Origin of the sequence: Glutamicibacter protophormiae (assembly GCF_014647495.1) — a bacterium.
In the GTDB taxonomy this organism is placed as follows: Bacteria; Actinomycetota; Actinomycetes; order Actinomycetales; family Micrococcaceae; genus Glutamicibacter; species Glutamicibacter protophormiae.
Map to the genome: position 1 here is coordinate 111,002 of NZ_BMPH01000001.1, position 57,671 is coordinate 168,672.

A 57,671-nucleotide genomic window follows, 5' to 3' on the forward strand; every position below is an offset into this window, starting at 1 on the left:
GCGCACGGCATGATCAGGGTTTCTGATCCTAACTAGCGATCGCCGTAGCCCCGGGTCCTTCCATGCCGCCCGGGTCCGGAGCGTCAGCGGCAGCGCCGGCAAGGAACCTGCCGAGCTGCGCCAGCACGATGCGGTGGCCGGAACGGCTGCCCTCGATCATCGCCGCTCCGATGAAAGAGGTCACCTGGCTGGTGACAGCCACCTGCGTCGCGCCGCCCAACGGCTCCAAGGTCCAGGAGACCAGTGCGGAGGACAGCGGTGTCTCGTTGGTCCACACGGTTTCCGCATAGACGATCACCCGCTGCTCGACCACGCGGAGGTACTGCGCCTCGACGAGGAAATCCAGGGAACCCAGCGGGCCGCAGCGGTAGCTCTCGCGTCCGCCTTCGCGGAAGTCCTCGGCGGCGTACTCGATGCCTTCCCCGGCAGGTACGCCCCACACGCAGCGGCGCGCGGGGTCGGCATACGCATTCCAGACCTCGACGCAGGGAAAGGGGATGCGCCTGCTCAGCGTGATGGTCTCATGGACAAGTGCATTCATTGCGCCGCTTTTCCTCGGTTCGGCTAGTTGCTCGCAATTATTGGCACTGCGACGGGCGAATTCAAGGGCCTCTCAGGGGGATCGACCTGCGGACAGGGGCATGTTGTGAGTGTACTCATAACAGGAATATTGACGCGTCAATTACTATTGTGGCTGGTAGGTGAAAAGACCACCGACTTTGTTCAAACGGAGATGACATGCCAAAGAAAATTGGTTTCCTGACCTTCGGCCACTGGTCGGGCACTGCAAACTCCGCGGTTCCCACGGGTGCCGCCGCGGTGCGGCAGATGGTGGATCTGGCGCAGGCCGCTGAGCGCAGCGGCTTCGACGGAGCCTGGCTGCGCGTGCACCACTTCGACCGTTCGCTGTCCGCCCCGTTTCCGCTACTGGCGGCCATGGCCGCCTCGACGACCACACTTGAGGTTGGCACCGGAGTGATCGACATGCGTTAGCGCATATCGTGGTTACAACACTCGTCCACGTAAGCTTGGTTGCATGGTCGAACTGGTAGCGCTGAGGAAGACGAACGAGGTGGCGGCCTACGTCCGCGCCTCCATGGACCGCAAGGGCGACCGCTGGACGGTCGATACGCAACTGAGGAAGATCAGGGCACTGGCCGAGGCCAAGGACTGGACCGTGGTCGAGGTCTACGAGGACAACGCGGTGTCGGCGACGAAGAAGCGTCGAGCTGGTACCCGCTGGGCCGAGATGCTGGACGACGCCCGAGCAGGTCGGTTCTCGATGGTCGTCGCCGTGGACATGGACCGACTGCTGCGGAGCACGAAGGACCTCAACACGCTGATCGACCTCGGCCTGCGCGTCGTCACAGTGGACGGCGAGATCGATCTCTCGACAGCAGATGGAGAGTTTCGGGCGACGATGCTCGCAGCACTCGCCCGGTTCGAGGCACGGCGGAAGGCGGAGCGGCAGATCAGGTCGAACGAGCGCCGACGTGCCGAGGGCATCCCCGCGTCCACATGGAAGGCGTTCGGCTGGACGAGGGAGGGCGAAGTGATCGAGGAGGAGGCCGCCGCCGTCCGGCGGGCCTTCGACGCGTTCCTCGGCGAGCCATCGCTGTCGATCCGGCGCATCCGAGAGGACCTGAACAACGCCGGTCATCTCACCGCGCGCGGGTCCGAGTTCTCCGTCGATGCCGTGCGGTACCTGCTGGCGAACTCGCTCTACGCTGGCTTCATCCGCCACTACAAGACCGGCGAGCTGTACCCGGTGCAGGGCGAGGCGTTCCCGCCCATCGTCGGCGAGCAGACGTGGCGGGCCGCGGTGGCGAAGCTGGAGGACAACGTGCGGAGGTCGGCGAGGCAGGGCAATCAGCCGAAGTACCTCCTGTCCACGATCGGCCTCTGTGGGAAGTGCGGCGCGACGCTCGTCTCGGGGACAAATAGCCGCAAGCAGCCGACGTACCGCTGTGGCGAGCAGTTCCACCTCACCCGCCAGCGCGAGCCCGTCGATGCGATGGTCACCGAGGCGGTGCTCACGCGCCTGTCGTCCGTGGACGTGCACGACCTCGTGATGCCGCAGGAGGACGACGGGCCGGATCGCGAGGAACTGCTGACCGAGCGGAACGCCCTGGTCGAGCGTGTGAAAGAGCTGAGCCCGCTGCTGCGCGACATCCATCAGCCGGTCCTGGAGATCACCGCGGCGATCAACGAGGTGAAGGCCCGCATCGATGAGATCGACACGGAGCTGCTGGACCGCTCGGTGTCGGTGGCGGCGAAGCTGCTGGCGGGCGGGGAGGAGGCGGTCGGCACCGCGGAGCGTCGTGAGGTCGTCGAGTCGAAGTGGAAGGCGTTGGACATGGACCGTCGCCGGATGCTCGTGGACGAGCTGGTGACGGTGACCATCGAGCCCATAATGCCGGGTCACGTGAAGTTCGACCCCGATCTCGTGCGGATCGAGCCGAGAAGCGACTGACTCATGACTCGACTCGTCATTGCACTGGTGAGTCGAGTCATGGGAGAATGGTTGCAGACAAGAAGATCCCACCGGGGCCGCGACTTAGAAGCGCGGGGTTCTGCTCCCGGATGAGTAGCCGGTCAAACAGCCCAATTACCGTGGCGGGGAACCGGAAGATACTCATGTCTGAGGACTTCCGATGTCTGTCGTTATCGACGTCCCCCGCGCATCCGCGCTCGACCACCCTCGCCTCGATCAGGGCTCCACTCCTTCGCCGCAGGCAGACGGCCACGATCCCGTCATCGCCGCCGCCCGTGCCGCTGGCCGCCGAGCCGGTGAGCGCCTGGCACTCACTCCGCTGACCCCGCGCCAGCGCGCCGCCGTTGCCTCTGTGATGGGTGGTGGTCGCTGATGAGCGCGAACTCCGCCGCCTTCGATCACCTGACCGGCTTCCGCTGGCGTCAGGGCGACCCGTCCCTCGCCGACGCCGAGGCCCAGCTCTACGACCTCGGCGTGCTCCGCTCCGTACTGGAGGAGGCGGTCGAGATCGCCGTCGCCGACGCCCGCGCCGACGGGGTGACCTGGGCCAGGATCGGCGACGCGCTCGGCGTCACGCATCAGGCTGTCATCAAGCGCTACGGCCGGGGCGGTGGTCGCTGATGTACGCCGACGCACGCAACCTCAGCACCGCTCCCACCGACCTGACCCCGCCCGGAGGGCCTGGCCTGGCACCCGCCGAAGGCGGGCTGCCCGTCGTCGTGATGACTGCCCGTAGCCGTGCTTCGCACTCCAAGAGTTACGAGACCCTCATTCGTTCCTACGGGCGCGGCAAGGGCTTGTCGATTGCCGCGCCATGCAACAACGTGCCTGGTCAGCAGCCGGTTCCGCCCTCGCTCCGTCGCGTGGCCTCGTGGGATCATTTTGGGTCTCATTTGGGGGTCAATAGGGGGTCATTTAGGCGCCGCACTCCCTCTGAGACCCTCCGCGCCGCCCGCGGCGGGGGTGGTCGCCGTGGCTAAGCAGGAGAACAACCCGACGAGCATCGGGCTCACGCAATACCTCGATCCGTCGTACTGGGCCTGGGCTGCCGAGGACCCGAACGGGGCCGCGCTGCTCCAGCAGGGTGCCGAGGCGATCCTCGCCTACGTGGTGCAGCGGCTCGAGGCCACCGGCTGCGAGGTCGTCGAGGCCTACGGCATCGTGCACGACAAGGACGAGCGCGAGGTCTGGAGCGACACGGAGAAGGCCCTGGTGGTCGAATTGAAGCCCGAGCACCTGCACGCCGTGATCAAGTTCGCCAGCCGTGCGAAGAGTGCGCCGCTGGATCGGCTCGCGTTCGGCATCGGTGTCGAGCCTCAGTACGTCGAGAAGCCTGGCCGCGGGCGGTACGCCTTCGACAACATGCTGTCGTATCTGACGCACGTGAAGTACGCGGACAAGCACCAGTACGCGCCTTCGGAGGTTGCCACGGTGCGCGGGCCTGAGTATCTCGGGATCGACGCCCAGCGCCGGGAGACGTGGCTGAAGGGCCGCGCCCACGTGAAGAAGAAGGTCGTCGCCGAGAACTTCGAGGACATGCGGGAGCGCGTGCTCCAGGATGAGATCACGCGGGATCAGATCATGCTCACGGACGAGCTGTTCGACATCTACTCGCGGCATCAGCGGGAGATCGACGACGCGCTGTCGGCCTACGGCCAGCGTCGCGCATACCGGGCAGCGGCGAAGCTCCGCGCCGGTGAGTTCTCGACGCACGTGGTGTTCGTCCATGGGGATGCCGGGATCGGTAAGACCCGGTTCGCCACGGACTTCATCACCGAGGCGATCAACGCGGCGAACGCGCACGGCGAACGGTGGCAGGTCTACCGGGCTGCGACGGGGAACCCGCTTGATGACTGGCGAGGCGAGGAGGTGCTGCTGCTGGACGATCTGCGGGCCTCGGCGATGGATGCGAACGACTGGCTGCTGCTGCTTGATCCGTACAACGCCTCGCCTGCGAAGGCTCGGTACAAGAACAAGGGCGAGGTGGCCCCGCGGCTCATCGTCATCACGGCGACGATCGAGCCTGTCGAGTTCTTCTACTACGCCCGCCAGAAGGGCAACGTGGACGAGGCGCTGGACCAGTTCATCCGCCGCTTGGCCTCGGTCGTGAAGGTCTATCGTGCCGACGACATCAATCGTTACCTCGTGCAGCACATCGGGAAGATCGAGCCCTACGAGTGGCACCAGTGCAGCATCCCGACCGCCGCACACACGCCCGGCATGTACGGCAACGCGTATCACCAGAACGTCGGGTCGCGGGAACTGACCTACGGTCCGGAGACCTCGGCGGAACATGACGCGGAGGGCGCGGTTGCTGAGCTGCTGGGCGGGCTCGCGGTGCGGAGCCCTGACGTGCCGCTGGCGCTGATCGGAGGTGCCGCATGAGCACCGAACGCGATGCGCTCTTCCAGGGGGTCGAGGGGGCCGGAGGCCCCTCGCAAGCAGCCGGGGAGGACATGAGCGCCAGCGAAATGTCCGACACGGCTACTGCTTGCCACTCTGGCGTACAGGTGGAGCAGCAGACCGACTCCCAGGTGAACACCGGTCGGACTGATGCGGAGGCTGTGCGGCAGAGTCACGGCGGCGCGAAGCGTCGTGGGGGCCGCGCGAAGCTCGATACCGACTTCGGAGAGGAGACGCTCATGGCGCTTCGCACTCGTGCGAAGCGGCTCGGGCTGGCTCCGAGCACGTGGGTGCGGACCGTCGTGCGCGATGCGCTCCATGCCTCTCGGAGCGAGGAGCTGGACGCCGCCGTGGCCGCGCACCTGCTCGGGGTCGAGGAGCGCGTGCAGGCGTCTGCTGATGCTCGGGAGCTGGCCGCCCAGGTGCGCCCGCTCGCGATCAACGTCAACGACCTGGACCGCCGTGCTCGCGCGGGTGAGCCGGTGGCGCTGTCGGCGGAGGTGCCCGAGCTGATCGAGCTGCTGCGCGAGGTCCGCGCGCTGCTCGGGGATCGGGCGGCCTCATGAGCACGACGCATTACAGTCCGAGCGCCAGCGCCGCCGACACCGAGCGCTACATCCGTGGCAAGGAGGACGAGCGGGGCGTCGCGATCACGTGCGACGTGCCGGGAGGCCCCGGCGCGTTCTCGGCGCGCGCTCGGGCGCTCACGCAGAACACGACGCGCGAGGTCGAGGCGCTGCACTACCGCCAGTCGTTCAGCGACGAGGAGTTCGACCCGAAGAACCCCGAACACGTGCAGCGGGTGAACGATCTGGGCTACCAGCTCGCGAAGAAGATGCACCCGGATTCCGACTGCCTCATCGTCAGTCATGTGGATGGGCGGGGAAAGAAGCCGCACAACCATATTTTGGTCCTCAATCACAACAACCGCACGGGAAAGGCGCTCTCGGACTACCGCACGTTCCACGACCGCAAGGCCGGGAATCAGAAAGGCGTGCAGTCGGCGAACGACGAGCTGATGCGCGATCACGGCCTCTCGGTCGTGAAGCGTCTGGAGCACGCGCCGAAGGACTGGGAGCTGCGCCGCGAGGACTTCGCCGAGGGATCGCTCGACCGCGAGATGGGCGACCGGATGAGCGCTGCCCTGACCGATCCCCGCGCGGTGGACAAGGCCGGTCTCGAAGCGGTGATCGACGAGCAGAACCAGCAGCTCGGCGATGACGGGGAGAGGGTGCCGCGGATGCGGCTGCACAGCCCCGTCAGCAAGAAGGGCAAGCGCGCCGGGCAGGAGACCTGGACGCTCTACATCGAGGACCGCCGCGGCGAGTCCGGGCGCGCCGAGCGCCGCAAGCGCGCGAGCGCACTCTCGGCGGACTTCACCCCGGAGGGCGCGCAGGCGTTCTTCGACTACCACCAGCAGCAGAAGGAGCAGGAACATGAGCGCAGCACTCGACAGGCTGAAGCAGCAGAACGGGCCCGTGCAGTCGCCGCCGCCGCTCGGCAGTCCGGAGACGATGGAGCTGTTGACCTCGATCCTCGCCGCCGTCGAGGCGCAGAATACGAGGATCGCCACGCTGGCCGAGCAGCAGAAGAAGCTCGCGGGGTTCGTGAAGGTCATGGACGAGGAGACGACGAGGCGGCTGGAGCGGATCACGGCCCCGGCGTCGACCTCCTCGCCCTCCAGCGACGTGTCCGCGAGGATCGCGAGTATCGAGAGCAGGCAGAACGAGATCGCGAGCACGCTCGGCGAGTTCGCGCAGAGTCTCAACGGCGAGAGCTTGAACGCCGCGTCGCGGAGCTTGGTCGCGGAGGCGCAGAAGAATCGCGCGGCTACGGCCTCGGCGATTGAGGGGCTCAAGGCGCAGGCCGCGGCGAACCAGAAGCTCTTGAGCCAGGTCGGCGGCGCGGTGCAGCGGATCGAGAAGCGCACCGAGGAACGGGTCGAGAAGGCCGTCGAGCAGGTCGCCGGGGAGGCTTCGACCACGATGACCGCGAACCTCGATGCGTCGAACGAACGGGCCGAGCGGATCATCGCGGCGACGGCGAAGCTGGAAGCGCGTCAGCTCTGGTCGGCGGCCGCGGCGATGTGCCTCGCCCTCCTGCCGGTGGTCGTGGTCGTCGCCGGGCTTTGGATGGGTATCGCCGGGCTCATCACCGGCGCTCAGTGGGCGCTGGACGTGGACGGGAGCGTGTGGCTCGGCATCGGGCGGTGGCTCGCGGTCGGCGCTGGCCTTGCCGGGTCCGGCTACGGGCTCTTCGCGTCCGTCCGGTGGGCCGCCGGTCTCGTGGAGACGTGGAAGGGTCGCGGGATGCCGACGTGGCCGAGCTGGCGCAAGAGGTGACCGTGATTCCCGAGGGCAAGCGCGCGGAGCGCGTGCGGCAGCCCTGCAACTGGACGATAGGTCAGCACACACTGTATAGTTCAGTGCATGCTGACTATTGCTTCGCGCCTCGACGTCATGAACCGGCTGGGCCGGGCCATGGCGGACCCGACGCGCTCCAAGATACTGATGTCCCTGCTCGACGGCCCGAGCCACCCCGCCGTGCTCTCGCGCGAGTTGGGGCTGACGCGGTCGAACGTGTCGAACCACCTAACCTGCCTGCGCGACTGCGGGATCGTGGTCGCCGAGCCCGAGGGCCGCCAGACCCGCTACGAGATCGCCGACCCACACCTGGCCGCGGCGCTGACGGCGCTGGTGGACGTGACGCTGGCGGTGGACGAGAGCGCGCCGTGCATCGACCCGCACTGCTCGGTGCCCGGTTGCTGCGCCGCGACAGGCTCGGAGGACGCTTCGTGAGCGCGGCCTGCGGCTGCGACGAGCCGGCCGCCAGCGCCGCCGAGGAGGTGGAGGAGGAGGCCGAGCGCCCGTGGTGGCGCGACCCGGGCCTGGTGGTGCCGATCCTCTCCGGCGTCGCGTTCGGCATCGGCCTGTTGCTGGAGTGGTTGGGGCTGCACGTCGCGGCGCTGGTCGCGTTCTGGGCGGGCCTGCTGCTGGGCGCGTACACGTTCGCGCCCGGCGCGCTGCGGAACCTGTTCGTCAAGCGGAAGCTGGGGATCGCGCTGCTGATGACGATCAGCGCCGTCGGCGCGGTCATCCTCGGCTACGTCGAAGAGGCCGCCGCGCTGGCGTTCCTGTACTCGATCGCCGAGGCCCTGGAAGACAAGGCGATGGACCGCGCCCGCGGCGGCCTGCGCGCGCTACTCAAGCTCGTGCCGGAGACCGCCACCGTGCTGCGCGACGGTGCCTCGGTCGAGATCCCGGCGAAGGAGATCGCCGTCGGCGACGTGCTGCTGGTCCGCCCGGGCGAGCGGGTCGCGACCGACGGCCTGGTCCGCGTTGGCCGCTCCAGTCTGGACACGTCGGCGATCACCGGCGAGTCGATCCCGGTCGAGGTCGCGCCCGATGATGCAGTGTCGGCGGGCGCGATCAACACCGCCGGAGTCCTGGAGGTCGAGGCGACCGCGGCGGGCACCGACAACTCGCTGACCACCATTGTGGAGCTGGTCGAGCAAGCCCAGGCCGAGAAGGGCGACCGGGCCCGCATCGCCGACCGGATCGCCCGCCCGCTGGTGCCCGGCGTGATGGTCCTCGCCGTCCTTATCGGCGTGCTCGGCTCGCTGCTCGGCGACCCCGAGACCTGGATCACCCGCGCCCTGGTCGTCCTCGTCGCCGCCAGCCCGTGCGCGCTGGCGATCGCGGTGCCCGTCACCGTGGTCTCCGCGATCGGCGCGGCGACGAAGTTCGGCGTCGTCATCAAGAGCGGTGCCGCCTTCGAGCGCCTCGGCGGCATCCGCCACCTCGCCGTCGACAAGACCGGCACCCTGACCCGCAACCGGCCCGAGGTCACCGCCGTCGTCGCCGCCGACGGGTTCGACGACGCCCAGGTGCTCGCCTGGGCAGCGGCCGTGGAGCAGCACTCGACGCACCCGCTCGCCGCCGCCATCGCCGCCGCGGGCCAAGGAGCGCCCGCCGCCCAGGACGTGACGGAGGAGGCCGGGCGCGGCATTGGCGGCATGGTGGACGGCCGCCGGGTGACGGTGGGCAGCCCCCGCTGGATCGACGCGGGGCCGCTCAAGGCCCGGGTCGAGGACCTGGAGGCCGAGGGCCAGACTTGCGTGCTCGTGGCCGTCGACGGCGAACTGGCCGGGGCGATCGGCGTCCGCGACGAGCTGCGCCCCGAGGTCCCCGAGGTCGTGCGCACGCTGCGGGCCCAGGGCGTCGAGGTGAGCATGCTCACCGGCGACAACGCCCGCACCGCGCACGCGCTCGCGCAGCTCGCTGGGATCGGCGACGTGCACGCCGAGCTGCGGCCCGAGGACAAGGCCCGCATCGTCGCCCAGCTCTCTAAGGCCTCGCCGACGGCGATGATCGGCGACGGCATCAACGACGCCCCCGCCCTGGCCGGTGCGACCGTGGGCATCGCGATGGGCGCGACCGGATCCGACGCCGCGATCGAGTCCGCCGACGTCGCCTTCACCGGTCACGACCTCGGCCTGATCCCGCAGGCTCTGCGGCACGCCCGCCGAGGCCGGGCGATCATGAACCAGAACATCGTGCTGTCCCTGGCGATCATCACCGTGCTGCTGCCGCTGGCCATCACCGGCGTGCTCGGCCTGGCCGCAGTCGTCCTCGTCCACGAAGTCGCCGAGGTCGTCGTCATCGCCAACGGGCTGCGCGCCGCGCGTGCCCGCAAGAGCCAAGCGGCGGCTGCGTCGCCTGAGACGGCGTCACCGGCCGCGGTCCGCGCGGACAGAGCCTGAGAGGAGTGGATCGTGGAGATCACGTTGCAGTACTTCGACGGGTGCCCGAACTGGGAGGTGCTCGACCGGCGGCTCACCGAGGCCCTCGACGGCCGATCGGACGTCCGCGTCGTGCATCAGCGAGTCGAGACTGCCGAGGACGCCGCCCGCCTCGGGTTCCACGGGTCCCCGACCGTCCTCATTGACGGCTCCGACCCCTTCGCCGACGAGCACACGCCGGTGGGGCTCGCCTGTCGAGTGTTCCGCACTCCTGCCGGGCTGGCTGGTTCGCCCACCGTCGATCAGCTGCGCGAAGTACTCGATGCGCCTCTATGAGGGTGGAGCACCGCCGGGTTGCGCGATCATCGCACCGACGCTCAGCGCAGGAAGAGCCGCCTTCATCGAAAACCAGCCAGGATTGCCGTCAACGTTGTGCTGTAGAGCGCGCCGACGCTGACAACAAGTGCTACAACCCAGGCATGCGCTACGAGAACCCGCTGTACATGGCGGAGGAAGCCGCGGTGACCGACGCCATCGCCCGCGGCCGCATGCAGCTTGGCATCAGCCGTGGTTCACCCGAGCCCGCAGCCAACGGTCAGGAGCTGTTCGGCTACACGCTGGGCGAGGGCGAGAGCTGGTCCAGCGTGACCCGCGAACGCGCAGCCACCTTCCGCGAAGCCATTGCCGGCACGCCGATTGCCCGCCCGGTGCATCCCGAGCAGCACGGCGGCCAGCTGCTGCCGATCACCCCGGTTTCCCCGGGGTTGGAAAACCGCATCTGGTGGGGCGCGGCGGGATTCGAGACCGCTGAGTGGGCCGGTCGAGAAGGCATGAACCTGCTGTCCTCGACCCTGCTGCTGGAGGACGACGGGCGTCCCTTCCACATCGCCCAGCGCGAGCAGATCCGCCGCTATCTGGATTCCTACAACGCCAGCGGGCACACCACCGGAGGGCAGACCGCGGTAACGCGCAGCGCCTTCCCGGTGATCACCGATACCGACGACTTGTACTTCGGACGCCGCGAGCGCGGAGACTCCGTCGGGCAGATCGAAGGCATGCGGGCACGCTCGGGTCCGACCTATGCGGGATCCCTGGACGAGCTGGCCGAGCTGTTCACCCGCGACGCGGCGATGTCCGAAGCCGACTACCTGCTTTTCGCCCTGCCGAACCAGCTGGGCGTTGAATACAACGAGCATGTGATGGCCAACATTACGAAGGTCGTCAAGGACATCGGCTGGAAGTAGCCGCCGTTCCGGGCCCCGGAGCACTTGGGCCCCTGGGCCTTCCGCGGATGATCCGGAAGGCCGAGGGGCCCGTTGCACATTTCGGGCGGCGATTCTCCGGAGCCACCGCGGGCGGCGGGGAAAAATGAAATGTTATGCCCCGTGGAGGAAATCTTCCGCACATACTCGCAGCGTCAAACGCTTGATGATAGCTTGTTGCCCGTATCGCCTCAGGTGAGTGCCTGATCTCCCAGGCGATGCAGGCAGATGCCACATGATGCACCGACTATCTATTGGAAGGTTTTATGCGCGCACGAAAATTGCTGTCCGTCTGGGCCGCCCTGCTGCTGGGGGTATCCCTGAGCGCTTGCAGCAACGCCGATCCGGCGCCACCGCCGGCCGAAGCAGCGGCTGGTACCGAAACGACACCTTCGGCAGGTCCTCCCGCAGACGCCGCCGGCGGCGACGTGTCGTTTCCCAGTTGTGCAGAAGTTGCAGAACTCAGCGGCGACTTGTTTAAGGGCTTGGTGTTTGCCGACGAAGCGATGACAACTGATATGGGATCCCTCGGGGAAGCGGACGTGAGCTGCATATGGGTCACGGAAGCTGCCGCGAAGCAGTCGCCAGATCTGACGAAGCATGCGACCGTGGGGCTGACATTCCAGTGGGAAGAGGAAGCACTCGAATATGAGTCCTTCGCCTCGATGGGGATGGCGTTCAGCACCCCTCAGACCGAGGAGGTCGGGGCTTTCCTGCTCAACAAGAAGGAATCCCTGGACCTTGGCGGCCCGCCAAGCCTGAGCGGCCCGCTGCTGGTCAAGGGGAAGCTGAGCATCGGAGCCTCCGGCATGGGGGCCATGGCCGGAGACGCCGTGGTTCTGGACTTCACGAACCAGGACCTGCTGGACGTCCAGGTGGAAATCCTCAAGTACATGGAAAGCCGTCAGGCCTGATCGCACGCGCTGACCGGATGGAGCCAGGAGAGAAGCGAAAAGAACCCTGCGGTGCCTGCCGTCCCTCGGGACGGCAGGCACCGCAGGGTTTTCTCGACGTTGGATTAGCAGCCAAGGGTCACGGGCCCTGCAGGCGGTGGCTAGTCCTCGTCGACGATGCCGTACATGCGCGCGGAGATATCCGGGTACTCGACCCGTGTCCGGCCGGCTTCCAATTTCGGCAGCTGGGCGGGGGAGTGATGAGAGCAGTGCACGAAGTCAAAGGTCGGCCACCATTTCTTTGGTCGTTCGTAGTCCTCGGTGCCGCATACTTCGCAGACCAGATGCACCCAGACCGGGCGCTTGCCGGTCCGGTTGGCGCGGGACTGGGCCAGCCATGCCGGCGGATTTGAATTCAGCTCGCGGAACTCGGCTTCGCTCATCTTCGAAGGGATGCCGTGCTTCTTGGCCATTTCTAGGGGGATATCCAACGCAATGGCGGCGTCTCTACGTGTCATCATCGCCTACCAGCCTAATCTACCGGTGCGCCCGCGCATCCAAGCCGGGTGGGAAACTGGACGTCAGGCACGGAAGCTGTGAGCCAAAGCATCGAAATCAGGCCCGGAAGTGAAATTTTTGCGACTTGACCCAGTGTGCTATTGGTCATAGGTGGGCTGTATCACTTAGTCTATGTGAAGCATGTGTTTTCAATCACCGCAAGCATGCTCACAGATTAAGGATCACTTCATGACTCGCAAGAAGAACGGGCTGCGACTCGCCGCGGCCGCTTTGGGAATTTCCGCCCTCGCACTGACCGGCTGCACCTCTTCCGCCTCCAATGACGGCGACGCATCGGGTGCGCCAAGCGGCGACGCATCAGGCGCGCCGATCACCTTGGGAACCACGGACAAGGTCACCTCGCTCGACCCGGCCGGCTCCTATGACAATGGTTCATTCATGGTCATGAACCAGATCTTCCCGTTCCTGCTGAACTCCGAGCCGGGCAGCCCTGAACCCTCGAACGACCTGGCCGAGTCCGCCGAGTTCACCTCGGACAAGGAATTCACCGTGAAGCTGAAGCCGGGGTTGAAGTGGGCCAACGGCAACGATCTTGACTCCAAGGACGTGAAGTTCACCTTCGACCGCCAGCTGAAGATCGCGGACCCCAACGGCCCGTCCTCGCTGCTGGGCAACGTCGAGTCCATCACCGCACCGGATGCCACTACCGTGGTCTTCAAGCTCAAGGTCGCCAACGACCAGACCTTCCCGCAGGTGCTCACCTCGCCGGTCGGCCCGATCGTGGATGACGAGGTCTTCCCGGCCGACAAGGTGATGGCCGATGAGGAAATCGTCGCAGGCAAGGCCTTCGGCGGCCAGTACGTGATCGACTCGTACAACAAGAACAGCCTGATCTCGATGTCGGCCAACGACGCCTACGCCGGCGTGCTCGGCGCACCGGCCAACAAGTCGGCCGCCATCAAGTACTACGCGGATTCGAACAACCTGAAGCTGGACGTCCAGCAGGGCAACATCGATGTCGCGTATCGTTCGCTGACCCCGACCGACGTGGAGGACTTGGGCAAGGACAGCAACCTCGTGGTCCACAAGGGCCCGGGCGGCGAGCTGCGCTACATCGTGTTCAACTTCGACACCATGCCGTACGGCGCCAAGACCGCGGACGCTGATGCCGCGAAGTCGCTGGCCGTGCGCCAGGCCGCCGCGAACCTGATCGACCGCGAGGCCATCGCCAGCGAGGTCTACAAGGGCACCTACACCCCGGCCTACTCCTACGTGCCGCAGGGCTTCACCGGCGCCATCGAGCCGTTGAAGGAGCTGTACGGCACCGACGGCAAGCCGGATGCCGCCAAGGCGAAGAAGGTCTTGGAGGATGCCGGCGTCGACATCCCGGTCAGCCTTCCGCTGCAGTACAACCCGGACCACTATGGCCCGAGCTCGGGCGACGAGTACGCCCTGGTGAAGAAGCAGCTGGAGGCCGACGGCCTGTTCAAGGTCGACCTGAAGTCCACCGAATGGGTCACCTACCAGAAGCAGCGCGTCACCGACTACCCGGCCTACCAGCTGGGCTGGTTCCCTGACTACTCGGACGCCGACAACTACCTGTCGCCGTTCTTCGCCAAGGACAACTTCCTGTCGAACAACTACGACAACCCGGCGGTCGACAAGCTGATCTCGGAGCAGCGCGGCATGGCCGACGCGGCCGAGCGCACCAAGGCCATCGAGGACCTGCAGACCATGGTCGCCAAGGACCTCTCCACCCTGCCGCTGCTGCAGGGCGCGCAGGTCGCCGTGGCGGGCAAGGACGTGCAGGGAGTCGAGAAGACCCTGGACCCGTCGTTCAAGTTCCGCTTGGGCGTTCTGAGCAAGTAAGCATCAGCGCACTGGCTTGACCTGAACCCCAGGGGGTTCGCCGCGCGGAATCCACCGGATCCCGCGCGGCGGATCCCCTAAATCTGTGCCCGGGGATCTCCCGGCGCAACGCACGTATTTTGCGATTTCCAAAGGATTGACGATGACCATCACGTCTCCACCGGGACAAGTTCCCAGCCCGCTGGCGGCACCCAAGCCAGCCAAGCAGAAGGGCGGGGGGTTCCTCCGCTACGTGATCACGCGCTTCCTGCTGATCATCCCCACCGTCTTCATCCTCATTACGGTGGTCTTCTTCCTGATGCGCGTGACCGGCGACCCGATCACCGCCGCGCTGGGCGGGCGCCTGACCCCGGACCAGCTTGCCGAACGCATCCATGAGGCCGGATACGACCGGCCGCTGTTCATCCAGTACTTCGAGTACCTGGGGCAGATCTTCACCGGCAACCTGGGCCGCACCCTGACCGACAATACCGCGGTCACCGACATCCTCACCACCTATGGCGCCGCCACTCTGGAACTGGCCATCAACGCCGTGCTCGTGGCGCTGATCGTGGGCATCCCGCTGGGCCTGGTCGCTGCCAAGTTCCGCGACCGCTACCCGGACGCCATCCTGCGCGTGCTGGCCATTCTGGCCTACGCCACCCCGGTCTTCTTCGCCGGTCTGCTGCTCAAGCTGATCTTCGGCGTCTGGCTGCACTGGCTGCCGATCGCCGGGCGCGCCGACTGGCAGACCGAACTGCAGCTGACCACGCTCCAGGCGCCGACCGGCATCTACTGGCTCGACGCACTGCGCAGCGGCAACATGGAAGCGTTCGTGAACGTCACCCAGCACGCCATCCTGCCGGCCATCGCCCTGGGCCTGCTCACCGGCGGCGTGTTCCTGCGCCTGGTGCGCACCAACGCCATCGGCACCCTGGGCCGCGAATACGTGGAGGCCGGGCGTTCGCGCGGCGTCAGCGAATTCCGGCTGACCACCAAGCACGCCTACCGTCCGGCGCTGATCCCGATCATCACCGTGATGGGCATGCAGATTGCGCTGCTGCTCGGCGGCGCGGTGCTGACCGAGACCACCTTCGAATGGAAGGGCCTGGGCTTCAAGCTGGCCGAGTACCTCACCGCCCGCGACTTCGTCGCCGTCCAGGGCATCGTGGTGCTGCTGGCGATCATCGTCGCCTTCACCAACTTCATCGTGGACATCTTGGCCGCACTGATCGACCCGAGAGTCAGGTACTAACCATGGGCACCGCTACTCTTCCCGCATCCAACAAGTCCTGGGTGGACAAGCTCCCGATCATCTCCCACCTGAAGATGTCCTCCGGGCTCCAGCGCGGCATGCTGATCAGCGGGCTGGCCCTCACCGGCCTGTTCCTCATCGCCGCGATCTTCGCGCCGCTGATCGCCCCGTTCGACTTCGCCCAGTCCGGCAACGCCAACGGCGACTTCCCGCGCCAGGCCGCCCCGGGCGGGGACTTCATCTGGGGCACCACCTCCGGCGGCTACGACGTGTTCTCCCGCACCATCTTCGGCGCGCAGACCGCGATCTTCGTGATCATCGCCGCCGTGGTGATGTCGTTGTTCCTCGGCGTGCTGCTGGGCCTGGTCTCCGGCTACCTCGGCGGCTGGTTCGACCGCATCGCGGTGATGCTCTCCGACGCCATCTATGCCTTCCCGTCGCTGCTGCTGGCCATCGTGATGTCCATCGTGATCTCGCAGGGTCAGTCAAAGGTGTTCGGCGGCGTCATGGCCGCGGCCATCTCCATCACCGTGGTGTTCATCCCGCAGTACTTCCGCGTGGTGCGCGCCGAGGTGATGCGCCTGAAGGCCGAGCCGTTCGTGGAATCCGCGCAGGTCATCGGCGCCAGCCCGTGGCGGGTCATGTTCACCCACCTGCTGCGCAACGCCACCCGCACGCTGCCGCTGATCTTCACGCTGAACGCCACCGAGGCGCTGCTGACGCTGGCGGGCCTGGGCTTCCTGGGCTTCGGCATCGAACCGACCAGCGCGTCGGAATGGGGTTACGACCTGAACCGCGCGATGTCGGACGCCACCAGCGGCATCTGGTGGACCGGCCTGTTCCCGGGCCTGGCCATCGTGGTCACCGTGCTGGGCATGACCCTGGTCGGCGAATCCATGAATGATTTGAACGACCCGCGCCTGCGCCGCTTCAGCCGCAAGAAGGCCAAGCGCATCACCGAGGCAGGAGTCGGAGCATGAGCCACGCAGCGCCAACCATCACCGAAGACCGCGACGCAGTACTGCGCGTCGAGGGCTTGAACATTGACTTCGTCACCGACGCAGGTGCGGTTCCCGCCGTGCGCGGCGTGGACTTCACGGTCAAGGCCGGGGAAATCCTTGCCATCGTCGGCGAATCCGGATCCGGCAAGTCCGTGACAGCGCGCACCGCGCTGGGCATCATGGCGGAGAACGGAGCCGCCAGCGGAGCCGTGTACCTCAACGGCAAGGACATGCTGACCCTGCACGGGGCGGACCTGCGCGCCGCCCGCGGCCGGGACGTCGCCATGGTCTTCCAGGAACCCTCCACCGCGTTGAACCCGGTCTACACCGTGGGCTGGCAGATCATGGAGGGCATCCGCGCCCACAACAAGATCTCCAAGAAGGAAGCCAAGGCGCGCGCCATCGAGGCCATGCGCCAAGTCGGCATCCCGGACCCCGAGCAGCGGGTGGACTACTACCCGCACCAGTTCTCCGGCGGCCAGAAGCAGCGTGTGGTGATCGCCGCCGCGCTGGCGCTGAAGCCCGGGCTGATCGTGGCCGACGAGCCGACCACTGCGCTGGACGTCACCGTGCAGGCGGAAATCCTGGCCCTGCTGCGCGAGCTGCGCAACGAGCTGGGCACCGCGATCGTGATCATCACCCACAACATGGGGGTGGTCGCCGACATCGCGGACCGGGTGATCGTGATGAACCAGGGAAAGATCGTGGAGGAGGCTCCGGCGCTGACCCTCTTCGAGACCCCGCAGGAGGACTACACCCGAGCGCTGCTGGCCGCCGTTCCGCACCTGGGCCGCGAAAGCGCTTCCGAGGGCATGACCGAACGCCCGGTCGCCGGCGCCGAGGTGCTGGTCGAGGCCAAGGACCTGGTGGTCCACTTCCCGGGACGCTTCGGCGCCCCCGGCTTCACCGCCGTGGACAAAGTCGATCTGAAGATCCACGCCGGGGAAGTCTACGGCCTGGTCGGCGAATCCGGCTCCGGCAAGACCACCATCGGGCGCACCATCGCCGGCCTGAACCGGATGACCTCCGGATCGCTGAAGGTGCTGGGCTACGAAATGGCGGACTTCAAGGAACGCAGCTTCAAGCCGCTGCGCGAGCAGATCGGCTTCGTGTTCCAGGACCCGGCCGCCAGCTTCAACCCGCACCTGACCATCGGCGAATGCGTCGCCGAACCGCTGACGGTGCACCGCGAACTGGGCGCCTCCGCCACCCGCGCCAAGGTCGCCCAGCTGCTGGAAGCGGTGCAGCTGCCCTCGGGCTTCGCCAACCGCTACCCGCATGAGCTCTCCGGCGGCCAGCGCCAGCGCGCCTCGCTGGCCCGCGCCCTGGCGCTGGAGCCCAAGCTGCTGATCGCCGACGAGCCGACCAGCGCGCTGGACGTGTCGGTGCAGGCCAAGGTGCTGGAGCTGTTCCGCGAGCTGCAGACCGAGCTGGGCTTCGCAGCCCTGTTCGTCTCCCACGACCTGGCGGTCGTGGACCAGCTGGCCACCTGGGTCGGCGTGCTGTTCCGCGGGACGCTGCTGGAGGAGGGGCTGGGCTCGCAGGTACTGGCCAACCCGCGCAACGACTACACCCAGCGGCTGATTGCCTCGCTGCCGGTTCCCGACCCGCGCGAGCAGGCCCAGCGCCGCGCCCGCATCGAGGAGCTGAACGCCAGGGGCTGAGCCCTGCCCCGCCCCGCCGCATCCGTCCGCGCAGCGCACTTCCCCGCCGGGGAGCGTGCCCTGCGCGGACGTTTCGCGTTCCACGGTGTCCGGCGTCACCTTCTGGGTGAAGCGTCCGGTGACCACGTAAACTACAAACCATGAGCGAGCCGAACCTGACCGAAGAGAAGAACGCCTTCGACCCGCACGCGAGTTCCCTGCAGGGCGAAGTCCAGCAGGAGGTGCTCGATGAGCTGTATGCGATCCGCGGGAGCATCGACAACTTCGACGCCCAGCTGGTCTACCTGCTGGCCGAACGCTTCAAGGCAACCCAGCGCGTGGGACACCTGAAGGCCACGCACCAGCTGCCCGCCAGCGACCCCAATCGGGAGAAGGCCCAGATCGAACGCCTGCGCCGGCTGGCCCACGAGGCCCACCTGGATCCGGAATTCGCCGAGAAGTTCATGAATTTCATCATTTCCGAGGTCATCCGCCACCACCAGCACATTTCGAACAACCATCGGGGACCCGGCATCGATGCCTGAAGCGCAGGACCTTTCGGGCGTCCCGGCACGCCGGGAGGATGTGCACGTCACCTCCTTCTGCCAGTTTCCGGGCGCCGATCCGCTGGAAATCCACCGCGTCATCCGCGGGGAGCTGGGCGAGCCGAACCTCGCCGTGCTGCCGCAGCTGCCGGACCGCGGGGTCGGGGCCGACGCCCTGGGCCGCAGCGCCACCATGGTCGCGGACCTCGGCTTCGACCTCCAGCCACACGGCTGGCGCATCGGGGTGCCCGACGGGCTGGACGCCCGGCGGGCCCGCAGCCTGCTGCGCAGCGACGAAAACCTGCTGGCTGACGTGGCCGGGGCCGAAAAGAAACGGCCTTCCAGGCTGCTGCTGGGGGTGCTTGGCCCTTGGAGCCTGGCCGCCAGCCTGCACCTGACGGGTGGAGAAAAGGTGCTCTCCGACCACGGGGCCCGGCGCGACGTCATCGAAGCCTACGCGCACGGGGTGCGCGAGCACCTGGCGCGGATTACCCGCGCCACCGGCATCACCGGGTTCACCCTGCAGCTCGACGAGCCGCAGCTTCCCGCCGCGCTGGACGGCGCCCTGCCCACCGCCAGCGGCTACCGCACCCTGCGCTCCATTCCGCGCAGCGAGGTGCGCACCAGCTACGCCGACTTCCTGTCGGTGCTGTCCGATGGGAAGGAGCCGTCGGCACTGCGCGTGGCGGTCAACCTGCCCGCGGCGGACGCCTCGTGGATCGAAAGGGTCGACCTGCTGCACCAGGCGGGCATCGATGGATGGCTGCTGGATCCGGCGGCGATGGGCCCCCGGCAGTGGGAACGCGCCGCGGGCCTGGTCGAGTCGGAAGCGCAGCTGTTCCTGCAGCTGCTGCAACCAGCAGGCCGTGCCCCGGGCATCGTGCAGGGTGTGAAAACCATCCTGAGACCCTGGCGGCAGCTGGGCCTGCCGCTGTCGCGCCTTTCGGCGCTGACGCTCATGCCCGCCGGATCCTTCGCCTCCAGCAGCGCCGCCGAGGTCGTGGAGTGCCTGGGGCGCCTGACCGGCTACGCCCAGGCCCTGGAACAGACCCGGGTGGACGCCTAGCCGGTGATCTGCCCCAAAGGCAGGGCTTTGCGCCAGTCAACGGGCTAAATCAGGGGCTGGTCATGTATCTTAGAAACAATGGCGGTAGCTTAGTTACCCACAGGCGACCAGCCGATTGAGCAGGCCCTGCGGGCCTGCCTCTGCCGGCGGGCCGCCTGCGGCTGTCCTAGCATTTCAGGGGGAAATTGGATGAAGGCTCGAATTCTTGTCGTCGACGATGACGAGGCGCTGTCGGAAATGATCGGCATCGTCCTGCAGAACGACGGCTTCGAGGCCTCTTTCTGCTATGACGGCTCCGGGGCGCTGGAAGCTTTCCGCGAGTCCAATCCCGACCTGGTGCTGCTCGACCTGATGCTCCCGGGCATCGACGGGATCGAGGTCTGCAAGCAGATCCGCGCCGAATCCGATGTCCCGGTGGTCATGCTCACAGCCAAGTCGGACACCGCCGACGTGGTCCGAGGCCTGGAATCCGGCGCCGACGACTACGTCCCGAAGCCCTTCAAGCCGGCCGAGCTGGTGGCCCGCGTGCGCGCCCGGCTGCGCCCGAACGAAACCCACGCGGCCGAGACCCTGCAGGTCGGCGAGGTCACCATCGACGTGGCCGGCCACCGGGTGACCCGCAGCGGCACCGTGGTGTCGCTGACCCCGCTGGAATTCGACCTGCTGGTCACCATGGCGCGCAAACCATGGCAGGTCTTCAGCCGCGAGCAGCTGCTCGAAGCGGTCTGGGGCTACCGGCACGCGGCCGACACCCGGCTGGTGAACGTGCACGTGCAGCGGCTGCGCTCGAAGATCGAGGTCGACCCGGAGAAACCGCAGATCATCCAGACCGTGCGCGGTGTCGGATACAAGGCTGGATCGGAAAGTTGAACACGCACGCGCCGACCGGAAAAGAACTTGTCCCGGTCGATGTGCGTGTCCATGAGATACCCCAGGCCCCGCGTTTCTACCGGCTGAAGCACTGGATCCGCCGCCCGGTCGAGGCGGTGCGCAACCGTTGGCAGCGCCACCTGCTGTACCGCACGGTGATCTCCACGCTGCTGTTCACCTCGCTGGCGCTGCTGGCGGCCGGGGCGTTCCTCTCCAACCAGATCGCCTCCACGCTGTTCCAGGAACGCTTCAACCAGATCGAGAAGGAATCCGAGCGCGGTCTCACGCAGGCGCGCTCGATCCTCGAATCCGCCGCGACCACCGACCGCGCCTCCACCCAGGCCCTGGTGAACTCCACCCTGGCCACCTTGGAAGGCGACGGCGCCACCGTCATCCGCGACTTCGTGCTGATGCCCATCGCCGGGGACGAGAACCTCTACGTCGGCCCCATGGCTTCCGGCTCGCTGACCACCCGGGTGGTGCCCGCGGACCTGGCCGAAAGCGTGGCGGGGGAGCAGGGCATTTTCTGGCGTTCCATCGAGCTGGGCGTCGAGGGAGAGCAGTACCCCGGGCTAATCATCGGCACCAAGGTGCTGATCCCGCCGGGCCGCGAATACGGCCTCTATTTGGTCTACGACCTGTCCAGCGTGCAGGACACCCTGGCGTTCATCAACCGCGCCATGACTTTCACCGGCCTCGTGCTGCTGGCCGTGGTCGGCTTCGTCGCCTGGTCCGTGGCCCGCACCGTGGTGCGCCCCGTTGCCGATGCCGCCTATGTTTCCGAACGCATCGCCGCCGGCGACCTGGACCGCCGCATGAAGGTTTCCGGCCGCGACGAAGTCGCCCGGCTGGGCACCGCCTTCAACCACATGGCCGCCTCGCTGCAGGAGCAGATCACCGCCCTGAACAACCTTTCGGCCATGCAGCAGCGCTTCGTCTCCGACGTGTCGCATGAACTGCGCACCCCTCTGACCACGGTGCGCATGGCCGCGGAGCTGATCCACGACGCCCGCGAGAACTTCGACCCGCTGACCGCGCGCTCCGCCGAGCTGATGTACAACCAGATCGAACGCTTCCAAATCCTGCTCAACGATCTGCTGGAAGTCTCCCGATTCGACGCCGGCGTGGCAGTGCTGGACCGCGAATCCACGGACCTCAACGTGATCGTGGGCAAGGTCATCGTCACCGCCACCCCGGTGGCCGACGAGTACGGTTCCATCATCCGGCTGAATTCCCCGTCCGAAGGCTGCGTGGCGGAAGTCGACCCGCGCCGCCTGGAGCGCGTGATGCGCAACCTGGTGCTCAACGCCGTGGAGCACGGCGAGGCGCAGCCTATCGACGTGACCATCGGCGCCAACGACTCCGCCGTGGCCGTCACCGTGCGCGATTACGGCATCGGGATGTCCGAGGAATCCTGCAAGCACGTCTTCGACCGATTCTGGCGTGCCGACCCGGCCCGCGCCCGCACCACCGGCGGCTCCGGGTTGGGCCTGTCCATCGCCATGGAGGACATCAGGCTGCACGACGGCCGGCTGGAGGCCTGGGGCGAACCGGGGGTAGGATCGGTCTTCCGCATCACCCTGCCACGCACCGCCAGCGACACCATCGACTCCTCGCCGCTGCCGCTGGAACCGGCCGCCGCGCAGACCCTGGACGAGCCGCAGGGGGACAGCTTCCCGCTGACCGGCGAAGTGCCCAAGATCGGATTCACCCCGCTGGTGCTGCCCGAGGACGACGAGCCGGGCGATGACGATGTCGTCGATCCCAGCGCGCCGATTCCGCCCGCCTCGTCGGAGGAGAAGTAATGCGACGCACGTTGATTCCGCTGCTGGCCATGCTGCTGGGACTGGTGCTTGCCGCCACCGGCTGCGCCTCCATTCCGCGCTCCTCCCCGGTCAATCAGATCGAGGTGGACGCCGTGGACGCCGGCGCCGAGCCCTACAGCTACGCCGCGGATGGGCCCGTCGACGGCGCGGACGCCAGGTCGATCGTGGACGGCTTCGTGGCCGCTGGCCGTTCGATGGCCGAGGACTACGCGGTGGCCCGCGAATTCCTCACTCCGGAGCTGAGCCAGCAGTGGCGCGGCGACACCAGCACGCTGATCTACGAAGCAGTCAACGTGGTCAATGGCGCCGACACCAACCAGTACACGATCCAGCTGGAGATCATCGGCGCGGTGGATGCCCAGGGTGTGCGGACCGTCTACCCGGACCACTCGACCCGCGCGGTGGACGTGGTGGTCTCCAAGATCGAGGACCAGTGGAGGATCTCCGATGCGCCCAACGGGGTGATGCTCGAAGCCTCCACCTTCAACAAGATCTTCTCCGCGCAGACGCTGTACTTCTACAACGCCACCTTCCGCTATCTCGTGCCCGATGTCCGTTGGTTCCCCACGGGCAGCGGCACTGCCACCTCCATGGTCCAAGCGTTGCTGGCCGGACCCGCGCCGTATCTGGAAAACGCGGTGGTCTCCGCCTTCAGCTCCGCCGGATCCCTGGTGCGCTCCGCGGTGCCGGTGCGCGACGGCACCGCGACCATCGACCTGAGCAGGGCGACCTTCCAGGACGCCACCGACCAGATGCTGCTGCTCATGGACCAGCAGCTGGAGGCCACGTTGATCCCGCTGAACAACGTGACCAACGTGAAGATGCTTCAGAATGAAAACGACATCACCCTGGCGGACCAGAGCACCACCATCGAGCCGGCGCTGGTGAACCCCAGCACCCCGGACACGCTGATCGGTATTGCCGACAAGTCGCTGGTGTACGTCAAGGGCCGCTCGATCATCCCGGTGGGAGGGCTGCCGGAGATCTCCCGCTACAACCCGCGCGAACCGGCCATGTCGCCCATCGGCAACCGCTACGCCTTCCTGAACGGTTCGCGCAAGCAGCTGTGGACCATCGGCGAGGACGGGGCGCTGGATCTCGGCTTGGAAGGCGAGTCCCTGATCCAGCCGTCTATGGACCTTGCCGGCTGGACCTGGACCGCTGACAACCATGACGAGAACCCGCTGCGCGCGGTGCCGGACGATATTGCCGGCAAGGGGGAAGCCCGCACCATCAGCGTGCCCTGGCTGGAAGGTTCCACGGTCAGCTCGCTGCGCATTTCCCGTGACGGGGCCCGTGCGCTGATCGTGGCCACGAAGGACTCCACCACGACCGTGTACGTCTCCGGAGTGATCCGCGATTCCGACGGTGTACCGCGCGGGCTGAACAAGACGCCGATGAAGATCTACCCAGCTGTTCCGGTCGACACCGCGGTCTGGGAGTCGGACCGCTCGATCATCGTCGCCGACCTGAGCCTCACCGAACCGGTGCTGGCAGAGCAGATCACCTTCCAAGGCGGAAACAGGCACCTGCAGGTCCTGCTGGGCATGGTGGGAATCGCCGCCGGCACGGGAGACCAGCGGGAAGTCTACGCAGAATCCCAGGACCAGTTGTTCACCCTGGTGGGCAACTCCTGGCATGTGCTGGACGACTTTGCCAAGGACATCTCCTACCCGGGGTAGCGGTATCCACACCCGGCGCCCCGCTGCGACCGCCGGGCCCTTCGGCCGGCCACCATGGAGCATGGGCTCCAACGACCGGGAATTCCTGCGGGATCTGGACCAGCTGTACGGACAGAAGACCCCGCAATGGCTTCGCTTTGCGCTGCGCGAGACCGTGAACTTCTTGCTGCCGGCCAGTTGCGCCGTTTGCGGCCGGGCTGATGACCGGCTGTGCACGGAATGTCGCAGTGCGGTGCGCCACCAGCTCGGCCTGCCTCCGTTGCCCGCAAGACTAAGCCGCTACCTGGAACTGCCGGCGCTGGCCGGGCAGATCCCCGTGGCCGCCTGCGGGATCTACGGCAATGAGCTGGCCCGGGCCATCCTCGCCTACAAGGACCACCAGCGGTACTTCCTGAAGAACCTGTTCGCCCCCTATCTTGCGGCCGCGCTGAACGCCGCGCTGGTCCCGCAGACCAGCGTCCGGCGCACGCTGATCGTGCCCATGCCCACCTCGCTGAAGGCGGTGGCGCGCAGGGGCTACCGGCCGGTGGAATCCATGCTCCAGTCGGCCGAGCGCCTCGGACTGCTCGACGCCGGGCTGGAGCTTTCCCCGGTGCTGCACTACCGGCTCGGCCAGGTGTTCAGCGGCGCCCAGAAGAGCAAGTCAGGGGCCGACCGGCGCGGGCGGCGCGTGCAGTTGATTGCCGAGATCCCGCGTGTTCGCCAACAGCCGATCCTGCTTGTCGATGACGTGATGACCACCGGCGCGACCCTGCAAAATGCCGCAGTTACCTGTAATAACGCGGGATTTGAGGTGCTCGGGGCGGTGGTCCTTGCGCTGACCAGGCCGCCGGGCGAGGAAGAGCCGGGGCAATTACGCTGACCGCGATAGGAAATGTGCGCGTTCTGTACTTGAATCTGGGGCGTGGTGGCCTAAGGTGAAGTATGGGTTGCATCACATGGATGCAGCGAAGCCCATCTTCAGTTCGAAGCGACGAAACTTTCGAACTGTTGTGTCACCCGACTCTATTTTGGAGGACACCATGGAGCTGAACTACAGCGGACGCAACATCACCATCTCGGATCGCTTCCGGGAGTACGTTGACGAGAAAATCACCAAGGTCGACCAGCTGGCAACCAAAGTCCAGCGCATTGACGTCAAGGTCGTCAAGGAAACTCACGCCCGCAACCAGAGCACTGCACTCTCCGTGGAACTGACGGTTGTCGGTCGAGGACCGGCCATCCGTGCAGAAGCCCGTGGCGCCGACAAGTTCGCAGCCTTCGATGTCGCCTTCGCCAAACTGCTTGAGCGTCTGCGCAAGGCCCGCGACAAGCGCAAGGTGCATCGCGGAAACCATGCCCCGGTGGCAGTCCACGAGGCCACAAGCGCGCTGCCAGTGGTACCTACCGACAAGTCTCTGGTCGAGGAAACCCTTGCAGCCCAAGCCGCCGCCGAGGCGGCCGAGGCCGAAGAGAACGCCGAATACTCGCCGGTCGTGATCCGTCGCAAGTCCTTCCCGGCCGAAGTCATGAGCGTCGATGACGCCGTTGACCGTATGGAGCTGGTGGGGCACCCGTTCTACCTGTTCATTGATGAAGCTACCGGAGAGCACGCCGTGGTCTACGGACGCACCCAGTACCAGTACGGAGTCATCACCCTGGATGCTTCGCTCAGCGCCGAGTCCGAGTCGACCGTCGAGACCCGCGGGTACCGCGACAAGGCAATGGCAACCGAGGGTTAGTCATTAGCGATCCAGCAAGCAAGGGCGGTCAGCGCACCCTGAGCCTGTCACAGGCTCGACGGGTTGCGCTGGCCGCCCAAGGCTTATCCCGGGCCCGCCCGGACAAGCCGGTGACCCTGCGGCGGATGAACTCGACGCTGGAAGCCATTGCGCAGCTGCAGATCGATTCGATCAACGTGGTACGGCGCGCCCACTACATGCCGCTCTTCGCGCGGCTTGGCGCCTATGACACCGGGGCCCTGGATGCGCTGGTGGCCCGCCGGCGCGGGCCCATGACCGAATACTGGGCGCACGAAGCCAGCTACGTCCGCAGCGAGCTCGTCGCGGACCTGATCACCTGGCAGCGGCGCGGTTGGGTCGACCGTTCTGATCTGTTCACCGGAAAACACCATGAGCTGACCGAGAGTGTATTGTCATATCTCGCCGCGCATCCGGGGACTACCGCCCGTGAACTCAGCACGGCCTTGGACGTGCAGCCGGTCGGGGAGAAGCAGCACTGGGGCTGGAACTGGAACGACACGAAGTTCGTCACCGAGGCGCTATTCGCCCAGGGCAGGATCCTTGCGCTGGGTCGCAGCAGCCAGTTCGAACGCCGCTTCGCACTGGCCGAGGACGTGATCGACATGCCGCCGAGGCAAGACGCGCAGGACAGGGAACCCGCACTGCGCCGGCTGGTGCTGCGGGCGCTGCGCGCACTGGGCGTGGGTACCTCCCACTGCATTGCCGAGTATTTTCGACTGCCCTCGACCCAGGTTGCCGCCTTGCTGCGCGTACTCGTCGATGAGCGATTGGTGGAGCAGGTGGAGGTCGCCGGCCTTGCAGGGAGTTGCTACCGGCTTCCCGGCGCAGTGATCCCGCGCAGCATCGAGCCTGATCTTCGACTGCTTTCGCCCTTCGACTCCATGGTTTTCAACCGGCGCAGGCTGGAACGGTTCTTCGGGTTCGAGTACCGGGTGGAAATCTACGTCCCGCAGGCCAAGCGGCGCTACGGGTACTACGTGTTCCCGATGCTGCACGGCGAGGAATTCGTAGGTCGGGTGGACCTGAAAGCCGACCGGCGCAACGGGGTGCTGCAGGCCAAGGCGGTGCATTTCGAGCCCGGTGTTTCCCCGGAAGTTTCCGGCGCGCTGGACCGCGAGCTGGGGCGGATGGCGCAGTGGCTCGGGCTGGGCAGGGTTGAACGTTGACTGTGAACTGCCTGTTCGGTCCATTGCCGTTCACCACAAGAACACCGCAGAGACCGTTGAAATAGCGTTTGACGACGTTTTCCTCACGTAGACTGATTACGCCAGATTTACTGTGCTTGAGATATTGGGAGCTACCACGTGGCATCATTGCTAGAACGTATTTTGCGTACCGGCGACAAGAAGACCCTGAAGGTTCTTCGTAAGTACGCCGACACGATTAATACGTTGGAAGACGAGATTCGTGAACTTTCGGATGAAGAACTCCGGGGGGAGACCGAAAAGTTCCGGGCTCGCCTGGCCGATGGTGAATCGCTCGATGCCCTGCTTCCCGAGGCGTTCGCCGTAGTGCGCGAAGCCGCGGACCGCGTGCTGGGCATGCGTCACTTCGACGTCCAGCTGATGGGCGGCGCGGCGCTGCACATGGGCAATATTGCCGAAATGCGCACCGGTGAAGGCAAGACCCTGGTCGCGACCGCGCCTGCCTACCTGAATGCCCTGAGCGGCAAGGGAGTGCACGTGGTGACCACCAACGACTTCCTTGCGCAGTACCAGTCCGACCTGATGGGCCGCGTCTTCCGCTTCCTCGGCCTGAGTTGCGGCTGTATCCTGGCCAACATGGATCCCGCCGCGCGCCGCAAGCAGTACGCTGCCGATATCACCTACGGAACGAACAACGAATTCGGTTTCGACTACCTTCGCGACAACATGGCCTGGAGCAAGGACGAGCTCGTCCAGCGCGGCCACCACTTCGTCATCGTCGATGAGGTCGACTCGATCCTCATTGACGAGGCTCGTACCCCGCTGATCATCTCCGGCCAGGCCTCGGGCGACGTGAACCGCTGGTATGTCGAGTTTTCCAAGATTGTCTCACGCCTGACCCGTGAAGACGATTACGAGGTCGACGAGAAGAAGCGCACCATCGGCGTGCTCGAGAGCGGCATCGAGAAGGTCGAAGACTATTTGGGCATCGACAATCTCTACGAGGCGAACAACACCCCGCTGATCGGCTTCCTGAACAATGCCATCAAGGCCAAGGAGCTGTTCAAGAAGGACAAGGACTACGTCGTGGTCAACGGCGAAGTCATGATCGTCGACGAGCACACCGGTCGTGCGCTGCAGGGCCGACGCTACTCCGAGGGCATGCACCAGGCGATCGAGGCCAAGGAAAACGTGGAGATCAAGGCCGAGAACCAGACCTTGGCCACGGTGACGTTGCAGAACTACTTCCGTATGTACGAGAAGATCTCGGGCATGACCGGCACCGCGCAGACCGAGGCCGCCGAGTTCTACGGCACCTACAAGCTCGGTGTCGTGGAGATCCCGACCAACAAGCCAGCAATCCGCCAGGACCAACCGGATCTCATCTACAAGAACGAGATCTCCAAATTCAATGCGGTCGTCGAGGACATCGAAGAACGCCACAAGACCGGCCAGCCGATCCTGGTGGGCACCACCAGCGTGGAGAAGAGTGAATACCTGTCCCGGCTCCTGGCCAAGAAGGGAATTCGCCACGAAGTCCTGAACGCCAAGCAGCATGCACGCGAAGCCGCCGTGGTCGCGATGGCCGGCCGCAAGAACGGCGTGACCGTGTCGACCAACATGGCCGGCCGCGGTACCGACATCATGCTAGGCGGCAACGCCGAATTCCTCGCGGTGGCGGAAATGGAACGCCGTGGCCTGGACCCGGAAAACCACGCCGACGAATACAACAAGCAGTGGGATGACGTCTTCGAGGCGGCCAAGAAAACCGTGGCCGCTGAAGCCGAGGAAGTCACCAAGCTCGGCGGGTTGTACGTGCTGGGCACCGAGCGCCACGAATCGCGCCGCATCGACAACCAGCTGCGCGGTCGCGCCGGACGCCAGGGCGATCCGGGCGAATCCCGTTTCTACCTGTCGATGACCGATGACCTGATGCGCCGCTTCAACTCCGGCATGGCCGAGCGCATCATGAACAATCCCTCGATGCCCGACGACGTGGCCCTGGAATCCAAGATCGTTTCCCGAGCCATCGAATCCGCGCAGGCCCAGGTTGAAGGCGTCAACGCCGAACAGCGCAAGAACGTGCTGAAGTACGACGACGTCATGAACCGCCAGCGTGAAGCGATCTACACCGACCGCCGTGCCATCCTGGAAGGCGACGACCTCGAAGAGAAGGTCGGCCACTTCCTGGAAGACGTCGTCAAGGCCATGGTCACCGAAACCACCCAGGTGGGCAACCCGGATGACTGGGATCTGAAGCAACTGTGGACCAACCTCAAGCAGCTGTATCCGATCGGCATCTCCATGACCGAGGTCATCGACGAAGCCGGCGGACTCGGCCACCTTTCGGCGCAGTTCCTGGAACGCGAGATCCTCTCCGATGCGCAGTACCAGTACGAGCTGCGCGAGAACCGCGTGGGCTCCGGCGTCATGCGCGACCTCGAACGTCGCGTGGTCCTGTCGACGATCGGCCGCAAGTGGCAGGAACACCTCTACGAGATGGACTACCTCAAGGAAGGCATCGGCCTGCGGGCCATGGCGCAGCGAGATCCGCTGGTTGAGTACCAGCGCGAGGGCTACACCATGTTCCTGACGATGATGGAAGCCATTCGCGAGGAAAGCATCGGCACCTTGTTCAACCTGGAAATCCCGAGCGGTTCCGAGGAATCGGGCGAGCCCCAGGCCGCTGCTGCGAGCCAGCCGACGAACCTGCAGTTCACCGGGCCGGATGAGGAAGGCCACGCGAGCACCTCCCGCGCCCAGGCCGCCAAGTCGGAAGGCAAGTCCGAGAGGAAGGCCAACAAGAAGAAGGCCAAGAACAAGCGCTAAAGCATTTCAACGCTTGTCACCTGCCACCGTCCGTGCCATGGCTCTACCCGCAGAGCCACGGCGCGGACGCGGTATTTAAAGCCAAGGATCACCGTGCACTCCCATCCGCCACCCAGGGTACTGCGCAGCCGCATGGACTGCACCTGCCCGTGGCTTGTGCCTGGCTCCGGGGCGGTCTTGTATCCGTCGGTCTCGATGAGCGCCTGATCCCGGAGCTTGCGGATGCAGTCCGGGTTCATGACGAAGTTCAGCTGTGCGACGGTTCGGTAGCCCGCGATGATCTCGAAGACCGCGCGGGACACCGCATGCGACAGCCTGACCACGTTGATCCGTTCGGAACGACAGCCTGGGCCGCGATGGAAGATGTGGTCCATCGGCACGGCGATAGCGGCAGGAGTCCGGTTCTCGGCGGCCGTCACAGGCTGTTGGCAACGACTACGGGAGCTCTTGCGCTGGTTCAGGACTTCTCTGCGGGCTTCGATTTCCCTGACCGTATAGGCCAAGTCCTGGAAGCCGGTGTCGGTGCTCATGGGGACTCCTCAAAGGTTGTTCACTGGTATGCGGCGGCGCTGCCCGGATCACTTCAGGGGCGGAAGCGAAAGAACGGTGCCGATTTTAAGAAGGTCCGGATCGGCTCCGATGGCTGCGCGGTTCAGCTCGTAGATGCGGGGCCACAGGGCGGAGATTTCCGCGATGGTCGCCTGCCTGCCGAGCATCTGCGAGGCAATGCTCCACAGTGTCTGTCCCTTTGCGACCACCACCTCCTGCCGTACGCCCTGCGCGCGTCCCGACGGCTGCTTCTGCCCGCCGACGATCCGGGCCAAAGGCACGTTGATCGCCTCGGCCGACCATCGCGGCGAGGGAAGCTGCTCGCTGGCGGCAACCGGCTCGGGTTCTGAAGCGGTCGTATCCGTCGTTGCGGGAAGCGAAGCGGCGATGCTCTGCTGGGCAGCGCTCGGCCCGGCCCAAGCAGAGGCAACCGTCGCGGAGGATAAAGTCAGCGATGCCCCCAGCGCGGTCCCCAGAACGCCGCGTGCCACGTGCGGGGCCACTGCCTGCAACAGCCGCAGGGTGCGCTGATGCCGCCGGGCGGCGGCCCAGCGGATGGCGTGCGCCGTGGCGGTGCGCAGGATGTAGAACGCCGCGAATAGCGCTGCGGCATAGAGTGCAGGGACGATTATCGTGCCAGATCCAGGGTTCGCGTAATCGAAGACCGGGCGTTCTCGCCAAAGCCAGAACCCAACTCCGGCCAGGATAATGCCGGTTCCCAGCGCCAGTAGGAGGGGCAGAAGCGTTCGTCGTAATCCATCCATCACCAAAACTCTTTTCGTATCGTTTGATGCGATTTGATGAAGTTTGATTCACATGATGACACCTTGATGTGATTTTGTGAAGAGGGTTTCGTCAGCGAGTTTTCCCTCGTACAGTTGGCGCATGCGTTGGGATTCACTTTTCGAGGACCTCGAATCACAGCTTCAGGCGCAGCTGGAGGCGCAATTCCGCGACGAGGTCGCGGAAAACATTCGCATCGAACGCGCTACGGAAAAGCTGGCGGGAAAACTCGCGTCGCTCGCGGGGTGCACCGTGCACCTGCATCTGGCGGGCTCCGTGGAAGCCGTGGGGACGGTGGGGCCGATGGGGGAGGACTACGTGTGCCTGGATGCCGAGGCCTCCAGCCTGCTGGTCACCGTGAAGGCCATCCAGCGGATCACCATGGCCTCGCCCTCTCGGTCTGCGGCGCTGCCGGGGCCCGAACCGTCGCCGGTCAAGCTTCCGGCACTGCTGCGCGGGTTGTTGCGCGACCGGAGCCGGATGCGGATCCACGACGGGTGGGGCAAACTGTTGGCCGAGGGCACCCCGACCCAGATCGGCCATGATTTCTTGATGATCGCCGCCCATCCGCGGGACGAATTCCCCCGCGAATCCAGCATTACCGAACACTCCATCGTGCCGCTGGCCGCGATCGGGTGGATCTCCATACCTAGGGGATACTAATCCACAGTTTTCAACTACAGCCTTTCGCGCACCGCCAACTTGTCGTAGGCTCGGCTCACATATATCCATGTGTTGGAGGTGCGTGCCGTGCCAGCAGAACGACGTGTGAACGAGTCCCGACCCGCCGCCGCAGCGCGGGTCAAGCGGCCCAGTTGGAAAGATCCTCGGCTGGCGCTCGGAGCGGTGCTGGTTACCGCGTCGGTCATCGGCACGGTGTATCTGGTGCGCGGCATGAACGAAACGACGACCGTCTACGTGGCCGGAGCAAACATCACCCTGGGGGAGCAGCTCACCAGCCGCAATCTCAAGCTGCAAGAGGTCCAGCTTGGCGATGCGCTGGGCAAGTACCTGGAAGAAGACGTCGTGGATCTGGGCAAGGCTCGGGCGAACACCTTCATCGGTGCCGGGGAGCTCATCCCGCTCTCCTCGATCACCAGCAGCGAGCTCGGCTCGCGCCGGCCGGTGAACCTTGAACTGCCCGCAGACCTGAGCGAGGCAATTACCCCGGGCAGTTTCGTGGATGTCTGGGTCGCCCAGCGCGCAGCCGGCGGCGCCAGCTACGGCGTGCCGGAGCAGCTGGCCTCCATGGTCGAAGTCTCCGCGCGCGTCGCCCAAGCCGGAGGGCTGGTGGGGAACAACGGAACCAACCTGGAGCTGCTGGTTGAAGCGGACAAGCTTGAGGCCTTCCTGCAGGCGCTGGCCAACGACGCGCGCATCACCGTGATCTACAACCCGGCGGGTGGGCAGCAATGAGCGTCTCGGTGGTGGTCCTTGGCCGCGATGAACACCTGGTGCGCCAGATCGAAGGGTACCGCGGAGAGCTGATCGTGGTGAGGGTCTGCGACGACGCGGCGGAGGCCATTGCGGCCTGCGCCGCCAGCGCGGCCGACGTCCTGCTGGTTTCCGAGCGGGGCCTCATGCCGCCCATGGAACAGGTCGACCAGCTGACCGGGCAGCGCACCGTGGTCGCCCTGCTGGATCCGAAGCCCGGGCGCACCACCATCGTCCCGGGCCTGGTTGAAATCCAGGACACCGTCGGCATGGTCGAACTGGAAGCGCTCATCACCCGGGCCCTGGGCAGCCTGGGCGGCGCTGCCGAGGGACGGGGAGCCGGTTCCTCGGCGGCACCCGAGGCAGGTGCCGGGCGCGAAGGGAGGATCGTCTGCTTCTGGGGTGCTCCGGGATCTCCGGGACGCAGCACCGTGGCGCTGAACTATGCGGTGGAGGCGGCCGTGGCCGGGCTCTCGGTAGTACTCGTTGATGCCGACACCTATGCGGCGGCTCTCGCGATCCAGCTCGGCCTGATGGATGAATCGGCCTCGATCGCGCAGATGTGCCGCGTTGTCGACTCCGGTTCCCGCGACCCGGCCCGGCTCCGCGCGACCTGCCTGGCCGTCGAGGTCGCGGATTCCACGCTCATGGTAGCCACCGGCATCCCCAGGGCCAGCCGTTGGCCCGAAGTCCGTGCGGCGGCCCTGCGCCGGGCCGCGCTGACCCTGCGCTCCCACCACGATCTGGTGGTGCTCGATGTGGCTCCCTACATCGAGCTGGACGAGCAGCTCAGCTTCGACACCCAGGCCCCGCAGCGCAACGCGGTCACAGTGGAAATGCTGCAGTGCGCCGATGACGTTTTCATGGTGGTCGCCGCCGACAGCCTGGGTATTCCCCGGGCGCTTCGTGCCATCGATGAACTGGAGGATAAAGTCCCGGGAATCGAACCGCAGATCATCTTCAACAAGGTGTCTTCGGGCAATTCCGGGCACAGCCCCAAACGCCGGGTTCTCGAGGCCTGGCAGCGTTTTGGACCAACGCACCCCGTCGTTGGCTTTTTGCCCAATGACAACCCGATTTGCCATGCTGCAATCTTGGCTGGAAGCCCATTAGTGGAAATAGCTCCCAAAAGCTCATTACGTTCAGAAATACGGTCATTGGCCGGCATTAAATCTTCGGATTCCCCGGCAAAGGGAAAGACTCGTCGATTGGCAAAGAACCTGTGAGCCCGAAGCGCTGGAAACATGTAATGTGGGTAAAACTATGGGTCCGCAACGGCGCGGACCAATCGAATCGTTCTTGGAGGCGTTCACTTGAACTCGTCGAATTCCAGCATGACTGAATCATTCATGGCGGAGACTCTCACCCCAACCTTGGTGAGCGAGTACTACGGCCAGATCGCAAAGGAGGATGTTGCGGCCTACAGGCCGAACGAACTCGAATCGCGTGTCGCCGCCCATCTGGAAATCGGCTTTGAGCGCGAAGCTGATCACGCCAACGTCGCCATCACCCGCAATGCGGGCATTTCCGTGGTCAACATCGTCACCGACGACATGCCGTTCCTGGTGGACTCGGTCACCACGGCGCTGGTCAAGCGCGAAGCCCCCATCCAACTGGTGGTCCACCCGACTTTCGTGGTTTCCCGCGATCGCACCAGCGGCCAGATCCAGAACCTGAGCCTCACCGGCACCCAGCACATGGCCAGCGGCGATACCGCCGCCCTGTCGGATCTGAGCACCTTGGTCTCCTCCGAATCGCTGACCAAGATCGAATCGTGGATCTCTGTTGAGCTCGCCCGTGAACTGAGCGACGAACAGGCCGAGGACATCATCACGGGCCTGTACCAGGTCCTGGGCGACGTGCGCGTCGCAGTGAAGGACTGGCCGGCCATGCTGGACCAGGCGAAGGCCATTGCAGAAAGCCTCCCGCAGACCACCAACGCCGGCCAGATCGCCGAGCTGGAGCAGGCCGTTGAGCTGCTGAACTGGATGGCCGACGACAAGTTCACCTTTCTGGGCTATCGCGAGTACGACCTGGACACCGTGAACGGCGAGGACGTCCTGGTGGCCCGCCCGGGAACCGGCCTGGGCCTGATGAGCGAGCTGGAAAACCAGGGTCCGCAGCATCTGACCAAGCGCGGCCGCATTACCGCGCGCGACAAGCGTGCGCTGATCGTCACCAAGGCCAACGCCCGCTCGACCGTGCACCGCGGCGTCTACCTGGATTACGTGGGTGTCAAGAGCTTCGACGCCAACGGTGAGGTCAACGGCGAACGCCGCTTCATCGGCCTGTTCTCCTCGAGCATGTACACCTCCAGCGTGAAGTCCGTTCCGGTCGTGCGCGAAAAGGTCAAGGCGGTGTTGAAGAACACCGGCTTCGCCCGCAACTCGCACTCCGGCAAGGACATCACCACCATCCTTGAGACCTACCCGCGCGACGAGATGTTCCAGATTTCCGTCGAGGACCTGACCTCCACCGCCCTGGGCATCCTGCGCCTGCAGGAGCGCCGCCGCACCTCGGTGTTCATCCGCACCGACGACTACGGCCGCTTCGTCACCGCCATGGTCTACATCCCGCGTGACCGCTTCTCCACCATGGTCCGCCACCGCGTGGAGCAGGAGCTGCAGACCTCCTTCAACGCGGACTCGGTGGAGTACGAGGCCCAGCTGGGTTCCGGCGCACTGGTGCGCCTGTTCTACCGCCTGCGCCTGCAGCGCCACGGCTTGGCCCCGGTCGTGGACCGCAAGGCCCTGGAAAACCGTATCGCCATGGCCGTGCGTTCCTGGTCCGACGCCATCGTCGACGCGGCCCGCGACAGCCTGGAGGCCGGCGTGGCCAATCAGCTGTCCAATACCTGGGCCGAGGCGTTCCCCGCCTCCTACAAGGTCCAGTTCGAGATCGACGACGCGCTGAACGACATCGAGCTGCTCGCCGAACTGCAGGAGCCTGCGGCCTCCGCAGGCCCGGTCGTCTCCTTCTACGATCCGAAAACCGATGACGAGGATGCGCTGGTGACCAAGCGCATGAAGATCTACGTCGATCGCCCGCTGCTGCTCTCGCGCATCCTTCCGGTGCTGCAGGACCTGGGCCTGGACGTCGTGGACGAGCGCCCGTACGAGTTGAACCCGGAGGGCATCGGCCAGCGCTTCATCTACGACATGGGCCTTAAGGTCGACGACTCCATCGACTTCGCCGCCGTCCAGGACAAGCTGGCGGCCGCCTATGCCGCAGTGGTCCGCAACGAGGCCGAGTCTGACAGCCTCAACGCACTGGTACTGCGAGAAGGCCTGGACTGGCAGGAAGTCGCCATGCTGCGCGGCTATGCGCACTACCTGCTGCAGCTGGGTGTGCCGAATTCGACCGGCTTCATCGCCGGCGCGCTGGTGAGCAATGCCGCGGTCACCCACGGCATCGTCGAGCTGTTCCACGCCACCTTCAACCCGAAGCTGAGCGCAGAGCAGTCGCAGGCGCTGCGCGCCGCCGCCCACGAGAAGATCACCGACGCGCTGGAGGCCGTGCCGACGCTGGACGCCGACACCCTGCTGCGCCGCTTCGTGAAGGTCATCGAGGCCACCAAGCGGACCAATTACTATGCCGAGAACCAGCAGGCGCTGGCCTTCAAACTGGCTCCGGGGGAAATCGACTTCGCGCCGTTCCCGCGCCCGAAGCACGAGCTGTGGGTCTACTCGCCGCGCGTGGAAGGCACCCACTTCCGCTTCGGCGCCGTCGCCCGCGGCGGCCTGCGCTGGTCGGACCGGCGAGAGGACTTCCGCACCGAAGTCCTGGGCCTGGTCAAGGCCCAGATGGTGAAGAACTCCGTAATCGTGCCAACCGGTGCGAAGGGCGGTTTCTACGCCAAGCAGCTGCCTAACCCGGCCGTGGATCGCGGGGCCTGGATGGAGGAAGGCAAGGGCGCCTACCGCGTCTTCATCCGCACCCTGCTGGAGCTGACCGACAACCTGGTCGCCGACGAGAACGGCGAGCACGTCGTGGCTCCGGACAACGTGGTCCGCCGTGACGGCGATGACACCTATCTGGTGGTCGCCGCAGACAAGGGCACCGCGAGCTTCTCCGACACCGCGAACGAGATCTCCGAGGACAAGGGCCACTGGCTTGGCGATGCCTTCGCCTCGGGCGGTTCGGTGGGCTACGACCACAAGGGCATGGGCATCACCGCACGCGGCGCCTGGGAATCGGTCAAGCGCCACTTCTTCGAGCTGGGCATCGACACCCAGACCCAGGAGTTCACCGCGGTGGGTGTGGGCGACATGTCCGGCGACGTCTTCGGCAACGGCCTGCGCCGTACCAAGACGATCAAGCTGGTCGCTGCATTCGACCACCGCGACATCTTCCTTGACCCGAATCCGGATCCGGAAGCGGCCTTCGAGGAGCGCGAGCGCCTTTACCACCTGCCGCGTTCCAGCTGGGCCGACTACAACCGCGAGCTGATCTCTGCCGGCGGTGGCGTGTACCCACGCAGCCTGAAGTCCGTTCCGGTCAGCCCGGAGGTCCGCGAGGTCCTGGGGCTTGACGCGTCGGTCACCGCCATGTCGCCGAACGAGCTGCTCAAGGCCATCCTTTCGGCCCCGGTCGACCTGCTGTACAACGGCGGGATCGGCACCTACGTGAAGTCCTCGGCCGAACGGCACGGCCAGGTGGGCGACCGCGCGAACGACTCGATCCGCGTGGACGGAGCGGACCTGCGCGTGAAGGTCGTCGGCGAAGGCGGCAACCTGGGCATGACCCAGCTGGGCCGTATCGAAGCCGCACTGAACGGGGTGATCCTGAACACCGACGCCATCGACAACTCGGCCGGCGTGGACACCTCCGACCGCGAGGTGAACATCAAGATCTTCGTTGACCGCCAAATCAAGGCCGGCAACATCGATCCTGCCGAGCGCAAGGACTTCCTGCTGTCGATGACCGACAACGTGGGTGACCTGGTGCTGCAGACCAACTTCAACCAGAACGTGCTGCTGCTGAATGAGAAGCACGCCGCGCAGACCTGGGCCCCGGCCTACGAGCGCCTGATGCAGTGGCTGGAGGAGCACGCCGACCTGAACCGCGCGCTGGAATTCCTGCCGGGCTCCGAGGAGCTGGAAGAGCGCCGCGCGGCCGGCGGTGTCATGACCGCACCGGAGCTGTCGGTCCTGGCCGCCTACGCCAAGATCCAACTGGCCCATGCGCTGTCCGAATCCGATCTGGCCGAGGATCCCTACTTTGCCGAGACCATGCGCCGGTACTTCCCGGAGCGCCTGGTGGAGCGTTTCGGGGACCAGCTGCAGTCCCATCCGCTGCGCAAGGAAATCATCGCCACGGTGATCGCCAACGACATGGTGAACATCGGCGGCATCACCTACGTATTCCGCGCCATGGAGGAAACCAGCGCCAGCGAAGTGCACATCGCCAAGGTGTTCTGCGCCCTGCGCGAGGTCTACCACTTCGATGCGCAGTTCGACGCGATCAACTCCCAGCCGGCGGGCACAGACGTGGACTACTGGGGCCGCCAGCACCATGACATGCGCCGCCTGCTGGACCGCGCCACCCGCTGGTTCATCAACCGCGTCGACCAGGAACTGCTGGTCGGCCAGGCGGTGGAGCGCTACGAGTCGATCGTCACCCAGCTGCGCGAAGAGCTGCCGCAGCTGCTGCACGGCAACGACCAGGAGCGCTTCCAGCAGTGGCACGCAGACGCCTTGGCCAACGGCATTGGCGAACGCCGTGCCAGCATGTGGGCCTCGCAGTTCGAGTCCTTCGCGCTGCTGGACGTGGCCGACCTGGTGCACCGCACCCAGGAGGACGTGGAGAAGGTCTCGCAGACCTATTTCATGCTCTACGACCTGTTCAGCGTCGATACGCTGCTGAACCGCATCACCAACCTGCCGCGGTCGGACCGCTGGCAGGCGCTGGCCCGCGCGGCCATGCGCGATGACTTGTACAGCACGATCATCGACCTGACCAACGACGTGCTGGAATCCTCGGGAGAGATCACCGACGTGGCAGAGCGTGTTGCGGCGTGGGAAGTGGCGAACGCGGCTAATCTGGATCGTGCGAAGGCAATGTTCGCCGAAGTGAACAGGCTTGAACGCGATGACATGGCATCGCTCTCGGTGGCCCTTCGCCTGTTGCGTTCAATCGTCCGGAGGTAATCACCCCTAATGGCCCTCATCACCGAAGATCTACGTCACAAGGCCGACCTCGGTCCCGGTGATGAGGACTGGCTCCACCTGCTGGTGGGGGACTGGCAGCTGGTCTCGGACCTCGCGTTCGCAGACCTGGTGCTCTGGTTCCCCACCGGCGACGGATCCTATGTCGCCTTGGCTCATGTGCGCCCCTCCACCTCGCACACGACCTTCCACACCGACTTCGTCGGCGAGCGGATCCGCAAGGATCTGCGTATCATGGTGGACCGCGCCTGGGACAGCCGAACCATCCAGCGTTCGGCCGAGCATCCCGGCGCCGACCTGATTCCAGGGCTGACCACGGTGCAGGCAGTCCCTCTGGTTCGCCAGCACCGGACCGTCGCGGTGCTCACGTCGCACTTCGACCGCAGCCAGTCGCGTACCCCCTCGAATCTGGAACTCGTCTACCGGCAAAGCGCCGACGACCTGCTGGCAATGGGCACCAAGGGCCTGTGGCCGGACTTCGCCAGCCCGACCGGTTCGCGCCGCGGCGCGCCCCGCGTGGGCGACGGCTTCATCCGACTCAGTGTCGAGGGAACCGTGGAATTCGCCAGCCCCAACGCCGTCTCGGCTTTCCGCCGACTCGGCGCCGCCGACGTGCTGCAGGGCCAGCCGCTGGCCGACCTGACCATGGCGCTGGTCCGCGACCGGCGAGTGGTCGACGAAACCCTTCCGCTGGTCCTCCAGGGCAAGATGCCCTGGCGCACCGAAGTCGAGTACCGCGGAGTCACCCTCTCACTGCGCGCCATCCCGCTGCGTGACGAATCCAAGCGCTGGGGTGCATTGGTTCTGTGCCGCGACGTTTCGGAACTGCGGCGGCGTGAAAAGGAGCTGGTGACCAAGGATGCGACCATCCGCGAGATTCACCACCGTGTGAAGAACAACCTCCAGACCGTGGCCGCCCTGCTGCGCATGCAGTCGCGGCGCATGAGCTCGGATGAGGGCAAGCAGGGCCTGGAACAAGCCATGCGGCGCGTGTCCACGATTGCCTCTGTCCACGAATTCCTGTCCAAGGGGCTGAACGAAACCGTGAAGTTCGACGACTTGATGGATCGCCAGTTCCGCCTGATTGTCGAAATCGCCTCACCGGGGCAAAAGGTCTCCACCCGCCGCGAAGGGGAGTTCGGCATGCTCGATGCCGACCTGGCCACTCCGTTGTCGCTGGTGATCAACGAGTTGGTGACCAATGCCGTAGAACACGGACTGGCCAACCGCGACGGACAGGTGGCACTGATTGCCGAACGTTATCTCGGCGCCGATACCAAGGACTGGCTCAGGGTGATCATCGAGGATGACGGCCACGGGCTGCCTGAGGGGGAGCGCCGCGAAGGGCTCGGGCTGCAGATCGTACGCACTCTGGTGAACAGCGAGTTGTCAGGGGAAATCCATTGGCTGCCCGGCCACGAGGGTGGAACGCGCGTCGTCATCGAAATGCCGTTGACCCTGGATCGCCGGGCCCAGGCCTGAACGTCCGCCGGACTGGCGGCCAGCCGTTGTTCGCCGTAGGAAAAACGAAAGGCGGCCCGCAGAAGTGGAAACTTCTGCGGGCCGCCCTTCGCACAGTGCTTAGCGGTACTGCTTCATCAGCGATTTCACGCTGGCTACGTAACGCTTAGTGTCATCGTACATGCCGTACTTCCTCACGCCGCCAAGGCCCTGATAGTACGCAGCGATGGCATCATCCAGATTGCTGGTGTTGTCAAGGTTGTAGCGGATGACTGCAATGCCAGCGGTCACGTTATCCTGCGGGTCCAGCAGATTCAGCTTCTTGCCAACGCGCGAGGACATCCACTCGCCGGTGCTCGGGATGACCTGCATGGCGCCGATGGCATTCGCGGGGGAGACCGCACGCATATTGAAGCCCGACTCCTGCATCGAGTGCGCCAGCGCCAGCGCTGGGTCCACACCCATGCGGTTGGCGGTGGACACGATGATGCTCTGCATTTCGCTGCGGCTTGGCACGGAGACCGAGTCGAGGTAGTCCTTGTTCTCGTTCGCGCTGCTGACCACATGGTCGGCATAGGTGCGTCCGAGGAAGGTGTTGCCGATCTTCTTCTTGGAGCCGCCGGTCGACGTCGAGGATACCGATGATCCGCTGACCTTGACCTTGGCGCCGATCTGCAGCGGGGTCGAGGTGCTCAGCTGCGGGTTCTTGTCCAGCAGATCCGAGAGCTTCATGCCGTGCTTGGCCGCAATGCCGCCGAGTGTGTCCCCGGACTTCACCGAGTAGCTCGAAGCCTTGGAAGTGCCCGCCGACTGCTTGGGCGAGGAGGACGACGTAGAAGTCGAAGACGAAGAAGCGCTGCCCGAAACCTTGATCTTGTCGCCCGGGAAAATGGGCTTGGAAGCAGAAATCCCATTCAAGCTCAACAGGGTGCCCAGCTTCATGCCGTTCTTGGCCGCGATGCCGCTGAGGGTGTCTCCGGACGTCACGGTGTAGCTTGAGCCGCTGGAAGGCTTCGAGGACGACGAGGACTTGCCCGAGGAACTGGAGGACTTCGAGGAGCCGTTGATGGTGAGCTTGTCACCGGGGAAGATCGGCTTGCTGGCCGAGATGCCGTTCTTGCTCAAGAGCGCAGACAGGCTCATGTTGTTCTTGATGGCAATCCCGCCCAAGGTGTCTCCGGCTTGCACGGTGTAGCTGGCAGATCCGGCGCTTTTCGACGAGGACTTACCCGACGAAGAGCCCTTGCCGGAGCTGCCGGTCGATCCGCCGTTGACCTTGATCTTGTCGCCCGGGAAGATTTTGGTGCTGGACGAGATGCCGTTCTTCTTCAGCAGATCGGCCAGGCCCATCTTGTGCTTGGCCGCAATGGCACTAAGAGTATCGCCGGACTTGACGGTGTAGCTGCCGGTTGCCGAAGAACTTGAAGCCTTCGAAGACTTTGACGGCGAACCGTGGCCCGGGACCTTCAGCGTCTTGCCCGCAACGATGAAGTCGCTCTTGAGGTTGTTCAGGTCCTTCAGCTTGGCAACGGTGGTTTTGTACTCCACCGCAATGCTGGACAGGCTGGCGCCGGCCGGGATCTGGATCTCCTTGGTGCTGGCCTTGGCTGGCAAACCTAGGGAAGGAACACGGGAAGCAATCAGGTGTGCCTTGATCTGATCTTCGGCGATCTTGATGTTTTCGGGTGTTACCGACTTTGCGGCCGAGCCTGGGGTGTTTACCGATACCGCAGGCGCTGCATAAGCAGCCGGGGCCAAGGCGAGGCTGCCGATGACAGCAGCGGGGATCGCTGCACCTGCGACAACACCTAGCGCATGCGTGGAGACATGGTTCGCTTTGTGGGGCATAGAGTCATTCCTCATTTGTACGGTTGCGATAATCGCAAACAGTCACAAGGGCACCTGAACCGGCTGCTTCAGGAGTTGTTTGTGTTGCAATTGTTATCAAAGTGATACATGAAAATTTACACTACTTGTGTGACGCATGGAAACAGCTGTGACTGGTTTGAACAAAGTTTCTGCGGTGAATCGCAATTTATGGGAACCTTAAGGGGTGAATGAAATTCAAGAACTCGTTGGCCAGTGGCTGACCCTGCCCGATCTGGCTGAAGAATTAGACATTGATATTCGCCGAGTGCACCGCATGCTTGACGAGCGTGAAGTTGTGGCAATGCGCATTGGTGAGCGCAAGGTTCGTTCGGTTCCTGCAGAATTCGTTCAGGACGGTGCGGTGGTCGACAGCCTTAAGGGCACGCTGTCCGTGCTTAAGGACTCGGGCTACTCTGACGAAGAGAGCATCAAGTGGCTCTTCACCGAGGACGCATCGCTTCCGGGAACCCCAATGAACGCGCTGCGCTCGGGCCGTAAGACCGAGATTCGCCGTCGCGCGCAGTCGCTGGCCTGGTAGAGAGACACCGCTTAAGATAAACAACAGGTCTCGACGTTCCTCCATTTGGAAGGAAGGTCGAGACCTATTGTTATGTATGCGTGATGTTCTGCAAGTCTACTTGCTGCGTTTGGTCACCGCGTCGCTGAGGAATTTCATTCCGGCCAGTGCGAGGCCGTGGGCCTCGATCGCGCCCAACGCCCGTAGCGACTGCGAGGTCAACTCGCTGATGCAACGTTCGGTTTCTTGCAACGCGCCGCTGGCTTGCAGGATTTCGCTGAGCTTTTGCACTTCGGCATCCGAGAGGTCCGGAGCGCCGAGCCTGTTCTGGATGAAGTCCCGCTCTTCCGGAGAAGTCAGCAATAACGCGTGGGCGATGAGTTCGGTGCGTTTTCCTTCGCGGAGGTCGTCACCAGCAGGCTTGCCGGTGATCTCGGGATCGCCGAAAACGCCCAAGACATCGTCACGAAGCTGGAAGGCCTCGCCCAAGGGCAGGGCGAAGGCGCTGTAGCTCTCAAGCAGGCTTTCGTTCCCCCGAGCAAGCGCGCCGCCGAGAAGAACAGGGTTCTCGGTGGAATACTTCGCCGACTTGTAGCGGACGATGGTGCGCGCGCGCTTTACTGCTTCGGCCGGATCGTAGGCGGGGCCGGCGGACTCTTCGAGCACATCGAGATATTGCCCGGCCATGACCTGGGTTCGCATGCGGTTGAAGATGGTGCGTGTAGTAGCGTCGACTCCGGGAATCGATGCAAAAAGCTCTTCGCTCAAGGAGAGGCACAAATCGCCGGTCAGGATGGCGCTAGCCATTCCGTAGTTCGCCGCGCTTCCGGACAAGCCCAGCGACTGATGCTGCGCCTCGAAATGCTTGTGGACGCTCGGGCGTCCTCGACGGGTATCGGAATTGTCGATGATGTCATCATGGATCAATGCCGCTGCCTGGAAAAGCTCAAGCGCGGCGCCCAGCTGGATCACATCTGCGGAATCCTTGGGGCCGCCAGCGCCCAAAAAGCCCCAGTACGCGAACAACGGGCGAAGCCGCTTGCCGCCCTGCGTCAAGGTCCGGATCGCGTTGACGATTTCCGCCGCGCTGATGGTAATTGACGAGACTTCATCGTTCTTGGCGGAAAGGAAGTCTTCAAGCTTTGTGGCAACGGCGTCCGTAAAGCTCCGGCTCAGCTCTCGGACTTCAGCCTCAAAGGGCGAGACGGTTTCAGGCAACGACATGCAAAATCAATTCTCCGCGTGAAGGGGCAGATGGCTAGGATCAACTCTACCGGGAATCCATAGGGGATTTTTCCGGATGACTCGGCAGGTGCAGGCGGAGTGCCGTGTCGCTCGGTTGCCAGCACACTGTCGGGAGCGCGCACTAAGATAGCTGTCATGAATGACAAGGAGCATCGCGCGATCCTGCACGTGGATATGGATGCCTTTTTCGTCTCCGTGGAACTGATCGACCATCCCGAGCTCGTCGGCGAACCTGTCATTGTCGGTTTCCCCGGCCGACGCAGCGTCGTCCTCTCGGCCTCCTATGACTGCCGGGCCAGGGGAGTGCATTCGGCTATGCCGATGAGCCAGGCGATTGCCCTGATGCCCGAAGCGAACATCGTCGAGCCGGTTCACGGAAAATACAGCGCGATCTCCGAGCGGATCATGGCCTACCTCCACACGGTTACTCCGCAGGTGGAACAAGTCAGCGTCGACGAGGCTTTCCTGGATGTCACCGGGAGCATGAGAATGCTCGGAGGACCGGTCGCCATTGGCCAGAAGATCAGGGCGCACATCCAGAACGAGTTCGGGTTGCCTGCCAGTGTTGGCATCGCCCGAAACAAGTTCGTGGCGAAATTGGCCTCGACCTATGCCAAGCCGAACGGGATGACCGTGGTTGCGCCGGAGCGCACCTTGGAATTTCTGCATCAGCTGCCTGTCACCAAGATGTGGGGCGTGGGGAAACGAACTGCCGAGCAGCTTCATGCCTTGGGCATCGATACGGTGGCACAGCTCGCGGCCGAACCCGAGTCGAGGTTGGTGCAGAGATTTGGCGAGCATGGCCGCGCACTATGCCTGCTGTCCCATGGCATAGACAACCGTCCTGTGCAGCCAGTGCGTGAGGAAAAGAGCCTATCGGCTGAACATACCTTTTCTACCGATATCCGGGACAAGGACGTCCTGGAACGAGAGCTGCTGCGCCTCGGGCACCGGGTGGGTCAGCGGTTGCGAGCCCAGGAGAAGGTGGCACGCGGTGTGGGGATCAAGCTGAAGTATCAGGACTTCAGCGGGATCAACCGTTCCAAGACCCTTGCCGCCGCGACGGATTCGTCGTCGGCAATCAGCTCAGAGGCAATCAGCCTGTTTCGGAATCTGTGGCCGTTAGCCCAGCCCATCCGGCTGCTCGGAGTCAAGGCCGAACGGCTCGAAGACTCGGCGCAGGGGATCCAGCTGAGCCTGGACCCCAAGGACGAAAAAACTCGGGAAGCCGAGCGGATCGCGGATCTGATAAGCCAGAAATTCCCGAAGTCGTCGACTGGTCCTGCTCGTTTTCTGCGCCCTAAGGAGTAAAGGACGTGTTTTCCCTACCTATGCCTAAGTTAACAGTGGTGAAGATCAACTAGCAGGGTGGAGACAAAAGAGACTATCCTTGAAGTAGGTTCGAACTATGACTGGGAACTTTTTCCGGGCATGAAGCGTTGGAACCAATAGACGGTGCATGACCGTCTGAAAGTCATTGGAAGGAGAAGGCGATGCCGCTATCGGAACACGAGCAGCGTCTGTTGGAGCAGTTGGAAAAGCAGCTGCACGAAGATCGTCGCTTTGCCTCCAACATGAAAGCCCCATCAAGCACGGGGCGGCTTTCAACCCGCAACATCGCGCTGGGCATCCTCTTGGTCATTCTCGGACTGGCCGGTTTGATTTTCGGAATCTCCCAGCAGGTCATCATTGTTGGTGTTATTGGTTTCGCGGTGATGTTCGGTGGAGTCATGTTGGCGTTGAAGAAGTCGGCAGCAGGAAAAATCGGCCCGGGTGCCAAGCCCCGCGCAGGATCGAATGCGAAGAGCAATTCTCAGTTCATGAGCGGCCTTGAAGAGAAGTGGAACCAGCGTAAGCGGGACCAGTCCGACGGCTAGAGACGATCGTATACAGAGGTGTAACCCTAGGGTTGCACCTCTTTGTTTTTTTAATGCCACTTTTCAATCCCAGCCCGCGCACAGCGGGTACTTCGGTGCAGCGGGAACCAGGCACGCCGTCGAGGCAACTCGCGGCAGTGGGCTGGATCCTCGATTCCCACCAACTTCCTAGGGAACGAATTTAGGGTCTGGAACGCCGGCCCCCACTTCCCTCCCCAGCGCCCTCCACCTTCCACCACTGAGGGCCCAAATCCCGAATTCCCGGGCATTTTCGGCGCTTTGCCAGGTCTCCTTCGCCAACTCGCGTGCTACAGACCCCATGCACCTCCCCCGCGTTTTATTCTCTGAATACGCGGAAATACGCTATTTTTTATGTCTAAACCTTCGGCAAACCCTGTTTGTTGCGTTGACAGTGGAGGGTTGTGGAGTAAAGTGGAGTGCAGTAGAGGGAATCGGGGATTCTGACCACTTCGCGGAGAAAGGCGGTGTGCATGTTCCTTGGAACTTACACGCCGCGACTCGACGAAAAGGGGCGCCTGATTCTGCCTGCCAAATACCGTGACGAGTTAGCTTATGGGCTGGTCTTGACCCGGGGACAGGAACGCTGCATCTACGTCTTCAGCCAACGAGAGTTCGAGAAGCAACACGAGCAACTAGCTCAGGCTTCCCTGACGTCTCGCAAGGCCAGGGACTATGCCCGCGTGTTTCTCTCCGGTGCATCTGACGAAGTTCCCGACAAGCAGGGGCGAGTCACAATCCCGCAGGTGCTTCGCACTTATGGCGGCCTCGACCGCGAGGTAACGGTGATTGGTGCGGGTAATCGCATTGAAATCTGGGATTCCGCCGCATGGCAGCAGTACCTGCAGGAACAGGAAGAAGTATTTTCCGAGACCGATGAGGACTAGCCCTCCTTTTGGAGGACGGCCCATCAGGTCAACCAAGCAGCTGGGATGAGATCTCCAGCCACCTTGAAGGCGAAAACTTCTGGCTTCACTTCCCCGGAGCCAGAAAGAGTCGCCGTCAACGGTTGGAGGGGGATCTGATCTCAGCACCGATTTGAACGCGAAAGGGGGCGCAGTGACGAATCAGGATTCCCAGCGACCAGCATCGGAACGACATGTTCCGGTACTTCTGGATCGTTGCGTCAATCTGCTGGCTCCGGGTATTGAACGAGCCAATGCAGAAGGGCGTCGGGCAATCGTCGTCGACTGCACCCTGGGCATGGGTGGTCATTCGGAGGCCATGCTCCAGCGGTTCGAGAATCTCCACTTGATCGGCCTGGACCGTGACGAGCAGGCGCATGAGCTGGCCGGTGCTCGCCTGCGGCCCTTCCAGGGCCGTATCGACCTGGTGCACGCGGTCTACGACGAAATCGCGGATGTCGTGTCCGATCTCGGTTTCCCGGGCGTCGACGGCGTCCTGTTCGACCTCGGCGTCTCCTCGCTCCAGCTTGATGAGCGCGAACGCGGTTTTGCCTACTCCTACGATGCTCCTCTGGACATGCGCATGGATACCTCAGTCGGGCCGACCGCCGAGGACCTGGTCAACGACCTCGAACGAAACGAACTGCTGCGCATTATCCGCCAGTGGGGCGAAGAGAAATTCGCCGGTCGCATCTCGACAGCAATTGTCGAAGCACGCGCCAAGGACCGGATCACAACCACCGCCCAGCTGGTGGAGGTGATCCGAACAGTTGTCCCCGCTGCGGCCGCCCGCAACCACGGACATCCTGCCAAACGGACCTTCCAGGCGCTGCGTATTGCGGTCAACGAGGAACTGGACGTTTTGGAGCGAGCCATACCGGCTGCCATGAGCTCCCTGAACGTCGGAGGCAGAGTGGTGGTCATGAGCTACCACTCGCTGGAAGACAAGATCACCAAACGGCACTTCGTCCAGGGATCGACTTCCTCGGCCCCTCCGGGTTTCCCGGTAGAGCTTGAGGAACACAAGCCTGAGTTCAAGGTCCTGACCAAGGGGACCGAAAAACCCAGCGAAGCGGAAATCGCCGAAAATCCACGTGCCGCCTCAGCCCGCCTGCGGGCTGTGGAACGAGTTCTCAAGAGGAGCTAGTATGAGCCAACGAGCCCAGCGCCGAGTGCAAAAGAACGTAGCCATGACTGCCCAGCCAGTCGTTGACGGCAGTACTGCCCGCGCCGTGCGCCCCGAGCCCGTTTCCGCTAGCGATCTCAAGTTCGTCGACACGCCGCAACGCGTGACTCTCTCGTTGGTTCCACGGATCAACGAGACGAACAAGCGCTCCATGGTGGTCACCTCGGTGGCCATGGTGATGCTGTTCGTCGCCGTCGTCGTGACCCTGGTCTTGATGAACACGTCCGTGGCCCAGCGTCAGTACGACATCGTCTCCCTGCGCAACCAGGAGCGTGCGCTCTCCCAGGAGAACCAGACGCTGCTCAAGGACGCCCAGTCGCTCTCTGCTCCGCAGGCACTGGCCCGGAAGGCCGCCGACCTCGGGCTCGTTGCACCGGGTGCTCCCGGACTGATCGACCTCTCTGAGGGAAAGATCACCCAGCCGGCTGAAGAAGCGGTCAAGGGCGACAAGAACCCCACGAATTACGACACCCTGCCGCTGCCCGGCGAGAGCATCAACGGCAGCAAGAAGGCCAAGGCGGCCGAGGAGAAGCCGAAGTCCACGGCGCCCGAAACCACGGTTGGCAAGCAGGCTTCCGAAAAGCCCGAGCAGGCAGCTGCTGCTGAGACCAAAACTGAAACGGTCGAGCGCAAGGTCGGGGACGACGGACGCCCGGTGTTCACCGAGGGCGAGCTCAACGGCGGCACGATTCCGGCGCCGACCATGAAATCCCCGACGGACTAAGTTTCGGTTCCTAAGCTTGAGACAGGGCGGCGTGTTGGCTGTCAAAAATCCACGATGAAGGAAAGTTGGGTTCACCGTGAGTTCGACCGTCGCTGACACCGCGAAGAAGCGCATGCGCTTCGTATTGCTGCTGTCCATTTTGCTGCTGGTGATTATTGCCGGTCGGCTCTTCTGGGTGCAGGGCATCAATCCCGCGGCCGCGGCCAAGGAAGCGGCCGACACCCGCAACCGCGAGGAGATCATCGCGCCCACCCGCGGATCCATCCTGGACAAGAACGGCAACATACTCGCCGTGTCCGTGGACCGCTACGACCTTGTTGTGGACCAGCGCGACCAGAAGGACACCATCAGGCGCAAGGTGCGGGACGGCTCCAACGCGCGCGAACGCATTTCCTGGGAACAGGCAATCAAGGAGCTCTCCGTGGTCCTAGACCAGGACGTCGACGAGCTGACCAAGGCCATCCGCCCGCAGGAGGGCGCGAAGCCCAAGGGCTACGTCATGATCGCCAAGAGCGTGACCCCCGAGGTCCGCAACGAGGTCATGGAAATCGGCATTCCGCGGTTGAACTCGGTGCTGCGCAGCGAACGCCAGTACCCGCAGGGCGTCATCGCCGGTCCGCTGCTGGGCTTCGTGCGCAACTCCGAAGACCAAAAGGGCGTTGTCGGCGCCGAGGGCCTGGAACTCAGCCAAGAAGAGCATCTCGCCGGCAGCGCCGGCAAACGCAAGTTCGAGGTCAGCGCCGACGGCGTGCGCATCCCGACCACCGAGCTGGAAGAGACTCCGGCCGTCAACGGCCAGGACGTGATGCTCAGCATCGACAACGACATCCAGTACGTCGCCCAGCGCGCGGCGGAGGCCAAGCAGAAGCAGTTCAATGCGGAGTGGGCCACCGTCATCGTGCAGGAGGTCAAGACCGGCAAGCTGCTGGCCATCGGCGACTCGGCCGAACTCGACCCGAACAACCCGGGCGCCACCGAACCGGAATTCCGCCGCTCGGTCTCCATCACCCGCGCCTTCGAGCCGGGCTCCACGGGCAAGGCGGCGATCTTCGCCGCGGCCATCGACCAGGGCAAGGTCAAGCCGCTGGACGAGTTCACGGTCCCGAACAAGAAGACGTTCACCAAGGAGACCATCAACGACTCGCTGCCCCACGCCACCTACGACATGACGGCGGCCGGCATCTTCGCCCGCTCCTACAACACCGGCACGGTGATGGTGGGCAATACCGTCAGCAAGCAGACCCGCTACGACTACATGCGCGCCTTCGGCCTGGGAACCCCCATCGACGTCGGACTGAACGGCGCCAGCGCCGGCCAGCTGGCCGCCCCGGAAACCTGGGACCGCCGCCAGCAATACACCACGATGTTCGGCCAGGGCTACTCGCAGACCGCGTTGCATACCGCGTCGATCTTCCAGACGCTGGCCAACGGCGGCGTGCGGATCCAGCCGAGCCTGATCGACGGGTACCGCAACGAGGACGGATCCATCTCCGAGCCGGCCGAGCGCAAGGAAACCCGGGTTGTGAAGGATTCAACAGCATCCGAGATGCTCAAACTCATGGAATCGGTCGTTGAGTCGGGAACCGGTACTAAAATGAAGATACCGGGCTACCGCGTTGGCGGTAAGTCGGGTACCGGCCAGGCCGCCAGTGCAAAGGGCTACGACGGCTACACGTACTCCTTCGCGGGCGTCGCCCCGCTGGACGATCCGCAGTACGTGGTTGTAGCCACGATGTACCGGCCACAGGGCAACTGGCGGAACTTCTCGGTGGCGGATACGTTCACCGAAGTGATGAGCCATACGTTGAATACGTACAACGTGCCCCCGAGCACAAGCGATTCAGAGGCGTACAACGTCTTTGTAGGTGAGGAACAAAAGAAACCTTGGTAGTCCAGGAACCCGGCACGCCGCGCGCGCTGGAACAGCATTTGCGTCCGCACTCCGTGGCGGAAACCAGCTTCGAGCAACTGTGCACGGCGGTCGGCGCCCTGCGCGGTGCGCTGAACCCGGCCGCGAACCCGTTGATTCGAGGTGTCAGCCTGAACCCGCAGGTGGTGCAGCCCGGGGACGTTTTCCTCGCGATCTCCGGCGCGCGCCGCCATGGGGCGGAATTCGCCGCCACCGCGGTGGCCAACGGGGCACTGGCGCTGATCACCGACGCCCAGGGTCTGGCCCATCTTCCCGCGGACTTCGAGCTGCCGGTGGCATCCGTCTCGAACGTGCGATCCATCGCCGCCGCCGCGGCCCAGCGCATCTACGGCACCGCGACCCGCTGCCCGGAGCTGTTCGGCGTGACCGGCACCAACGGCAAGACCACCACCACCTTCATGATCCGCTCCATTCTTGAGGCGCTGGGCACCGAAACCGGGCTGGTCGGCACCATCGAGATGTCAGCCCGCGGACAGATCATCCCCAGCGTACTCACCACCCCGGAATCCACCCAGCTGCACGGGGTGCTGGCCCGCATGTCCGAACAGCAGGTCGCCGCGGTGGCCATGGAAGTCTCCAGCCACTCGCTGAGCTACGGACGGGTCGACGCGCTGTCCTTCGCCGTCGCCGGCTACACCAACCTCACCCAGGACCACCTGGACCTGCATGGCACCATGCAGGACTACTTCGAGACCAAGGCCCAGCTGTTCACCCCCGAGCACAGCGAGCGAGCCGTGGTGCTGGTCGACGACGAGTACGGCCAGCAGCTGGCCGACCGCGCGCTGGTTCCGACCGAGTCGCTGAGCCTGGACCCCGCGCACCCGGGCGCCGACTGGCGCGTGGAGGACCTGCGGCACTCGGGACTGGGGCACAGCTTCCGCATCACCCACCGCGACGGTCGCACCCTGGAAACCCGCACCGGGCTTCCTGGCATGTTCAACGTCGCCAACGCTGCGCTGGCCGCACTGATGGTGCTGGCCGGCGGCGTGCCGCTGGCTAGGCTGCAGCAGGCGCTGGACGCCAGCGACCCGCTGTCGGTTGCGGTGCCGGGGCGCATGCAGGTGGTCGGCGAGTCGCCGGTGGCGGTGGTGGACTTCGCGCACAATTCGGACGCGCTGGCCAAGGCCCTGGATTCGGTGCGCCCCGGCCCCGGAGGGCGGCGCATCATCGTTTTCGGCGCCACCGGCGACCGCGACACCACCAAGCGCCCGGACATGGGCGCGGTGGCTGCACGCCACGCGGACATCGTGATCGTCACCGACGACGACCCGCACGGGGAGGATCCTGCCCCGATCCGCGAGCAGGTGGCCGCCGGAGCCGCCCGCGCCATCCAGGCCGAGCGTCCCGAAGTTCAGCTGCACAACATCGCGCCACGCGCCAAAGCCGTGGAGTTTGCTGTGAGTTTGGCGGGTGTCAACGACGCGATCCTCGTGGCCGGCCGAGGACACGAAGTCAGCCAAGACGTCGCGGGAATGGACGTGGAGCTCGACGACCGGGTGGAACTGGCCAATGCCCTGAAACTTCATGGTTTTGTGACCATTGCCTAGCACGCCCCTGTCCATCAACGTCATCGCCCGAGTGTAAAGTCCTTAATGCCATGATTGAACTGTCTTTGACCGACCTGCTGAGCATCACCGGAGGGAAAGCGACGAATACCGCCGCCCCCGACACGGTGGTGACCTCGGCGACCACCGATTCCCGCGATGTCGTACAAGGCTCGCTATTTGTAGCCAAGCCCGGAGAATTCTCCGACGGCCACGCCTTCATCGACGCCGCACTGTCCTCCGGGGCGGTGCTGGCGCTGGCTGAACGCGTCACCCTCGACGAGCAGCGCCGCGAGCACCCGGCGGTCATCGTCCCGGATGCCGTGGAAGCCATGGGCAAGATCGCGGCGCACATCGTCGCCTACCTGAAGCAGAAGAACGACGCGGTGGTCGTGGGGATCACCGGCTCGGCCGGCAAAACCACCACCAAGGACCTCTTGGCGGCCATCCTCTCCGAGGTCGCCCCGACCGTGTCTCCGATCGGCTCCTACAACGGCGAGGTCGGCGTCCCGCTGACCGTCTTCAACGCTACCGAGGACACCAAGTACTTCGTGATCGAGATGGGCGCCACCGGCATCGGGCACCTGACCTACCTCACCGACATGGTCCACCCGAAGATCGGCGTGGTGCTGTGCGTGGGCACCGCGCACGCCGGCGAGTTCGGCGGCGTGGAGAACATCGAGAAGGCCAAGGGCGAACTGGTCGAGGCGCTGGACGCCGACGGGATCGCCATCCTGAACGCCGAGGACCCGCGCGTGGCGCGCATGGCCTCGCGTTCCGGGGGAGCGGTGCGCTTCTTCGGCACCGGGGGCAACCCGGTGGAGGGCGCAGGGGTGTGGGCGACCGACGTGGAAGTCAACTCCCAGGGCCAGCCTGAACTGACCCTGCAGTTCCCCGACGGGTATTCCCGACGCATCACCTCCGGCCTGCTCGGCCGCCACCACGTGTCGAACATCCTGGCCGCGGCCAACGCCGCCTGCGCACTGGGCATCGACCCCGAACTGATTGCCCGCGTGCTGCACGGCCGCACGGCCGGCAGCCGCTGGCGCATGGAGCGCATCGAGCGCGCGGACGGCGTGAGCATCATCAACGACGCCTACAACGCGAACCCGGAATCCATGCGCGCGGCGCTGGTGACCCTGGCCGAGCTGGGCCTGCCGGGCGACAACGCCCCGGCGCGGCGCACCTGGGCAGTGCTCGGGGAAATGCTGGAGCTGGGCGAGGAGTCCATCCACCAGCACGACCTGCTGGGCCGGATGGCGGTGCGGATGAACATCAAGAAGCTCGTGGTCGTCGGCCGCGGCGCGAAGGCCGCCTACAACTCCGCGGTGCTGGAAGGCAGCTGGGGCGACGAGGCGTTCTTCGTGGAAAACGTGGACGAGGCCCGCACCCTGCTGCAGGAGCAGCTGGAGCCGGGGGACATCGTTTTGTTCAAGTCCTCCAACGGCGCCGGACTGCGCCACCTGGGTGATGACATTGCAGCATTCGTGAAGGAAGGCGAGAACGCATGATCGCATTAATCGTAGGAGCGGGCATTGCGCTGCTCTTGACCGTGGTGTTCATGCCGCTGTACATCAAGCTGCTCACCAAGAAGCAGTACGGCCAGGTGGTCCGCGACGACGGGCCGATGTCCCACGCGGTGAAGTCCGGAACGCCCACCATGGGCGGCGTGGTCTTCGTGCTCGCGGTATTCATCGCCTACTTCCTGACCCACGCCATCCTGGGCATGATGGGTCGGGCCAGCGCCGGCATCACCGCCAGCGGACTGCTGGTGCTGCTGCTGTTCGGCGGCATGGGGCTGGTGGGCTTCCTGGACGACTTCATCAAGATCTTCAAGAAGCGTTCCCTGGGCCTGCGGGCCTGGCAGAAGATCGTGCTGCAGGCCGTGGTGGGCATCAGCTTCGCCGTGCTGGCGCTGCAGTACCCCAACGCCGACGGGCTGACCCCCGCATCCACCGCGATTTCCTTCCTGCGCGACACCAACATCGACCTGGCCTTCGCCGGCCCGATGCTCGGCCTGATCCTGTTCGTGCTCTGGTCGAACCTGATCGTCACCGGCACCACCAACGGCGTGAACCTCACCGACGGCCTGGACGGCCTGGCCACCGGCGCCTCCATCATGGTTTTCGGGGCCTACACGCTGATGGGCATCTGGCAGCAGAACCAGGCCTGCAGCAACGTGAACGCGCTGGACGTGTGCTATTCGGTGCGCGACCCGCAGGACCTGGCCATGCTCGGCGCCATCCTCTCCGGTGCACTGATCGGCTTCCTGTGGTTCAACGCCAAGCCTGCGAAGATCTTCATGGGCGACACCGGCTCGCTGGCCATCGGCGGCGCCGTGGCGGCCTTCGCCATCCTCTCCCGCACCCAGCTGCTGCTGGTTGTCATCGCCGGCCTGTTCGTGGTCATCTCGCTGTCGGTCATCATCCAGGTGGGCTACTTCAAGCTCTCCGGCGGCAAGCGCGTCTTCAAGATGGCTCCGCTGCAGCACCACTTCGAACTGTCGGGCTGGTCCGAGGAAAACGTCGTCATCCGCTTCTGGATCCTGGCGGGCCTGTTCGTGGCCGCGGGTCTGGGCATCTTCTACTCCGAATGGGTTGTCGCACTGTGAGCGCAAACGCCAATGCCGATCTGGCCGAACTAACCAGCTGGGATTCGAACTGGAAGGGCCTGCGCGTGGTCGTGGCGGGCCTGGGCCTGTCCGGCTTCTCCGCCGCCGACACGCTGATCGAGCTCGGAGCGGTCGTGACCGTCCTGGACGGGCGCGACGACGAGCTGAACCGGCAGCGCGGGGAGACCCTGATGATCGTCGGCGCCCACCAGGTGCTGCTGGGGTCCGAGCACGTCAAGCACCTCCCGCAGGTGAACGATCAGCAGCCGCAGCTGGTGCTCGCCTCGCCGGGCTGGAACCCGCGCCACCCGGTCATCGCCGAAGCCGCCGAGGCCGGCATCCCGGTCTGGAGCGACATCGAGCTGGCCTGGCGCGTGCAGAACCGCGAGGGACGCACCGCGCCGAAGTGGCTGGCCATCACCGGCACCAACGGCAAGACCACCACCGTGGGCATGACCGAGGCGATCCTGCAGGCCGCCGGCCTGAAGGCCATCGCCGTGGGCAACGTCGGCACCCCGATCCTGGACGCCGTGCGCGAGCCGGTCGACTACGACGCCTTCGCCGTGGAGCTGTCCAGCTTCCAGCTGCACTACACCCACAGCATTTCCCCGGTCGCCTCCGTGGTGCTGAACATCGCCGAAGACCACGTGGACTGGCATGACGGGTTCGAGAACTACAAGGCCGACAAGGCCAAGATCTACGAGCGCACGCAGACCGCCGCGATCTTCAACGCCGCCGACGAAGTCACCCTGGACATGGTCGAGAACGCGGAGGTCATCGAGGGCTGCCGCGCCATCGGCTTCACCACCAACACCCCGGCGGTGTCCATGGTCGGCGTGGTCGAGGACCTGCTGGTGGACCGCGCCTTCATCGAGGACCGCCGCACCAACGCGGTGGAGCTGATCGCGCTGAAGGACATCGGGGAGATCGTCCCGCGCCACACCGCTGCCAACGCCGCGGCCGCCGCGGCGCTGACCCGCGCCTTCGGCGTTCAGCCGGAAGCAGTGAACCGCGGGCTGAGCGGCTTCGACGCCGGCGCGCACCGCATCCAGGCCGTCGCCCGCCGCGGCGACATCCTGTGGATCAACGACTCCAAGGCCACCAACCCGCATGCAGCCGATGCCTCGCTGGCGGCCTTCACCAAGGTCGTCTGGATCGCCGGCGGCCTGTCCAAGGGCGTGGACTACAACTCGCTGGTGGCCAAGCACGCGGCCCGGCTGCGCACCGTGCTGCTGATCGGCACGGACATCCAGGGCCTGCGCGAAGCGCTGGCCGAGCACGCGCCGGAGGTCGAGGTCATCGACATCACCGCCGCGGTGCACGCCGAAACCGGCACCCTGCCCAGCGGGGCCCAGGTCATGACCCGCGCGGTGCACACCGCGGGGAAGCTGGCCCAGCCGGGCGACACGGTGCTGATGGCTCCGGCCGCCGCGTCCATGGACCAGTTCAGCTCCTATGCCCAGCGTGGCAACGCCTTTATCAGCGCGGTCAGTGATCTGATGGATAGTGATTCCACGGATCAGAACTCCAACGACTAACAGCACGCAAGAGAATCCGGCGCGGGCCGGAAAGCAACAACAGACGGGGGCATTGGTGGTGACCAAGGAGCGCAAGCAGCCGCAGGGCGCCAAGGCCGAGATCGGGAAGGCCGCTGCCTCCGGCAAGAAGCCCGGCCTGCGCCCGCAGGGCGGGATCTTCAGCGGGGTCGAGAAGGCCAGCGCACGCCTGGCCTCCACCGACTACTGGCTGGTCCTGGTAACCTCCATCTTCCTGTCGGTGTTCGGCGTCATCATGGTGCAGTCCTCCGCCTCGGTCGAGGCGATCGCGGCGGGACGCAACGGTTTCACCGTGGCCTTGTCCCAGGCGCTTTTCGCGGTGGTCGGCATCGCCTGCATGCTGGTCATGCAGTTCATCCACCCGTCCAAGCTGAAACGCCTCGCGTGGCCGGCGGTGTGGGCGGCAGTGATCCTGCTGGGCCTTGTCGCGTTCACCCCGCTGGGCCATGAAGTCCTCGGCAACCGCAACTGGATCAAGATCACCTCCACCATCGGCCTGCAGCCCAGCGAATTCGCCAAGCTCGCGCTGGCGGTGTTCTCCGCCTTCATGCTGGAGAAGAAGCAGCAGCACCTGCTGAGCGACGTCAAGCATCTGGTGATCCCGATCCTGGCTCCGGTCGGCGTCGCCATCCTCTTCCTGGTCATGCTCGGCAAGGACGTGGGCACCGCCCTGGTGCTCATCATGATCCTGGCCACCGCGATGTTCCTGGGCGGCCTGCGCATGAAATGGCTGCTGGGCCTGGGCGCCGCCGGGTTCGTGCTGCTGTCCGTCGCCGTGATGTCCTCGGCCAACCGCCGCGGACGCATCAAGGCGTGGCTGGGCATCGACTGCGGCAGCGGAGACCAGTGCTACCAGTCGAACATGGGTATGCACGCCTTCGCTTCGGGGGGATGGTTCGGGGTCGGTCCCGGCCAGTCCCGGATGAAGTGGTCCTATGTTCCCGAAGCGCAGAACGACTTCATCTTCTCCATCCTCGGCGAGGAATTCGGCTTCATCGGCGTGATCTTCGTGCTCGCGCTGTTCGCCATCCTCGCCCTGGCCATGTACCGCATCGCCATGCGCGCCAGCGACCTCTACACCCGCGTGCTCATGGGCTGCCTGATGTCCTGGATCATCGGCCAGACCTTCGTGAACCTGGGCACCGTCACCGGCGTGCTGCCGGTCATCGGCGTGCCGCTGCCCTTCATCTCCTCCGGCGGTTCGGCGATGCTCGCGGTCATGCTGGCCATGGGCTTCGTGCTTTCCTCGGCACGGCAGCAGAAGAAGGACCAGCTGGTCGCCGTCCTGCCTACCGCGAAGCCGACGACCAAGCCCAAGGACTGAACCCGTCGCCCGGCGTCCGGATCCCGCCGCGCGAACCACCGACCGACCTCCGGCACCCGCTGCCGACGAACCCAAGGAGTAAACCAGCACCATGAGCGAACCGATTCGACTGGTAGTTGCCGGCGGCGGCACGGCCGGGCACATTTCGCCCATGCTGGCCATCGCCGACGCGGTGAAGCAGGACAACCCCGCCGCCCAGATCACCGC

General features: G+C 65.0%; 49 protein-coding genes and 1 pseudogene (2 of these 50 running past the window's edge). 44 read left to right on the forward strand and 6 right to left on the reverse strand.

The window, feature by feature from the left end:
• Positions 1 to 36, forward strand: partial view of a multicopper oxidase domain-containing protein gene (locus IEY43_RS00530; RefSeq protein WP_188946638.1) — the 3' end only. 2,679 nt of this gene lie to the left of the window's left edge; the window shows 36 of its 2,715 coding nt (coding positions 2,680-2,715); the start codon falls outside the window, past its left edge; the stop codon is at positions 34 to 36.
• Here IEY43_RS00530 and IEY43_RS00535 read toward each other — a convergent pair.
• The gene (locus IEY43_RS00535) at positions 29 to 541 is read right to left on the reverse strand and encodes an SRPBCC domain-containing protein (protein WP_188946639.1); all 513 of its coding nucleotides are present in this window, start codon (positions 539 to 541) and stop codon (positions 29 to 31) included. The two genes, IEY43_RS00530 and IEY43_RS00535, sit on opposite strands and share 8 nt — an antisense overlap.
• 197 nt (positions 542 to 738) lie before the next feature.
• On the opposite strand from IEY43_RS00535, the gene IEY43_RS00540 reads away from it, so the two are divergent.
• The 12 genes and pseudogenes from IEY43_RS00540 to IEY43_RS00595 all read left to right on the forward strand — a co-directional run bounded on the left by IEY43_RS00540 (position 739) and on the right by IEY43_RS00595 (position 11,814).
• Complete coding sequence (locus tag IEY43_RS00540; protein ID WP_229777206.1) at positions 739 to 993, forward strand: LLM class flavin-dependent oxidoreductase; 255 nt, start codon at positions 739 to 741, stop codon at positions 991 to 993.
• Positions 994 to 1,036: 43 nt separating this feature from the next.
• Positions 1,037 to 2,473, forward strand: coding sequence for a recombinase family protein (locus tag IEY43_RS00545; RefSeq protein WP_188946640.1), 1,437 nt, complete (start codon positions 1,037 to 1,039; stop codon positions 2,471 to 2,473).
• A 393-nt stretch (positions 2,474 to 2,866) separates the two neighbouring features.
• On the forward strand, positions 2,867 to 3,115 hold the full coding sequence (locus IEY43_RS00550; RefSeq protein ID WP_007321353.1) for a hypothetical protein: 249 nt from the start codon (positions 2,867 to 2,869) through the stop codon (positions 3,113 to 3,115).
• 342 nt (positions 3,116 to 3,457) lie between these two features.
• Complete coding sequence (locus IEY43_RS00555) at positions 3,458 to 4,879, forward strand: Rep family protein (RefSeq protein WP_188946641.1); 1,422 nt, start codon at positions 3,458 to 3,460, stop codon at positions 4,877 to 4,879.
• Entirely contained in the window at positions 4,876 to 5,463 is a 588-nt protein-coding gene (locus tag IEY43_RS00560) for a hypothetical protein (protein WP_068256103.1), read from the forward strand. Before IEY43_RS00555 ends, IEY43_RS00560 begins: the two co-directional genes overlap by 4 nt.
• Positions 5,460 to 5,921: pseudogene (locus IEY43_RS18465) on the forward strand (relaxase/mobilization nuclease domain-containing protein); the annotation flags it as partial. The gene IEY43_RS00560 and the pseudogene IEY43_RS18465, both read left to right, overlap by 4 nt.
• 412 nt (positions 5,922 to 6,333) lie before the next feature.
• Complete coding sequence (locus IEY43_RS18470; RefSeq protein ID WP_040521891.1) at positions 6,334 to 7,239, forward strand: hypothetical protein; 906 nt, start codon at positions 6,334 to 6,336, stop codon at positions 7,237 to 7,239.
• Between the two features lie 87 nt (positions 7,240 to 7,326).
• Positions 7,327 to 7,695, forward strand: coding sequence for a Cd(II)/Pb(II)-sensing metalloregulatory transcriptional regulator CmtR (gene cmtR, locus IEY43_RS00575; RefSeq protein WP_007321358.1), 369 nt, complete (start codon positions 7,327 to 7,329; stop codon positions 7,693 to 7,695).
• Positions 7,692 to 9,659: a heavy metal translocating P-type ATPase gene (locus tag IEY43_RS00580; RefSeq protein ID WP_188946642.1), complete on the forward strand. Its 1,968-nt coding sequence runs from the start codon at positions 7,692 to 7,694 to the stop codon at positions 9,657 to 9,659. The genes cmtR and IEY43_RS00580 overlap by 4 nt, the downstream gene beginning before the upstream one ends.
• Positions 9,660 to 9,671: 12 nt before the next feature.
• A complete protein-coding gene (locus tag IEY43_RS00585; protein ID WP_007321360.1) occupies positions 9,672 to 9,974 on the forward strand; it encodes a hypothetical protein in 303 nt (100 codons plus the stop codon).
• 143 nt (positions 9,975 to 10,117) lie between these two features.
• Entirely contained in the window at positions 10,118 to 10,882 is a 765-nt protein-coding gene (locus IEY43_RS00590) for an LLM class flavin-dependent oxidoreductase (protein WP_188946643.1), read from the forward strand.
• Between the two features lie 284 nt (positions 10,883 to 11,166).
• Positions 11,167 to 11,814: a hypothetical protein gene (locus IEY43_RS00595; protein WP_188946644.1), complete on the forward strand. Its 648-nt coding sequence runs from the start codon at positions 11,167 to 11,169 to the stop codon at positions 11,812 to 11,814.
• Positions 11,815 to 11,954: 140 nt separating this feature from the next.
• Here IEY43_RS00595 and IEY43_RS00600 read toward each other — a convergent pair whose 3' ends face one another.
• Positions 11,955 to 12,314 carry a hypothetical protein gene (locus IEY43_RS00600; RefSeq protein ID WP_047119516.1) on the reverse strand — a complete coding sequence of 120 codons (360 nt, stop codon included), beginning with the start codon at positions 12,312 to 12,314 and terminating at the stop codon, positions 11,955 to 11,957.
• A gap of 226 nt (positions 12,315 to 12,540) precedes the next feature.
• Here IEY43_RS00600 and IEY43_RS00605 point away from each other — a divergent pair, with 226 nt between their 5' ends.
• The 13 genes from IEY43_RS00605 (at position 12,541) to secA (ending at position 29,764) form a co-directional block, all read left to right on the forward strand.
• The gene (locus IEY43_RS00605) at positions 12,541 to 14,181 is read left to right on the forward strand and encodes an ABC transporter substrate-binding protein (RefSeq protein WP_188946645.1); all 1,641 of its coding nucleotides are present in this window, start codon (positions 12,541 to 12,543) and stop codon (positions 14,179 to 14,181) included.
• 136 nt (positions 14,182 to 14,317) lie between these two features.
• Positions 14,318 to 15,415 carry an ABC transporter permease gene (locus tag IEY43_RS00610; RefSeq protein WP_374189837.1) on the forward strand — a complete coding sequence of 366 codons (1,098 nt, stop codon included), beginning with the start codon at positions 14,318 to 14,320 and terminating at the stop codon, positions 15,413 to 15,415.
• A gap of 2 nt (positions 15,416 to 15,417) precedes the next feature.
• Entirely contained in the window at positions 15,418 to 16,395 is a 978-nt protein-coding gene (locus tag IEY43_RS00615; RefSeq protein WP_188946647.1) for an ABC transporter permease, read from the forward strand.
• Positions 16,392 to 18,080 carry a dipeptide ABC transporter ATP-binding protein gene (locus tag IEY43_RS00620; RefSeq protein ID WP_188946648.1) on the forward strand — a complete coding sequence of 563 codons (1,689 nt, stop codon included), beginning with the start codon at positions 16,392 to 16,394 and terminating at the stop codon, positions 18,078 to 18,080. The genes IEY43_RS00615 and IEY43_RS00620 overlap by 4 nt, the downstream gene beginning before the upstream one ends.
• A 140-nt stretch (positions 18,081 to 18,220) precedes the next feature.
• Positions 18,221 to 18,604, forward strand: coding sequence for a chorismate mutase (locus tag IEY43_RS00625; protein ID WP_188946649.1), 384 nt, complete (start codon positions 18,221 to 18,223; stop codon positions 18,602 to 18,604).
• The gene (locus IEY43_RS00630) at positions 18,597 to 19,670 is read left to right on the forward strand and encodes a uroporphyrinogen decarboxylase/cobalamine-independent methonine synthase family protein (protein ID WP_188946650.1); all 1,074 of its coding nucleotides are present in this window, start codon (positions 18,597 to 18,599) and stop codon (positions 19,668 to 19,670) included. Before IEY43_RS00625 ends, IEY43_RS00630 begins: the two co-directional genes overlap by 8 nt.
• A 189-nt stretch (positions 19,671 to 19,859) precedes the next feature.
• Complete coding sequence (gene mtrA, locus IEY43_RS00635; RefSeq protein ID WP_188946651.1) at positions 19,860 to 20,540, forward strand: MtrAB system response regulator MtrA; 681 nt, start codon at positions 19,860 to 19,862, stop codon at positions 20,538 to 20,540.
• A complete protein-coding gene (gene mtrB, locus IEY43_RS00640) occupies positions 20,537 to 22,345 on the forward strand; it encodes an MtrAB system histidine kinase MtrB (RefSeq protein WP_188946652.1) in 1,809 nt (602 codons plus the stop codon). The genes mtrA and mtrB overlap by 4 nt, the downstream gene beginning before the upstream one ends.
• Positions 22,345 to 24,048 carry an LpqB family beta-propeller domain-containing protein gene (locus IEY43_RS00645; RefSeq protein WP_188946653.1) on the forward strand — a complete coding sequence of 568 codons (1,704 nt, stop codon included), beginning with the start codon at positions 22,345 to 22,347 and terminating at the stop codon, positions 24,046 to 24,048. Before mtrB ends, IEY43_RS00645 begins: the two co-directional genes overlap by 1 nt.
• A gap of 61 nt (positions 24,049 to 24,109) precedes the next feature.
• Positions 24,110 to 24,910: a ComF family protein gene (locus tag IEY43_RS00650; protein ID WP_188946654.1), complete on the forward strand. Its 801-nt coding sequence runs from the start codon at positions 24,110 to 24,112 to the stop codon at positions 24,908 to 24,910.
• 160 nt (positions 24,911 to 25,070) lie between these two features.
• The gene (hpf, locus tag IEY43_RS00655; RefSeq protein WP_188946655.1) at positions 25,071 to 25,769 is read left to right on the forward strand and encodes a ribosome hibernation-promoting factor, HPF/YfiA family; all 699 of its coding nucleotides are present in this window, start codon (positions 25,071 to 25,073) and stop codon (positions 25,767 to 25,769) included.
• 125 nt (positions 25,770 to 25,894) lie between these two features.
• Entirely contained in the window at positions 25,895 to 26,956 is a 1,062-nt protein-coding gene (locus tag IEY43_RS00660) for a winged helix-turn-helix domain-containing protein (protein WP_188946656.1), read from the forward strand.
• A gap of 138 nt (positions 26,957 to 27,094) precedes the next feature.
• On the forward strand, positions 27,095 to 29,764 hold the full coding sequence (secA, locus tag IEY43_RS00665) for a preprotein translocase subunit SecA (protein ID WP_188946657.1): 2,670 nt from the start codon (positions 27,095 to 27,097) through the stop codon (positions 29,762 to 29,764).
• Here secA and IEY43_RS00670 read toward each other — a convergent pair.
• Positions 29,761 to 30,294 (reverse strand): Rv3235 family protein, encoded by a 534-nt coding sequence (locus IEY43_RS00670; protein ID WP_188946658.1) that lies wholly within the window; start codon positions 30,292 to 30,294, stop codon positions 29,761 to 29,763. The genes secA and IEY43_RS00670 overlap by 4 nt on opposite strands.
• A gap of 48 nt (positions 30,295 to 30,342) precedes the next feature.
• Positions 30,343 to 31,077 (reverse strand): LysM peptidoglycan-binding domain-containing protein, encoded by a 735-nt coding sequence (locus IEY43_RS00675; RefSeq protein ID WP_188946659.1) that lies wholly within the window; start codon positions 31,075 to 31,077, stop codon positions 30,343 to 30,345.
• A gap of 121 nt (positions 31,078 to 31,198) precedes the next feature.
• On the opposite strand from IEY43_RS00675, the gene IEY43_RS00680 reads away from it, so the two are divergent.
• From IEY43_RS00680 to IEY43_RS00700, 5 genes are all read left to right on the forward strand, one after another.
• Positions 31,199 to 31,759 (forward strand): hypothetical protein, encoded by a 561-nt coding sequence (locus IEY43_RS00680; protein ID WP_188946660.1) that lies wholly within the window; start codon positions 31,199 to 31,201, stop codon positions 31,757 to 31,759.
• A gap of 87 nt (positions 31,760 to 31,846) precedes the next feature.
• Complete coding sequence (locus tag IEY43_RS00685) at positions 31,847 to 32,512, forward strand: hypothetical protein (RefSeq protein WP_188946661.1); 666 nt, start codon at positions 31,847 to 31,849, stop codon at positions 32,510 to 32,512.
• Positions 32,509 to 33,756, forward strand: a complete 1,248-nt coding sequence (locus IEY43_RS00690; protein WP_188946662.1) for a P-loop NTPase family protein — start codon at positions 32,509 to 32,511, stop codon at positions 33,754 to 33,756. Before IEY43_RS00685 ends, IEY43_RS00690 begins: the two co-directional genes overlap by 4 nt.
• A gap of 108 nt (positions 33,757 to 33,864) precedes the next feature.
• The gene (locus tag IEY43_RS00695; protein ID WP_229777208.1) at positions 33,865 to 38,679 is read left to right on the forward strand and encodes an NAD-glutamate dehydrogenase; all 4,815 of its coding nucleotides are present in this window, start codon (positions 33,865 to 33,867) and stop codon (positions 38,677 to 38,679) included.
• A 9-nt stretch (positions 38,680 to 38,688) separates the two neighbouring features.
• Complete coding sequence (locus IEY43_RS00700; RefSeq protein WP_188946663.1) at positions 38,689 to 40,179, forward strand: sensor histidine kinase; 1,491 nt, start codon at positions 38,689 to 38,691, stop codon at positions 40,177 to 40,179.
• A 99-nt stretch (positions 40,180 to 40,278) separates the two neighbouring features.
• Here the strand turns inward: IEY43_RS00700 and IEY43_RS00705 are convergent, their stop codons facing one another.
• Complete coding sequence (locus tag IEY43_RS00705; protein WP_188946664.1) at positions 40,279 to 42,006, reverse strand: lytic transglycosylase domain-containing protein; 1,728 nt, start codon at positions 42,004 to 42,006, stop codon at positions 40,279 to 40,281.
• Between the two features lie 205 nt (positions 42,007 to 42,211).
• On the opposite strand from IEY43_RS00705, the gene IEY43_RS00710 reads away from it, so the two are divergent.
• Positions 42,212 to 42,565, forward strand: a complete 354-nt coding sequence (locus IEY43_RS00710) for an Rv2175c family DNA-binding protein (protein WP_188946665.1) — start codon at positions 42,212 to 42,214, stop codon at positions 42,563 to 42,565.
• 96 nt (positions 42,566 to 42,661) lie between these two features.
• Here the strand turns inward: IEY43_RS00710 and IEY43_RS00715 are convergent, their stop codons facing one another.
• Complete coding sequence (locus IEY43_RS00715; RefSeq protein ID WP_188946666.1) at positions 42,662 to 43,768, reverse strand: polyprenyl synthetase family protein; 1,107 nt, start codon at positions 43,766 to 43,768, stop codon at positions 42,662 to 42,664.
• A 156-nt stretch (positions 43,769 to 43,924) separates the two neighbouring features.
• Between IEY43_RS00715 and dinB the strand changes: the two genes are divergently transcribed.
• From dinB to murG, 12 genes are all read left to right on the forward strand, one after another.
• Entirely contained in the window at positions 43,925 to 45,100 is a 1,176-nt protein-coding gene (gene dinB, locus IEY43_RS00720) for a DNA polymerase IV (RefSeq protein WP_188946667.1), read from the forward strand.
• Between the two features lie 182 nt (positions 45,101 to 45,282).
• On the forward strand, positions 45,283 to 45,666 hold the full coding sequence (locus IEY43_RS00725) for an SCO2097 family morphological protein (protein WP_188946668.1): 384 nt from the start codon (positions 45,283 to 45,285) through the stop codon (positions 45,664 to 45,666).
• Between the two features lie 491 nt (positions 45,667 to 46,157).
• Complete coding sequence (gene mraZ, locus IEY43_RS00730; protein WP_047119495.1) at positions 46,158 to 46,571, forward strand: division/cell wall cluster transcriptional repressor MraZ; 414 nt, start codon at positions 46,158 to 46,160, stop codon at positions 46,569 to 46,571.
• 172 nt (positions 46,572 to 46,743) lie between these two features.
• Positions 46,744 to 47,736: a 16S rRNA (cytosine(1402)-N(4))-methyltransferase RsmH gene (gene rsmH, locus IEY43_RS00735; protein WP_188946669.1), complete on the forward strand. Its 993-nt coding sequence runs from the start codon at positions 46,744 to 46,746 to the stop codon at positions 47,734 to 47,736.
• Between the two features lie 43 nt (positions 47,737 to 47,779).
• Positions 47,780 to 48,499 (forward strand): cell division protein FtsL, encoded by a 720-nt coding sequence (gene ftsL, locus IEY43_RS00740; RefSeq protein ID WP_188946670.1) that lies wholly within the window; start codon positions 47,780 to 47,782, stop codon positions 48,497 to 48,499.
• Positions 48,500 to 48,575: 76 nt separating this feature from the next.
• Positions 48,576 to 50,390 carry a peptidoglycan D,D-transpeptidase FtsI family protein gene (locus IEY43_RS00745; protein ID WP_229777209.1) on the forward strand — a complete coding sequence of 605 codons (1,815 nt, stop codon included), beginning with the start codon at positions 48,576 to 48,578 and terminating at the stop codon, positions 50,388 to 50,390.
• Positions 50,384 to 51,976: a UDP-N-acetylmuramoyl-L-alanyl-D-glutamate--2,6-diaminopimelate ligase gene (locus IEY43_RS00750; RefSeq protein WP_188946671.1), complete on the forward strand. Its 1,593-nt coding sequence runs from the start codon at positions 50,384 to 50,386 to the stop codon at positions 51,974 to 51,976. The genes IEY43_RS00745 and IEY43_RS00750 overlap by 7 nt, the downstream gene beginning before the upstream one ends.
• A gap of 50 nt (positions 51,977 to 52,026) precedes the next feature.
• Positions 52,027 to 53,484 carry a UDP-N-acetylmuramoyl-tripeptide--D-alanyl-D-alanine ligase gene (locus tag IEY43_RS00755; protein WP_188946672.1) on the forward strand — a complete coding sequence of 486 codons (1,458 nt, stop codon included), beginning with the start codon at positions 52,027 to 52,029 and terminating at the stop codon, positions 53,482 to 53,484.
• Positions 53,481 to 54,584 carry a phospho-N-acetylmuramoyl-pentapeptide-transferase gene (mraY, locus tag IEY43_RS00760; protein ID WP_188946673.1) on the forward strand — a complete coding sequence of 368 codons (1,104 nt, stop codon included), beginning with the start codon at positions 53,481 to 53,483 and terminating at the stop codon, positions 54,582 to 54,584. Before IEY43_RS00755 ends, mraY begins: the two co-directional genes overlap by 4 nt.
• On the forward strand, positions 54,566 to 56,122 hold the full coding sequence (gene murD / locus IEY43_RS00765) for a UDP-N-acetylmuramoyl-L-alanine--D-glutamate ligase (protein ID WP_188946674.1): 1,557 nt from the start codon (positions 54,566 to 54,568) through the stop codon (positions 56,120 to 56,122). Before mraY ends, murD begins: the two co-directional genes overlap by 19 nt.
• Before the next feature lie 58 nt (positions 56,123 to 56,180).
• Positions 56,181 to 57,464 (forward strand): FtsW/RodA/SpoVE family cell cycle protein, encoded by a 1,284-nt coding sequence (locus tag IEY43_RS00770; RefSeq protein ID WP_229777210.1) that lies wholly within the window; start codon positions 56,181 to 56,183, stop codon positions 57,462 to 57,464.
• Between the two features lie 91 nt (positions 57,465 to 57,555).
• Positions 57,556 to 57,671, forward strand: partial view of an undecaprenyldiphospho-muramoylpentapeptide beta-N-acetylglucosaminyltransferase gene (gene murG / locus IEY43_RS00775; RefSeq protein WP_188946675.1) — the beginning only. 1,006 nt of this gene lie beyond the right edge of the window; only the first 116 of its 1,122 coding nucleotides appear in the window; its start codon is at positions 57,556 to 57,558; the stop codon falls past the right edge of the window.

Coding starts and splice junctions, on each gene's coding strand:
- IEY43_RS00535 (WP_188946639.1), bottom strand. CDS start 541: ATGAATGCACTTGTCCATGAGACCATCACGCTGAGCAGGCGCATCCCC.
- IEY43_RS00540 (WP_229777206.1), top strand. CDS start 739: ATGCCAAAGAAAATTGGTTTCCTGACCTTCGGCCACTGGTCGGGCACT.
- IEY43_RS00545 (WP_188946640.1), top strand. CDS start 1,037: ATGGTCGAACTGGTAGCGCTGAGGAAGACGAACGAGGTGGCGGCCTAC.
- IEY43_RS00550 (WP_007321353.1), top strand. CDS start 2,867: ATGAGCGCGAACTCCGCCGCCTTCGATCACCTGACCGGCTTCCGCTGG.
- IEY43_RS00560 (WP_068256103.1), top strand. CDS start 4,876: ATGAGCACCGAACGCGATGCGCTCTTCCAGGGGGTCGAGGGGGCCGGA.
- IEY43_RS18470 (WP_040521891.1), top strand. CDS start 6,334: ATGAGCGCAGCACTCGACAGGCTGAAGCAGCAGAACGGGCCCGTGCAG.
- cmtR (WP_007321358.1), top strand. CDS start 7,327: ATGCTGACTATTGCTTCGCGCCTCGACGTCATGAACCGGCTGGGCCGG.
- IEY43_RS00590 (WP_188946643.1), top strand. CDS start 10,118: ATGCGCTACGAGAACCCGCTGTACATGGCGGAGGAAGCCGCGGTGACC.
- IEY43_RS00595 (WP_188946644.1), top strand. CDS start 11,167: ATGCGCGCACGAAAATTGCTGTCCGTCTGGGCCGCCCTGCTGCTGGGG.
- IEY43_RS00600 (WP_047119516.1), bottom strand. CDS start 12,314: ATGATGACACGTAGAGACGCCGCCATTGCGTTGGATATCCCCCTAGAA.
- IEY43_RS00605 (WP_188946645.1), top strand. CDS start 12,541: ATGACTCGCAAGAAGAACGGGCTGCGACTCGCCGCGGCCGCTTTGGGA.
- IEY43_RS00615 (WP_188946647.1), top strand. CDS start 15,418: ATGGGCACCGCTACTCTTCCCGCATCCAACAAGTCCTGGGTGGACAAG.
- IEY43_RS00620 (WP_188946648.1), top strand. CDS start 16,392: ATGAGCCACGCAGCGCCAACCATCACCGAAGACCGCGACGCAGTACTG.
- IEY43_RS00625 (WP_188946649.1), top strand. CDS start 18,221: ATGAGCGAGCCGAACCTGACCGAAGAGAAGAACGCCTTCGACCCGCAC.
- IEY43_RS00630 (WP_188946650.1), top strand. CDS start 18,597: ATGCCTGAAGCGCAGGACCTTTCGGGCGTCCCGGCACGCCGGGAGGAT.
- mtrA (WP_188946651.1), top strand. CDS start 19,860: ATGAAGGCTCGAATTCTTGTCGTCGACGATGACGAGGCGCTGTCGGAA.
- IEY43_RS00645 (WP_188946653.1), top strand. CDS start 22,345: ATGCGACGCACGTTGATTCCGCTGCTGGCCATGCTGCTGGGACTGGTG.
- IEY43_RS00650 (WP_188946654.1), top strand. CDS start 24,110: ATGGGCTCCAACGACCGGGAATTCCTGCGGGATCTGGACCAGCTGTAC.
- hpf (WP_188946655.1), top strand. CDS start 25,071: ATGGAGCTGAACTACAGCGGACGCAACATCACCATCTCGGATCGCTTC.
- IEY43_RS00660 (WP_188946656.1), top strand. CDS start 25,895: ATGAACTCGACGCTGGAAGCCATTGCGCAGCTGCAGATCGATTCGATC.
- IEY43_RS00670 (WP_188946658.1), bottom strand. CDS start 30,294: ATGAGCACCGACACCGGCTTCCAGGACTTGGCCTATACGGTCAGGGAA.
- IEY43_RS00675 (WP_188946659.1), bottom strand. CDS start 31,077: ATGGATGGATTACGACGAACGCTTCTGCCCCTCCTACTGGCGCTGGGA.
- IEY43_RS00680 (WP_188946660.1), top strand. CDS start 31,199: ATGCGTTGGGATTCACTTTTCGAGGACCTCGAATCACAGCTTCAGGCG.
- IEY43_RS00690 (WP_188946662.1), top strand. CDS start 32,509: ATGAGCGTCTCGGTGGTGGTCCTTGGCCGCGATGAACACCTGGTGCGC.
- IEY43_RS00695 (WP_229777208.1), top strand. CDS start 33,865: ATGACTGAATCATTCATGGCGGAGACTCTCACCCCAACCTTGGTGAGC.
- IEY43_RS00700 (WP_188946663.1), top strand. CDS start 38,689: ATGGCCCTCATCACCGAAGATCTACGTCACAAGGCCGACCTCGGTCCC.
- IEY43_RS00705 (WP_188946664.1), bottom strand. CDS start 42,006: ATGCCCCACAAAGCGAACCATGTCTCCACGCATGCGCTAGGTGTTGTC.
- IEY43_RS00715 (WP_188946666.1), bottom strand. CDS start 43,768: ATGTCGTTGCCTGAAACCGTCTCGCCCTTTGAGGCTGAAGTCCGAGAG.
- dinB (WP_188946667.1), top strand. CDS start 43,925: ATGAATGACAAGGAGCATCGCGCGATCCTGCACGTGGATATGGATGCC.
- IEY43_RS00725 (WP_188946668.1), top strand. CDS start 45,283: ATGCCGCTATCGGAACACGAGCAGCGTCTGTTGGAGCAGTTGGAAAAG.
- mraZ (WP_047119495.1), top strand. CDS start 46,158: ATGTTCCTTGGAACTTACACGCCGCGACTCGACGAAAAGGGGCGCCTG.
- ftsL (WP_188946670.1), top strand. CDS start 47,780: ATGACTGCCCAGCCAGTCGTTGACGGCAGTACTGCCCGCGCCGTGCGC.
- IEY43_RS00755 (WP_188946672.1), top strand. CDS start 52,027: ATGATTGAACTGTCTTTGACCGACCTGCTGAGCATCACCGGAGGGAAA.
- mraY (WP_188946673.1), top strand. CDS start 53,481: ATGATCGCATTAATCGTAGGAGCGGGCATTGCGCTGCTCTTGACCGTG.
- murD (WP_188946674.1), top strand. CDS start 54,566: ATGGGTTGTCGCACTGTGAGCGCAAACGCCAATGCCGATCTGGCCGAA.